Origin of the sequence: Catellatospora sp. TT07R-123, assembly GCF_018327705.1 — a bacterium.
Lineage (GTDB): Bacteria > Actinomycetota > Actinomycetes > Mycobacteriales > Micromonosporaceae > Catellatospora.
Genome location: NZ_BNEM01000001.1, coordinates 400,554 through 457,567, shown reverse-complemented (window position 1 = coordinate 457,567; position 57,014 = coordinate 400,554). Strand labels below are relative to the sequence as shown.

At 71.9% G+C, this 57,014-nt stretch carries 47 protein-coding genes and 2 pseudogenes (1 of these 49 only partly in view); 25 read left to right on the top strand and 24 right to left on the bottom strand.

Going from position 1 to position 57,014, the window contains the following annotated elements; all coding sequences use genetic code 11:
- Both Cs7R123_RS01940 and Cs7R123_RS01935 read right to left on the bottom strand, forming a co-directional pair.
- Positions 1–211: the 5' portion of an NAD(P)/FAD-dependent oxidoreductase gene (locus Cs7R123_RS01940; RefSeq protein ID WP_212822981.1), read on the bottom strand. It extends 1,157 nt beyond the left edge of the window; the window shows 211 of its 1,368 coding nt (coding positions 1–211); the start codon lies at positions 209–211; its stop codon lies off the left edge, out of view.
- Positions 208–663: an SgcJ/EcaC family oxidoreductase gene (locus tag Cs7R123_RS01935; RefSeq protein ID WP_212822980.1), complete on the bottom strand. Its 456-nt coding sequence runs from the start codon at positions 661–663 to the stop codon at positions 208–210. The genes Cs7R123_RS01940 and Cs7R123_RS01935 overlap by 4 nt, the downstream gene beginning before the upstream one ends.
- Positions 664–903: 240 nt before the next feature.
- On the opposite strand from Cs7R123_RS01935, the gene Cs7R123_RS01930 reads away from it, so the two are divergent.
- Both Cs7R123_RS01930 and Cs7R123_RS01925 read left to right on the top strand, forming a co-directional pair.
- The gene (locus Cs7R123_RS01930) at positions 904–1,728 is read left to right on the top strand and encodes an SDR family NAD(P)-dependent oxidoreductase (protein ID WP_212822979.1); all 825 of its coding nucleotides are present in this window, start codon (positions 904–906) and stop codon (positions 1,726–1,728) included.
- 135 nt (positions 1,729–1,863) lie between these two features.
- Complete coding sequence (locus Cs7R123_RS01925) at positions 1,864–2,382, top strand: EF-hand domain-containing protein (RefSeq protein WP_212822978.1); 519 nt, start codon at positions 1,864–1,866, stop codon at positions 2,380–2,382.
- A 64-nt stretch (positions 2,383–2,446) separates the two neighbouring features.
- Here the strand turns inward: Cs7R123_RS01925 and Cs7R123_RS01920 are convergent, their stop codons facing one another.
- Together Cs7R123_RS01920 and Cs7R123_RS01915 are read right to left on the bottom strand one after the other, a co-directional pair.
- Entirely contained in the window at positions 2,447–3,871 is a 1,425-nt protein-coding gene (locus Cs7R123_RS01920) for a hypothetical protein (protein WP_212822976.1), read from the bottom strand.
- 118 nt (positions 3,872–3,989) lie between these two features.
- Positions 3,990–4,997: a LacI family DNA-binding transcriptional regulator gene (locus Cs7R123_RS01915; protein WP_212822974.1), complete on the bottom strand. Its 1,008-nt coding sequence runs from the start codon at positions 4,995–4,997 to the stop codon at positions 3,990–3,992.
- 203 nt (positions 4,998–5,200) lie between these two features.
- Here Cs7R123_RS01915 and Cs7R123_RS01910 point away from each other — a divergent pair, with 203 nt between their 5' ends.
- Positions 5,201–5,545, top strand: a complete 345-nt coding sequence (locus tag Cs7R123_RS01910) for a cupin domain-containing protein (protein WP_212822972.1) — start codon at positions 5,201–5,203, stop codon at positions 5,543–5,545.
- A gap of 122 nt (positions 5,546–5,667) precedes the next feature.
- Here Cs7R123_RS01910 and Cs7R123_RS01905 read toward each other — a convergent pair whose 3' ends face one another.
- The 6 genes from Cs7R123_RS01905 to Cs7R123_RS01880 form a co-directional block, all read right to left on the bottom strand.
- Complete coding sequence (locus Cs7R123_RS01905) at positions 5,668–6,603, bottom strand: ROK family protein (protein WP_212822970.1); 936 nt, start codon at positions 6,601–6,603, stop codon at positions 5,668–5,670.
- Complete coding sequence (locus tag Cs7R123_RS01900; RefSeq protein WP_212822968.1) at positions 6,600–9,167, bottom strand: glycoside hydrolase family 2 protein; 2,568 nt, start codon at positions 9,165–9,167, stop codon at positions 6,600–6,602. The genes Cs7R123_RS01905 and Cs7R123_RS01900 overlap by 4 nt, the downstream gene beginning before the upstream one ends.
- Entirely contained in the window at positions 9,164–10,003 is an 840-nt protein-coding gene (locus Cs7R123_RS01895; protein ID WP_212822966.1) for a carbohydrate ABC transporter permease, read from the bottom strand. Before Cs7R123_RS01895 ends, Cs7R123_RS01900 begins: the two co-directional genes overlap by 4 nt.
- Positions 10,000–10,965, bottom strand: coding sequence for a carbohydrate ABC transporter permease (locus Cs7R123_RS01890; RefSeq protein WP_212822964.1), 966 nt, complete (start codon positions 10,963–10,965; stop codon positions 10,000–10,002). Before Cs7R123_RS01890 ends, Cs7R123_RS01895 begins: the two co-directional genes overlap by 4 nt.
- A gap of 66 nt (positions 10,966–11,031) precedes the next feature.
- Complete coding sequence (locus Cs7R123_RS01885) at positions 11,032–12,339, bottom strand: ABC transporter substrate-binding protein (protein ID WP_212822963.1); 1,308 nt, start codon at positions 12,337–12,339, stop codon at positions 11,032–11,034.
- 196 nt (positions 12,340–12,535) lie between these two features.
- Positions 12,536–13,393 carry a LacI family DNA-binding transcriptional regulator gene (locus tag Cs7R123_RS01880; RefSeq protein WP_212822961.1) on the bottom strand — a complete coding sequence of 286 codons (858 nt, stop codon included), beginning with the start codon at positions 13,391–13,393 and terminating at the stop codon, positions 12,536–12,538.
- Positions 13,394–13,472: 79 nt separating this feature from the next.
- On the opposite strand from Cs7R123_RS01880, the gene Cs7R123_RS01875 reads away from it, so the two are divergent.
- From Cs7R123_RS01875 to Cs7R123_RS01865, 3 genes are all read left to right on the top strand, one after another.
- A complete protein-coding gene (locus Cs7R123_RS01875; RefSeq protein WP_212822959.1) occupies positions 13,473–14,699 on the top strand; it encodes an ROK family transcriptional regulator in 1,227 nt (408 codons plus the stop codon).
- A gap of 343 nt (positions 14,700–15,042) precedes the next feature.
- Positions 15,043–17,937, top strand: coding sequence for a discoidin domain-containing protein (locus Cs7R123_RS01870; protein ID WP_212822958.1), 2,895 nt, complete (start codon positions 15,043–15,045; stop codon positions 17,935–17,937).
- A gap of 79 nt (positions 17,938–18,016) precedes the next feature.
- Positions 18,017–21,325, top strand: coding sequence for a discoidin domain-containing protein (locus Cs7R123_RS01865; RefSeq protein ID WP_212822957.1), 3,309 nt, complete (start codon positions 18,017–18,019; stop codon positions 21,323–21,325).
- A gap of 84 nt (positions 21,326–21,409) precedes the next feature.
- On the opposite strand, the gene Cs7R123_RS01860 is transcribed toward Cs7R123_RS01865, so the two are convergent.
- Positions 21,410–22,432 carry a LacI family DNA-binding transcriptional regulator gene (locus tag Cs7R123_RS01860; protein ID WP_212822956.1) on the bottom strand — a complete coding sequence of 341 codons (1,023 nt, stop codon included), beginning with the start codon at positions 22,430–22,432 and terminating at the stop codon, positions 21,410–21,412.
- Between the two features lie 139 nt (positions 22,433–22,571).
- Between Cs7R123_RS01860 and Cs7R123_RS01855 the strand changes: the two genes are divergently transcribed.
- From Cs7R123_RS01855 to Cs7R123_RS01835, 5 genes are all read left to right on the top strand, one after another.
- Positions 22,572–24,593, top strand: coding sequence for a beta-galactosidase (locus Cs7R123_RS01855; protein ID WP_244871548.1), 2,022 nt, complete (start codon positions 22,572–22,574; stop codon positions 24,591–24,593).
- Positions 24,590–25,516 carry a carbohydrate ABC transporter permease gene (locus Cs7R123_RS01850; protein ID WP_212822955.1) on the top strand — a complete coding sequence of 309 codons (927 nt, stop codon included), beginning with the start codon at positions 24,590–24,592 and terminating at the stop codon, positions 25,514–25,516. The genes Cs7R123_RS01855 and Cs7R123_RS01850 overlap by 4 nt, the downstream gene beginning before the upstream one ends.
- On the top strand, positions 25,513–26,403 hold the full coding sequence (locus tag Cs7R123_RS01845) for a carbohydrate ABC transporter permease (protein ID WP_308442867.1): 891 nt from the start codon (positions 25,513–25,515) through the stop codon (positions 26,401–26,403). The genes Cs7R123_RS01850 and Cs7R123_RS01845 overlap by 4 nt, the downstream gene beginning before the upstream one ends.
- A gap of 93 nt (positions 26,404–26,496) precedes the next feature.
- Positions 26,497–27,771 carry an ABC transporter substrate-binding protein gene (locus tag Cs7R123_RS01840; RefSeq protein ID WP_212828738.1) on the top strand — a complete coding sequence of 425 codons (1,275 nt, stop codon included), beginning with the start codon at positions 26,497–26,499 and terminating at the stop codon, positions 27,769–27,771.
- Between the two features lie 73 nt (positions 27,772–27,844).
- Positions 27,845–29,551 (top strand): glycerol-3-phosphate dehydrogenase/oxidase, encoded by a 1,707-nt coding sequence (locus tag Cs7R123_RS01835; protein WP_212822954.1) that lies wholly within the window; start codon positions 27,845–27,847, stop codon positions 29,549–29,551.
- A gap of 55 nt (positions 29,552–29,606) precedes the next feature.
- Here Cs7R123_RS01835 and Cs7R123_RS01830 read toward each other — a convergent pair whose 3' ends face one another.
- Positions 29,607–30,296, bottom strand: a complete 690-nt coding sequence (locus Cs7R123_RS01830) for a rhomboid family intramembrane serine protease (protein WP_212822952.1) — start codon at positions 30,294–30,296, stop codon at positions 29,607–29,609.
- Positions 30,297–30,384: 88 nt separating this feature from the next.
- Here Cs7R123_RS01830 and Cs7R123_RS01825 point away from each other — a divergent pair, with 88 nt between their 5' ends.
- Both Cs7R123_RS01825 and Cs7R123_RS01820 read left to right on the top strand, forming a co-directional pair.
- Positions 30,385–30,951, top strand: a complete 567-nt coding sequence (locus Cs7R123_RS01825; protein WP_212822950.1) for a sugar O-acetyltransferase — start codon at positions 30,385–30,387, stop codon at positions 30,949–30,951.
- A gap of 199 nt (positions 30,952–31,150) precedes the next feature.
- A complete protein-coding gene (locus Cs7R123_RS01820) occupies positions 31,151–32,587 on the top strand; it encodes a glycoside hydrolase family 6 protein (RefSeq protein ID WP_212822948.1) in 1,437 nt (478 codons plus the stop codon).
- A gap of 117 nt (positions 32,588–32,704) precedes the next feature.
- Here Cs7R123_RS01820 and Cs7R123_RS01815 read toward each other — a convergent pair whose 3' ends face one another.
- The 6 genes from Cs7R123_RS01815 to Cs7R123_RS01790 form a co-directional block, all read right to left on the bottom strand.
- On the bottom strand, positions 32,705–33,649 hold the full coding sequence (locus tag Cs7R123_RS01815) for a hypothetical protein (RefSeq protein ID WP_212822946.1): 945 nt from the start codon (positions 33,647–33,649) through the stop codon (positions 32,705–32,707).
- Positions 33,646–34,842: an MFS transporter gene (locus tag Cs7R123_RS01810; protein ID WP_244871547.1), complete on the bottom strand. Its 1,197-nt coding sequence runs from the start codon at positions 34,840–34,842 to the stop codon at positions 33,646–33,648. The genes Cs7R123_RS01815 and Cs7R123_RS01810 overlap by 4 nt, the downstream gene beginning before the upstream one ends.
- Positions 34,842–36,587 (bottom strand): discoidin domain-containing protein, encoded by a 1,746-nt coding sequence (locus tag Cs7R123_RS01805; RefSeq protein WP_212822944.1) that lies wholly within the window; start codon positions 36,585–36,587, stop codon positions 34,842–34,844. The genes Cs7R123_RS01810 and Cs7R123_RS01805 overlap by 1 nt, the downstream gene beginning before the upstream one ends.
- 160 nt (positions 36,588–36,747) lie before the next feature.
- A complete protein-coding gene (locus Cs7R123_RS01800; protein ID WP_212822942.1) occupies positions 36,748–37,200 on the bottom strand; it encodes a hypothetical protein in 453 nt (150 codons plus the stop codon).
- A gap of 107 nt (positions 37,201–37,307) precedes the next feature.
- A complete protein-coding gene (locus tag Cs7R123_RS01795; RefSeq protein ID WP_212822940.1) occupies positions 37,308–38,777 on the bottom strand; it encodes a M81 family metallopeptidase in 1,470 nt (489 codons plus the stop codon).
- Between the two features lie 13 nt (positions 38,778–38,790).
- The gene (locus Cs7R123_RS01790) at positions 38,791–39,930 is read right to left on the bottom strand and encodes an ROK family transcriptional regulator (RefSeq protein WP_212822938.1); all 1,140 of its coding nucleotides are present in this window, start codon (positions 39,928–39,930) and stop codon (positions 38,791–38,793) included.
- Positions 39,931–40,036: 106 nt separating this feature from the next.
- Between Cs7R123_RS01790 and Cs7R123_RS01785 the strand changes: the two genes are divergently transcribed.
- The 3 genes from Cs7R123_RS01785 to Cs7R123_RS39885 all read left to right on the top strand — a co-directional run bounded on the left by Cs7R123_RS01785 (position 40,037) and on the right by Cs7R123_RS39885 (position 42,853).
- Positions 40,037–40,735 (top strand): copper homeostasis protein CutC, encoded by a 699-nt coding sequence (locus tag Cs7R123_RS01785; RefSeq protein WP_212822936.1) that lies wholly within the window; start codon positions 40,037–40,039, stop codon positions 40,733–40,735.
- Positions 40,736–40,870: 135 nt separating this feature from the next.
- Positions 40,871–42,178, top strand: coding sequence for a Dyp-type peroxidase (locus Cs7R123_RS01780; protein WP_212822934.1), 1,308 nt, complete (start codon positions 40,871–40,873; stop codon positions 42,176–42,178).
- A 78-nt stretch (positions 42,179–42,256) separates the two neighbouring features.
- Positions 42,257–42,853 (top strand): signal peptidase II, encoded by a 597-nt coding sequence (locus tag Cs7R123_RS39885; RefSeq protein WP_244871546.1) that lies wholly within the window; start codon positions 42,257–42,259, stop codon positions 42,851–42,853.
- A 287-nt stretch (positions 42,854–43,140) separates the two neighbouring features.
- On the opposite strand, the pseudogene Cs7R123_RS41045 reads toward Cs7R123_RS39885, so the two are convergent.
- Positions 43,141–43,625, bottom strand: a pseudogene (locus Cs7R123_RS41045) (FAD-dependent monooxygenase); the annotation flags it as partial.
- Positions 43,626–43,714: 89 nt separating this feature from the next.
- Positions 43,715–43,879, bottom strand: a pseudogene (locus Cs7R123_RS41040) (FAD-dependent monooxygenase); the annotation flags it as partial.
- 137 nt (positions 43,880–44,016) lie between these two features.
- Between Cs7R123_RS41040 and Cs7R123_RS01765 the strand changes: the two are divergent.
- The gene (locus Cs7R123_RS01765) at positions 44,017–44,652 is read left to right on the top strand and encodes a TetR/AcrR family transcriptional regulator (protein WP_212822932.1); all 636 of its coding nucleotides are present in this window, start codon (positions 44,017–44,019) and stop codon (positions 44,650–44,652) included.
- Between the two features lie 188 nt (positions 44,653–44,840).
- Positions 44,841–45,140 (top strand): cupin domain-containing protein, encoded by a 300-nt coding sequence (locus Cs7R123_RS01760; protein ID WP_212822931.1) that lies wholly within the window; start codon positions 44,841–44,843, stop codon positions 45,138–45,140.
- Positions 45,141–45,230: 90 nt separating this feature from the next.
- Here the strand turns inward: Cs7R123_RS01760 and Cs7R123_RS01755 are convergent, their stop codons facing one another.
- Positions 45,231–45,623, bottom strand: coding sequence for a hypothetical protein (locus Cs7R123_RS01755; RefSeq protein ID WP_212822930.1), 393 nt, complete (start codon positions 45,621–45,623; stop codon positions 45,231–45,233).
- A gap of 329 nt (positions 45,624–45,952) precedes the next feature.
- On the opposite strand from Cs7R123_RS01755, the gene Cs7R123_RS01750 reads away from it, so the two are divergent.
- Positions 45,953–47,725, top strand: a complete 1,773-nt coding sequence (locus tag Cs7R123_RS01750; RefSeq protein ID WP_212822929.1) for a cellulose binding domain-containing protein — start codon at positions 45,953–45,955, stop codon at positions 47,723–47,725.
- 211 nt (positions 47,726–47,936) lie between these two features.
- A complete protein-coding gene (locus Cs7R123_RS01745; RefSeq protein WP_212822928.1) occupies positions 47,937–50,066 on the top strand; it encodes a sigma-70 family RNA polymerase sigma factor in 2,130 nt (709 codons plus the stop codon).
- Between the two features lie 29 nt (positions 50,067–50,095).
- On the opposite strand, the gene Cs7R123_RS01740 is transcribed toward Cs7R123_RS01745, so the two are convergent.
- Complete coding sequence (locus Cs7R123_RS01740; protein WP_212822927.1) at positions 50,096–50,728, bottom strand: M23 family metallopeptidase; 633 nt, start codon at positions 50,726–50,728, stop codon at positions 50,096–50,098.
- 183 nt (positions 50,729–50,911) lie between these two features.
- Here Cs7R123_RS01740 and Cs7R123_RS01735 point away from each other — a divergent pair, with 183 nt between their 5' ends.
- Positions 50,912–52,366 (top strand): Ig-like domain-containing protein, encoded by a 1,455-nt coding sequence (locus Cs7R123_RS01735; protein ID WP_212822926.1) that lies wholly within the window; start codon positions 50,912–50,914, stop codon positions 52,364–52,366.
- 62 nt (positions 52,367–52,428) lie between these two features.
- Here the strand turns inward: Cs7R123_RS01735 and Cs7R123_RS01730 are convergent, their stop codons facing one another.
- On the bottom strand, positions 52,429–53,493 hold the full coding sequence (locus tag Cs7R123_RS01730; RefSeq protein ID WP_212822924.1) for a 12-oxophytodienoate reductase: 1,065 nt from the start codon (positions 53,491–53,493) through the stop codon (positions 52,429–52,431).
- Between the two features lie 61 nt (positions 53,494–53,554).
- Here Cs7R123_RS01730 and Cs7R123_RS01725 point away from each other — a divergent pair, with 61 nt between their 5' ends.
- The 4 genes from Cs7R123_RS01725 (at position 53,555) to Cs7R123_RS01710 (ending at position 55,718) form a co-directional block, all read left to right on the top strand.
- The gene (locus Cs7R123_RS01725; protein ID WP_212822922.1) at positions 53,555–53,896 is read left to right on the top strand and encodes a MerR family transcriptional regulator; all 342 of its coding nucleotides are present in this window, start codon (positions 53,555–53,557) and stop codon (positions 53,894–53,896) included.
- A 111-nt stretch (positions 53,897–54,007) separates the two neighbouring features.
- On the top strand, positions 54,008–54,436 hold the full coding sequence (locus Cs7R123_RS01720) for a nitroreductase family deazaflavin-dependent oxidoreductase (RefSeq protein WP_212822921.1): 429 nt from the start codon (positions 54,008–54,010) through the stop codon (positions 54,434–54,436).
- A gap of 167 nt (positions 54,437–54,603) precedes the next feature.
- On the top strand, positions 54,604–55,491 hold the full coding sequence (locus tag Cs7R123_RS01715; protein ID WP_212828732.1) for a carbon-nitrogen hydrolase family protein: 888 nt from the start codon (positions 54,604–54,606) through the stop codon (positions 55,489–55,491).
- Complete coding sequence (locus Cs7R123_RS01710) at positions 55,488–55,718, top strand: hypothetical protein (RefSeq protein ID WP_212822920.1); 231 nt, start codon at positions 55,488–55,490, stop codon at positions 55,716–55,718. The genes Cs7R123_RS01715 and Cs7R123_RS01710 overlap by 4 nt, the downstream gene beginning before the upstream one ends.
- 97 nt (positions 55,719–55,815) lie before the next feature.
- On the opposite strand, the gene Cs7R123_RS01705 is transcribed toward Cs7R123_RS01710, so the two are convergent.
- Positions 55,816–56,808: a hypothetical protein gene (locus Cs7R123_RS01705; RefSeq protein WP_212822919.1), complete on the bottom strand. Its 993-nt coding sequence runs from the start codon at positions 56,806–56,808 to the stop codon at positions 55,816–55,818.
- Positions 56,809–57,014 lie beyond the last annotated feature (206 nt).

Sequence of the window (57,014 nt, the reverse complement as noted above, 5' to 3'; positions counted from 1 at the left end):
CGGGAAACAGCTCCTCGATCGCCTGCTGACCGCGGGCGAGCAGGCCGTGTGCGTGAAACGACTGCGGGGTGGCCCGCCGCAGCCCGGTCGTCCCGATGAGAGCGTCCCGGTCCACGACGAGCACTTCACGGTATGCGCCGGCCAGGGCCTGGGCCGCGAACAGCCCCGCGATGCTCCCGCCGAGTATCAGCGCGCGGTCGCGGGCGCTCACTGCAGGTGCGTTTCGGGAAGCTCGATGGTGCCGAACACCGGCGTGTTGGCGTACGCGGTGATGGTCCAGCCGACCTCCGAGTCGTCCCGGATGAACAGCCACATGCCGCGGATGGCGTGCTCGACCGGCACCTCGGTGGCGCCGGGCCGGTACGCGCCGCCGTGTGTGACGACCAGCAGCACGTCGTCGGTGATGTAGCGGTACTCGAGCGGGTGGCCGAGCACGTGGGTGCCCTTCCACTTGCCCGCGAACGCCGCGGCCATCCATTCCGTGATGGTGGGCCGTCCCTTGAGGATCGCCCCTGGCAGCAGGATCGAGGCGTCGTCGGCGTAGACCTCGCACAGCGGCTCGGCCTCGTTGGCGTTCCACGAGTCGGTGATCTTCTGAATGAACCTGAGGACGGACGCCTGGTCATCGGCTGACACGGGTCTGGAGGCGGCGCTGATCGTCATGGCGGAGTCCCTTCGACTCTCCTTGCGCTTGCCGCCCATCGTGTGCCGGGTGTGGGCACCTGGCATCTCCCGCCGTGCGGAGTCGAGTGATCTCCGTAACCAAGATCTCGACTTTTGCGAGCGAGGTCACGCCGGTTTCCGTCTGACAGCGCACTCGCGAAGATGCACAGCCGGCCCGGCCCGGCGTCACATTGCCGTGGGTGGCAGCCACGCCCGGCGGACTTTTCGAGAGGGTCAGCGATGCGGAACAATTCAGGGCGTTTCGGCCTCGAAGGCAAGACGGCACTGGTGACCGGCGCTTCCCGGGGCATCGGGCGGGCGATCGCGCTCGGGCTGGCCGAGGCCGGGGCGGATGTCGCCGTCCTGGCCCGCAGCACCGGGGCGCTCGCCGAGGGCGCCAAGGAGATCGAGGCGATGGGCCGGCGCGCATTCGCCTACACCTGCGACGTCGACGACGCCGAGCAGATCCGCCGGACGGTGGCGGCGGCGATCGCCGACCTGGGCCACCTCGACGTCGTCGTCAACAACGCCGGTGGATTCGAGCATGTCGGACCGTTCCTCGCGATGACCGCCGACGACTGGACGAAGATCCTGCGCACCAACCTCGACTCGGTGGTGCACGTGTGCCGCGCGGCGGGCGAGCACATGACCGCCAGGGGCACCGGATCCCTGATCAACGTCGCCTCGGTGGGGGGCTACAACGGGGTACCCATGCTGTCGCCGTACGCGGTGGCCAAGGCGGGGGTCATCTCGCTGACCCGGACGCTGGCCGTCGAGTGGGGCGCCGCCGGGGTGCGGGTCAACGCGATCGCGCCCGGCTGGACCAGGACCCAGCTCACCAGCGCTTTCGCGGGCAATCCCGAGCTGGCCGACGGGCTGATCCAGGCGGTCCCGCTGGGGGTGTGGGGCGAGCCGGACGATCTCGCCGGCGCGGCGGTCTACCTGGCCGGCGACGCCGCCCGGATGGTCACCGGGCTCTCGCTGACCGTCGACGGCGGGGTGACCGCCTACAACACCGGCCCGGCGATGCTCGACCTGCTCCAGGCGGGTCGCATCCCGGTCTGACCGGTAGGCCGCCGACGGCAGGACGCCGCAGACCGTGGTGACACTGGTGCGACACGCTCGCCATCTCCAGCGGCGGCTCCGTCCGCACGACTACCCTGCTCAGTGATCACTGATTTCACCTCAAATGGGGGCATCATGGACATTGAGATCTCCGACCGTATCCGGTTGCGCTTCGACCTCTTCGACGCCGACGGCAACGGCGTGCTCGAGCCGGAGGACTTCGTCGCGGTAGCCGACCGGATCATCCAGGCGGTGGGGGCGGCGCCGACCGACCCCAAGGCCCGCGCCCTGCGTGCCGCGCACGACCAGTACTGGCAGAGCCTGCGGTCCGCGAGCGCCGCGGAGCGGGTCGACCTGCCGGCCTACGCCGCCATCGTGTCGGCCGACGGCTGGTTCGACCAGTACGGACTGGCCTACGCGGAGGCGCTGGCCGACATCTGCGACCGTGACGACGACGGGCTGATCAGCCTCACCGAGTTCCAGCCCGTCATGGAGGCTGCGGGATTCGCCCCCGGCAAGGTGCGGGCCCTGTTCGCGTCGTTCGACCGGGACGGCAGCGGCAGCATCGACCGCGGCGAGTGGATCGCGGGAATCGGGGAGTTCTACGACCCGACCGTCTCCGACGCGGTCACCGGGGTGCTCGCCGGCGCGTGACGCGCCCGGCAGTACGAGGACGACGTGGCCCCGCCGGTGTCTCCGGCGGGGCCACGTCGCGATGTCACCGGCAGAAGGTGCAGCCGCCGTCGCCGCCGGGCGCCGCGTCCTTGGGGTTGGGCAGGCCCTCGCGGGTCTCCGGCTGGGCCTTGGTGGTCAGGTTGGGTGAGGCGAGCAGGTAGGTGTCGACCAGGTTGGAGTCGACCAGGGCGATCAGGCCCGGGTTGTCGGGATCGGTCGGCGCGTTCTCGAAGCCCGGGGCCGTCCAGCCCGGCACGACATTGACCGCGGAGCCCCGCAGCTTGAGCTTCTGCTCCACCACGTCGTAGGTGACGATCGTGGTGTCGGCGTCGGGGTTGACGTACTCCTCGTCGTCGGGGTGGTCGGAGTCCTCGTAGTCCGCATCGACCGTCTCGCAGCCGCCGGAGGTGTCGCAGGCCTGGACGGTCGTGCTGGTGGAGCCGAAGCTCCCGTCGGCCGAGATGTAGGTGGCCACGGTCGTGACGATGGTGCCGATGACCTTGCCGTCGCCGTCCCGGACGAACTGCGTGCTCGTCGAGAGGGTGCTGGTGGAGCCGCCGCGGGTGTCCACCGACTTGTCGTAGGTGACGTTGGTGACGTCGCCGGTGGCCGGGTCGGTCGTCGTGCTCTTCGACTCGCGGGTGGTGGTGTTGCCGTCCGAGGACTCGCGGCGCTGCGTGATGGTCGCCGGGCCCGCCGAACCGTCGGAGTTGGTGCTGTCGATGTGGACGTCGCCGTTGTCGTGGTCCAGGGTCACGGTCCTGGTGGCGCCGTCGTTGAAGACGGTGTGGGTGCCCGTGCCCCCGTCGATGGGAACGGTGGACTTGACCCCGCCGTGCTCGGCGCCGAAGGTGTAGGTGCTGCTGCTGCCGCCCGCGCTGATCAGGGAGGCGTCCATGCCGTGGGTCCGGCGGCCCGCCGGTTCGCCACCGATGCTGGTGGTGCCGAGGCCGACGGTGAATCCGTCCCGGTCGAGGTCGAGGCCGGCCGCCTTGACGTCGCCCATGGTGAGGCCGAGCCGGGTCATCGCGTCCTTGCGGCCACCCAGCGGGAAGGCGCCCAGCGGGTCCTGGCCCGCCTCCTCCCGCGCCTTGACGATCTCGACCGGCATGGCGACGAAGATGCCGAGCCCGTTCTCGAAGGAGGGCAGCTTGTGCTCGACCGCGAGATCGAGCACCGGCATGAGCTTCGGCCGGCTCTCGGGGTCGTACGGGTCGGTGCCCGCCATCAGTTCGTCGGCGTCGCAGACGCCGTCATGGTCGGAGTCGACCACGCCCCAGGCCAGGTAACAGCCGGTCGGGTCACAGAGGCGCACCTCGGAGCGATGGGGGCGCTTGGGCGGCTCCTTCTGAGCGGCCGCGGGTGCGGACAGTCCGGCGGCGAGCAGCATCCCGGCACCGATGACCAGGGAGAACCGGCGCAGGGCGGAGGCTCCCGGCCGGTGGGGGAGGGGGTTAGTGTCGACCATGGCCACGACGGTGGCAGCAGGAGCCGCCGGTAATCGACGGCGAGTCGATTACCCGATACGCCCGGGCCCGATTACTAGGGGTACCCCAGGACGGCCGGACCGGTTGTGCGGGTGATGATCACACGGCGGTGAGGTGGCCGGTGCTCTGGCGCAGGACGAGTTCGGCCGGGAACGGCTGGCGCTGGCCGGACATGATGGTGCCGGACAGCAGCAGCCGCACCGCGGCGGCGGCCATCTCCTCCACCGGCAGGCGCATCGTGGTCAGCGGCGGGTTCGTGCAGATCGCGGCCACACTGTCGTCGAACCCGATGACGCAGACGTCCTCGGGCACGCGCTGACCGCCGGCCGTGAGCGCCTGGACCACGCCTGCCGCCATCAGATCGCAGGCCACGAATACCGCGTCGAGATCCGGGTGCTGCTCCAGCAGCCGCTGGGCGGCGTGGTAGCCGGCTTCCCTGGTGAAGGGGGCGTCGGTGCTGATGTCGGCCAGCCCCAGCTGCTGGATGGCGCGCAGGTGCCCGATGCGCCGATCGGCGGCGCAGGTGTTGATCGCCGGGCCGTGGACGGCCGCGATCCGGCGGCGGCCCAGGCGGTGCAGTTCCGTCACCGCCGCGTACGCCCCGCCGACGTTGTCGGCGACCATCGCCGGGACCGTGGCCGCGGTCGGGACCAGGGAGACCACGCGGCGGCACCGGCGGTGGAAGCGCGCGGCCAGCGCCGGGGGGACGTCGGTCAGCACGGCGCCGAGGGTGACCCCGGCGGCGATCTCGTCCAGTGCCTCGGCCGCCGTCTCGGGGCTCAGGGCGTGCACCCGCAGCTGTGCGCCCACGCCCTTCATCAGCGGCATCATTCCGGCCAGGACCCGGCTGTAGTACGGGTTCGAGCCCAGCCAGCCGCCGGGCGGATCGCAGGTCACGGCGATGACGTCGACGGCCCGGGGGCGGCCGGAAGCCAGGGCGCGAGCCGCCTCGTTGGGCTGGTAGCTGAGTTTGGCCACCGCCTCGTGCACCCGCACCCGCAACGGGTTGGACGCTCCGGGCGCATTGTTGATCACCCGGGACGCCGTGGCCCGGGACACGCCCGCCATGCGCGCGACGTCGTCGATCGTCGGCTTGGACCTGCTCATGTCGCACCCGTACCTTCCGCCGCGTCCGGGGATGGCGGCACTCCGACCATACGGGAGAGAGCGCTCTCACGGGAAGAAGGGCGAAGGCCTGGGCCGCTGAGCGCCGTGGTGCGCTGATAATCGGAGCCATGCCCGCGGGGTGGGGGTCACCCGAACCCGGGAGGCCGGAAGCCGCAGGTCAGACTCACGGACAGGACAGCATGATGAGCGATGGACAGCCGATGCCGCAGACCCGGGGCGTCGCGGTGGAACTGCTGGCCACCGTCGATCTCGGTCCCGAGATCGAGGGTATGGAAGGGTTCCAGCTCCGCATGCGCATGGTGACCATCGAGCCCGGCGGGGTCTTCGGCCCGGTCCACGACCACAAGGGCAGGCCGGGGACCGTCTACGTGCTGCAGGGGACGATCACCGACCACCGCGACGGGACCACCACGGAATACGGGCCGGGCCTGGGCTGGCCAGAGGACCGGAACACGCTCCACTGGCTGGAGAACAGGGGGACGGTCCCCGCGGTCGAGGTCTCGGTCGACGTCGTACGGGCCGGGTAGCCCGCGGATGCGCGGGCCGACCCCGGGCGTATACCGGCGGCGGACCTGGATCGCATCCGGGGCGGATCCGGCTGCCAGGCCAGACCGCCCCGGATGCGATCCAGGTCCGCCGCGACCCGACGTCAGGCTGACAGGGTCTCGGCGGGATACCGCACGTCGGCGGACGCCTGCGCCAAGGCGAGCGACGCCGCACCGAGCAGGCCCGCGTCCCGCCCGAGGCCACCGGCCCGGACGTCGAACCGCCTCGCGAAGGCCAGTCCGCCGCGGCGGGCCAGCGCCCGCCTGATCGGATCGAACAGGACCCGTCCGGCGGCGGCCACCCCGCCGCCGATGACGACGCAGTCCAGATCGCACATTGCCGCAGCGGTCTGGAACGCCACCGCCAGGGCGTCCCCGGCCCGCTCGAACGCCGCGACCGCGGCAGCGTCGCCACGCCCGGCGGCGGCCGCGAGCGCCGGTCCGTCCGCGGCCGCCTCCGGCTTCCAGCCCAGCCGCAGCGCGTGCCGGACCAGGGCGGGCCCGCTGGCGAGGACCTCCACACAGCCCAGGTTGCCGCACGGGCACGGCGGCCCGGCCGGGTCGGCCGTGATGTGGCCGAGCTGACCCGCGTTGCCGGTCGGCCCCAGGTACGGCCTGCCGTCCAGGATCAGGCCGCCGCCGACGCCGGTGGACACCACGACCCCGAGCACGGCCCGGCCCGTGGGCGCGGCGCCGCGCCAGCATTCGCCGATGGCCATACATTGCGCGTCACCCGCGATCGCCACGGCGGGATGGTCCGGGGTCAGCTGCCGTACGACGGCGGCCAGGGGAAAGTCCCGCCACGCCGGGATGTTCACCGGCGACACGGTGCCGCGGACGGGGTCCAGCGGCCCCGCGGTGCCGACGCCGATCGCGTCCACGGGACCGGCGAGCACGTCGGCGACCACGTCGGCCAGGACGCCGTCCGGCTCGGCGCCCAGATGGACCCGCTCGGACCGGGTGAGGATCGTCCCGTCCTCGGCGACGACCGCCGCGGCGAACTTGGTCCCGCCGACGTCCACGGCCAGTACCCGCCTCATCGCGGGCCTGCCTGCGAGACCTCGCCGAACGACCGTACGGCCTGGTCGAGCAGCCTTGCGCCGATCAGCGCCGCCGACGCGGCCGGGACCGGGCGGCTGTCGCGGCGGCTGACGTGGAACACGTGCCTCTCCCCGGGTAGCAGCGTGACGAGGGCGTCGTCGACGCGGAGCTCGTGCGGCGCGAGGCCGAGCGGCGCGGCGAGCAGGTCGGCGAGGACGCACACGTCGCGCAGGATCGTCCGGGCGTCGACCGCGATGCGCAGGCTTCCGTCCACGACCGAGACGCCGACCTCCCGTTCCGGCGGCGGGGGAGTCAGGTCCCGCTCCGGGCGGTAGGCCCAGGTCGCTCTGGTGCCGTCGGTGTCGACGACCAGGATCTCGGCACACGGGTCGGTGGGCAGGGCGATCTCAGGCCCGAGCGGCAGCCGGACGAGGCGCCCGGCCGGGCAGGCGGGCTGGAGGTGGCCGCGGGCCAGCTCGCGCCCGTCGAGGGCGACCCGGCGGACCACGAGGTCAGGCGACCACGGGGTGGGTGAGTCGTTGACGAGCACGAGTTCGAGCCCCCGCGTCCCGGCCGGGTCGTGGGTGGGTCCGGGCTGGACCGGCTGGACGGTGGCCAGGCGCGGGGCGAACGAGCGGCGCAGGGCGTGCCAGAGCGGTTTCTCGATGCCGGCGTGGTCGACGGCCGACCAGCTGATCGCCGGCCAGCAGTCGTTGAGCTGCCAGATGACCACGCCGCCGCAGCGTTCGCGGGTGCGCAGCCACTCGACGCCGGTCGAGACCGCGCGGGCCTGGACCACCTGGGTCGCGAGGTGCCAGTCGGGGCCGGTGGCAGGGGCGGGCACGTGCGGCTGGAGCCCGCGGGTCAGTTTGTGCATGCCGTCGATGGCGCGCAGGTGGTGCCGGGTCAGCGGCGAGTCGGGTCCCGGGGTCTCGCCGTCGGTGGCGCGGGCGAGGGTGGTCCAGGCGGGCGGCCCGCACCAGCCCATCTCGGCGACGAACGACGGATCGTGGTCGCGGTAGTGGGTGTAGTCGGCCTCGTTCCAGGCGTCCCACAGGTGGCTCGGTCCGTGGGTGCCGGCGGTCGGGTCGCGGTCGATGCTGCCCGACCACGGCGAGTTCGGCAGGTACGGCCGGGTCGGGTCGAGCCGGGCCAGCACGCCCGGCAGGACGTCGAGGTAGTAGGCGGCACCCCAGCCCCGGGTGCCGACCTGGTCGGCCCACTTCCAGTGGTGCCAGCCCTGTACGGTCTCATTGCCGCCGCACCACAGCACGAGGCTGGGGTGGGCCGACATGCGGGCCACGGCCTGTTCGGCCTCGGCGGTGACCAGCTCGATCATGTCGTCGTCTTCGCAGTAGGCGGCGCAGGCGAACAGGAAGTCGTGCCAGACGAGCAGGCCGCGTTCGTCGCACGCGTCGAGGAACTGCTCGGTGGCGAAGTGCCCGCCGCCCCAGACGCGCAGCAGGTTGGCATTGCCGGCCAGGGCCTGGTCGAGGCGTGCGGTGACGCGCTCGGGGGTGGCACGGGCGGGCAGGGTGTCGTCGGGGATCCAGTTGTAGCCGCGGACGCGCACGGTGCGGCCGTTGACGGCCAGGGCCCACCGGGTGCCGAGGTGGTCGGGGGTCTCCTCGACGGAGACGCTGCGTACGCCGAGCCGGGTGGCGGCAGTGTCCAGCACGACGCCGACGTGCTGGAGTGCGACGTGCGCGCGGTACAGCGGCTGGGCGCCGAGGCCGGTGGGCCACCAGAGTTCAGGGTCGGTGACGGCGATGGTGACGGCGGCCTCGCCCTCGTCGACGGTCCCGGCTGCCGATCCGCACGGCAGACCGGCCGGGTCGGTGAGGTCGACGCGGACCAGTGCGCCTGCCGGGGCGTCGACCCGTACGTGGCAGGTCAGCCGGGCGTGGCGGTGGTCGTCGGCCAGGTCCACCAGGGGCCGGACGTGCTCGATGCGGCCGGTGTAGGTCTCCAGCCGGATGTCGCGCCAGATCCCGGCGGTGACGAAGTGCGGTCCCCAGTCCCAGCCGAAGTTGGCGGCTGTCTTGCGGACGTGGGCGTAGGGTTCGTCGTATGGACTGGGCAGGGCCCCGTGCGCGCGTTCGTGCCGCAGGGCGGCGTCCCAGGCCGAGGAGAACCGGACCTCGATCACGTTGTCGCCGGGCACCAGGACCTCGTCGACCTGCCAGCGGTAGGCCAGATGCTGGTCGCGGGCCGTGCCGACGGGCCGGCCGTTGACGTGGACGGTGGCGAACGTGTCCAGGCCGTCGGCGACGAGGTCGGTCCGCGTGCCCGGGACCGGCGTCCAGTGGACGTTCCTGCGGTAGGTCCACTCGCAGTGGCCGACCCAGGTCTGCGCCAGCTCGCCCCACCCGAGGTCGGGATCGGGGAGCAGGCCCGCGTCGAGCAGCGCGGTGTGGACCTGGCCGGGCACGGTCGCCGCGATGGTCGCGGTGCGGACGGGGCCGGGGGTGTCGTCCGGTCCGGCCGACCAGGTCAGCTCCCAGGTGCCGCCGAGGTCGAGCCGGGTCGCGGCCGCGGTGACGGCCTGCGTGGTCTGCGTCATCCCTTCACCGCCCCGGCGGTGAGCGCCTCCTGCATGCGGCGGCTGGACAGCGAGTACGCGACGTAGACCGGCAGCAGGGTCAGCACGGTGCCTGCCGCCAGCACGCCGTAGTCGGTGGCGTCGGACAGCAGGGTCGGCAGGGCGACCTGCGCGGTGCGCACGTCGGCGGCGGTGCCGGTGATGGTCAGGGAGAACAGGTACTCGTTCCAGAAGGTCAGCAGCTGCAGGATCGTCACGCTGACGATGCCGGGCATCGCGATCGGGACGTAGACGTTGCGCAGCAGCCGCCAGTGCCCGGCGCCGTCGAGTGCCGCCGACTCCACCAAGGCCGGCGGCACGGTGCGCATGAACTGGGTGAGCAGCAGCACCGACAGGGGCAGGGCGCTGGCCGGCAGGAACAGGATCTGGAACTCGCGGGTGTAGAACAGCCCCATCTTGATCGCGAGGATGACGGTGGGGATGAGCGCGGCGAACGGCGGGATGAGGAACCCGGCGGAGAACACGCCGGTGATCATGCGGGCGAGCCGGTTGTCCCGGTAGGCCAGCGCGTACGCGGCGGGCACGGCCAGGCCGAGGGTCAGCACGATGGCCACGACGGAGATCAGTGCGGAGTTGAGCAGCGCGGGCCCGAGGTCGGCGGTCTGCCAGGCGGTGCCGAAGTTCTCCCACAGCCACCGGGTGGGCAGCGCGAACGGGTGGGTGAAGATCTCGATGTTGGTCTTCAGCGCACTGGCCGCCAGGTAGTACAGCGGCGCGGCGAGCACCAGCGCGTATGCCCAGGCCAGGGTGGTTGCGAATCTGCCGGTGGGGCGGCGGGACGGGGCAGGCGGTTTCATCGGGTGGTCTCCTTGGAGCTGCGCAGCAGCGCGCGGATGAGGATCATGCCGCCGATGCCGAGGATGAGCAGCGTGACGCCGACGACCTGGCTGTAGCCGAGGTCGCGTTGGGAGAAGGCTTTGGCGTAGACCAGGTAGGACAGCGTCGTCGAGGACGTGCCGGGTCCGCCCTTGGTGAGCAGCAGGATCAATGCGGCCGAGGTGAACAGGGTCCACAGGAACTGCAGCATGGTGATGGTGCGGACGTAGTCGATGGTCATCGGGAAGGCGATCTGCCACATGGTGCGCATCCGGCCGGCGCCGTCGATCTGGGCGGCTTCGATCACCTCGGCGGGCAGGCTGGCCAGGCGGGCGGCGAACAGGACGGCGGTCCAGCCGACGCCGCGCCACAGGTCGATGGCGATGAGGCTGGCCAGCGCGGTGCCCGGGTCGGCCAGCCACGGCGTGGCCCACGACTCGGCACCCAGGGTCCGCAGCAGGCCGTTGACGCCGCCGTTGGGCGACAGCACGCCGTAGAAGATCATGCCGGTGATGGAGATGGAGATGAGGCCGGGGGAGAAGTAGAGGATCGACAGCAGCCGGTAGCCGCGGGGTCTGGTGTTGAGGTGGTAGCCGAGCATGAAGGCCAGCGGGATCATCACCGGGACGGCGACGGCGACCTGGATGAGGCTGTTGCGGACGGCGGCGTGGAAGGTCGGGTCGGTCAGGACGCGGCCGATGTTGTCGGTGCCGACGTAGGTCGGCTCGTACAGCAGGCCTTTCCAGCGCATGGTGGCGATGACGAACATCGCGGCGAGCGGTCCGATGGAGAAGGTGACGAACCAGACCAGGGACGGGACGGTCAGCCACAGGACGCGGGCTGACTGGAAGCGGTGGCCGCGCCGCCGCCGGGCGCGGCCGGTCCGGGGCGGGAGGGTCGCGAGCGGCCCGGCGGGTCTGGTGAGCGTGCTGGTCGATGACATGTCGCGGTTCCTCGGGGACAGGAGTGGGGGCCGCCGGGAGGGCGGCCCCCACTCGGTCGGCGGGTGTCAGCCCTTGGTGGCCTTGTCGAGGTCCGCGCAGATCTGCTGCGGGGTCGACTTGCCGTAGGCGCCGGTCAGGACCGTGATGATCGGGTCGGAGGCGGCGCCGATCCAGACGTCGGGCAGGACCGCGTAGTCGGCCTTGGCGTCCAGGCCGACCGACTGCGCCAGCAGCGGGTCGGTGGCGTACGAGGCGAAGTCGCCGGTGGTCGACGGCAGGATGCCGGCGTCCTTGACGAAGCCGCCGACGGCCGCGTCCTCGTAGAACTTCGTGATCAGCTTGCGGACGTTGTCGATGCGGTCGGGCGCCGCGCCGCGCTTGGTGATCATGAAGCCGACGCCGGTGAAGCCCTGGAACGCGGTGGGCTTGGTGAACGTGGAACCGCTCGGGATGGGAAAGCCGCCGAGGGTGGTGTGCTTCTCGATCCCGGTGCCGGAGGCGGCCGACTCGGTGTACGCCCACGAGCCGCCCGGCATGACCGCGGCCTTGCCGGAGTAGAACGAGGCGTACATGTCGTCGGCCTTGAGCCCGGCGGCGTTGTCGACGAAGACCCCGGCGTCGCGCAGCTGGGTGAACAGCGTGATGCCGTTCAGGACGGTGGCGGTCGAGCAGTAGCCGCCCTTCTGCATGACGTTCTTCATGGTCGCGGCGTCGGTGAACGACTGTGCGATCTGGTAGAAGAGCTTCTGCCCGGTCCAGTCGTTGCCGCCGACGATGACCGGGCCGATGCCCTTGGCGCGCAGCTTGCCGGCGGCGGCGATGAGCTCGTCGGTGGTGGCGGGGATCTTGTCCACACCGGCCTTCGTCAGCAGGTCGGTGTTGTACCACAGCGGCCAGCTGAACCCGGAGAACGGCAGGCCCTGGAGCTTGCCGTCGGGGGTGCCGCCGACCCGCCACTCGTTGAGCGCGGTGGGCTTGAGCTTGTCCGCCAGGCCCCACTCCTTGAGGTAGCCGTCGACGGGGACGGTGACGCCCGCGTCGAGCCAGCCCAGCGTCTTGTCGAACAGGTTGACGATGACCAGGTCGGGCGACTTTCCTGCCGCGACGGCGTTCTCGACCTGGTCGTCGATGGTCTCCAGGCCCTCGGTGAGGTTCACGGTGACGCCGGTGTCGGCGGTGTAGGCGTCCAGTACGTGCTTCTGCGCCGCGGCCGCCGAGTTGCCGGCCGTCCACCGGGTGACGACGTCGATGGAGCTGCTGGTGGCGGCGGGCTCGTCGGAGCCGCAGGCGGCCAGGGCCGGGGCCAGCAGGAGCGCGCCGAGGACGGCCGCGGTCGCGGCCCGGCTCGCCCTGGCGGTGGTGCGATGGTCCATGGAGCTTCCTTTACATGTTGACGGAGGAACCCGGGTCGGCCGCAGGGAGGCATCGGCGCCCGGTTCGCTGCCCCGGACGGCGTGTCCGGGGTTTCTGAGGCGTTGCATGGACGTTGCGCTGGCGGTGCTGGCCCACAGCGTGCAGTACCGAAACCCTCAAAGTCAACCAGTAAGATTTTTAATCTATGAAAGGTTCCTACAGGCCTGAGCCCCGGGTGACCAGGGCGGCGGGACGGGCCAGGACCGGCTCGGGCGTTCGGCCGATCAGGACTTCCGCCATCACGCCACCCACCAGCTCCCCGAGCGCCTGCACGTCGTGGCTGACCGCGCTCAGCGGCGGATCGGCCAGCTGGCACAGCGCCGAGTCGTCCCACGCCACCAGGCACAGGTCCCCGGGAACGGCCAGCTCCAGGCGCCTCGCCTCGTACAGCGCGCCCAGCGCCATCACGTCGTTGTCGAACACCAGCGCCGTCGGCCGGTCCTCGAACCCGGCCAGCTCCGACACGGCACGACGCCCCGCGGTCTCGGAGTAGTCGCCGTCGAACGTCGTGGCCCGCGCACCGTGCTCGGCGGCGACCGCGTCGAAGGTGCGGCTTCGGATGATCGTGTGCGCCATCTGCGCCGGGCCGGTGACATGGCCCAGATGCGTGTGACCCCCCTCGACCAGCGCGGCCACCACGTCGCGCATGGCCACCTCGTCCTGGGTCCACACCGTCGGCAGCCCTGCCGCGGTGACCGGGTCGCCCACCACGACCGTCGGCATGCCCAGCTTCTTGACCAGTGCGACCCGCTCGTCGCCCGGCAGCAGGTCGATCAGGATCGTGCCCTGGACCTGCCGCCCGGCCGCCCAGGCCCGGATGCGGTCACCGGCCTGCTCCACCGTGGCCACCACCTGCAACAGCACCGGCACACCCTGCGGCACCAGCACCCGCTCCATGCCGGCGATGAACTCGTGGAAGAACGGCTCGGCCCCCAGCACCTCGGCGTCCCGCACCAGGGCCAGGCCCACGGGCGTGCCGGGCAGCGGGCGGTGGTTCGTCCCGGTCGGTGCCATCGCGGTCTCCTCACGTCGACTACTCTCGCTCCGTAACGTAGTGGTGCCAGACGGAGACGAAGGCGGAAGGTGGTCGCGAGTGGCGCGAAGGGAGTCTGCGGCGGCCGGGCCCGGCAGCCGGGCGCTCATCGTCGACCTCATCCGCTCCGCCGGGCCGATCAGCCGCGCCGAGCTCGTCCAGGCGACCGGGCTGACCCAGCCGACGATCTCCATCATCGTCCGCCGGCTCATCGACGACGGCGTGGTCCGCGAGACCGGCGCGACCGTGTCCACCGGCGGCAAGCCGCGCATCCTGCTGGTCATCAACTCCCACGCCGCCTACGGCGTGGGCATCCACGTCGCCGCCGACGCGTTCACCTGCGTGGTGACCGACACCCGCGGCGGCACGGTCGGCCGCCAGCTCGTCGCCCGGCCCGTCGGCGAGAAACCCGATGCCGCCGTCGACCGCCTGGCCGCGCTGCACCGCGATGTGACCGAGGGCCTCGGCCTGCTGCCGCAGAGCGTGGCCGGGCTCGCCGTGGTCGGCCCCGGCCCCGTCGACGTCGCCCAGGGCAGGTTCCTGGCCCTGCCGGGCCTGGAGGACTGGGCCGAACTCGACCTGCGCGACGCCCTCGCCGAACGGCTGGGTGTGCCCGTGCTCATCGACAGCGACGCGGCCGCGGCCGCCGTCGGCGAGTTCTGGGGGCGGCAGGTCTCGCGCGAGCGGACCTTCGGCTGCCTGTACATGAACTCCGCGATCGGCTCCGGGGTCGTGCTCGACGGTGCGCTGCACCGCGGGGCGGGCTCCAACGCGGGCAAGATCGGCCACGTGGCCGTGGTCCGCGACGGCAGGTCGTGCCACTGCGGCAACCACGGCTGCCTGGAGCAGTACGCCGCCCCCGGCGTGCTCGCCGAGCAGGCCCGATCCATGCCGGCGCTGGCCGCCCGGCTCGACATCCGGCCCGAGGACCCCGACGCGCGGGCGTTCGACATCCTGGCCCGCGCCGCGATCTACGGCGACGGCGAGGCGTACGCGCTGCTGGACGCCTCGGCCCGGCTGCTCGCCGAGGGCGCCGTGACCCTGGCCAACATCTGGGACCTGGACACGCTGGTGCTGGCCGGGCCGGGGTTCGCCGTCGCCGGGTCGATCTACGTCACCCAGATCCGCCACTACCTGTCGCGGCGGGCGTACTCCCGGCAGATCCACGGCGTGCAGGTGGACCTGTCGAGCAACCCGCGCGACTCCGCGGCGGTCGGCGGCGCGGCCCTCGTCCTGCAAGGGGCGGTCGCGCCCGGCCACGGGCCCAAGGTCACCGCCCCCGAGTAGGGAACCCCGCTCGTCCGCCGGGCCGGCGGGACGGGCTTCGCCGTGCCCGGATGCCGTCAGTCCGATGTGGCTCTTGACGGCCGGTTGAATCATAGATTAATAATGTAACCCCGCAGAAACCCTGTACGCGGTGCCGGTGCCGGACCCGCCGCCCCCCACCGACGCATGCCTGACGTCCACATCGCTCTCCAGGGCACGCGCCGTGCACACCCGCCCCCCATCGCCCGAGCACCGGCGGCCCCACCGCCCGGTGCGACGCACATCCGGGACCTCCGGCCCAGCGGCGCGGCCCGACCACGGTCGGCCGGGCCGCCCGCACCGCGTCCACCTATGAGGAGTGCCCATGTACCGCAGACCGCCCCGCTCGGCCGTACCCGCGGCCGGGACACGATTGCTCGCCGTGGCCCTGACGGCGCTGGCCCTAGCAGCCGTTCCCCAGCTCGCCACACCGGCCGCCGCGGCCGGACGCGCCATCCACGTCGCCAAGAACGGCAGCGACTCGGCCGCGGGCACCTCGGCCGCGCCGTACCTGACCATCAACCGCGCGGCCCAGGACGCCCAGCCCGGAGACACGGTCATCGTGCACGCGGGCCTCTACCGCGAGACCGTCAAGCCGGCTCGCGGCGGCACCGACGAGGCCAGCCGCATCACCTACACCAACGCCGGTGACGGCGAGGTGGTCATCAAGGGCTCCGAAGAGGTCAACAGCTGGACCCGCAGCAGCGGCAACGTCTGGCGGGCCACCCTGGCGAGCGGCTACTTCGGCGCCTACAACCCCTACGCCACCAGGCAGCCCAACGGCGGCGGCGGGGACTTCTTCCCCGTCTACACCGCCGGTGACGTCTACCTCGACGAGCAGGCGTACCGGCAGAAGAGCACGCTGGCCGAGGTCCAGAACGGCGCCGACACCTGGTACGCCGAGGTCGTGAGCGGCAACACCACGATCTACGCCAACTTCGGCACCGCCGACCCCAACGCCCGGCTCGCCGAGATCAACGTGCGCCGCCAGGTGTTCGCCCCCGACGCGTGGGGCCTGGGCTACCTCACCGTCCGCGGCTTCACCGTCAAGCACGCGGCCAACACCTACTCCGACTTCCCCAGCAGCCCGACCCGCAGCCAGGCCGGCGCCATCAGCGTCAACGGCGGCCTGCGGTGGATCATCGAGAACAACATCGTGATCAACGCCCGCACCATCGGCATCGACATCGGGCTCGGCAACGACGAGTGGGCGGGCAACCGGCCCGGCAACACCCGGACCCACTTCCACAACACCAGCCAGTACGGCTCGCACATCGTGCGCAACAACTACATCGCCAAGTCCGGCCAGTCCGGCATCGCGGGCGTGTTCTCGTGGAACTCCGACCTGCTCTACAACCGGATCGAGGACACGAACTACCGCAACGAGTTCAGCGGCGCCGAGACCGCCCCGATCAAGGTCCACTACATGAACGAGGGCCTGATCAAGGGCAACTACATCCGCAACTCGCAGGGCGGCAACTCCGCGGGCATCTGGACCGACTGGGGCAACCAGAACGTCCGCGTCACCGGCAACATCGTCATGAACGCCCCGTGGGGATACTACGCCGAGGCCGTCTTCGGGCCCGTCCTCGTCGACAACAACGTCTTCATCGGCAACCGCGACATCCGCACGCTCGACGCCACCGGGATCGTGTTCGCCAACAACCTGTTCGTCGACAACGGCAACATCAACATCGACGGCGGCGGCCGGGACGCGTACTACTTCCAGCCCGGCACCATGAACGAGTCGACTGCCAACACCGCCACGCAGCGGTTCCACTGGTACAACAACCTCGTTCAGGGCTCGGCGCTGCCGAACAACGCGACGAACAAGACCCACGTCAAGGAGGGCAACGTCAGCAACGCCGTGTCCAACCTGCGGTACACGGCCACGAACACGTCCCTGCAGCTCAACTTCGACCTCAACACCACCGGCATCAGCGGCCTCACCCCGGTCACCCGCGCCCGCGTCGGCACCATCCCGCTGGCGGGCGAGAGCATCGCCGCCGACGTGACCACCGACTTCTTCGGCAACGCGATCAACACCGGCAACACCATGGCCGGGCCGTTCGCCGAGGCCCGCAGCGGCGCCAACTCCTTCACCCTGTGGCCGCCCGCGGGCCAGACCGTGCCCACCCCGCCCGCGCCGCCGGCCGGGGAGACGAACCTGTCGCTGGGCGCGGGCGCGCGAGCGGTCGCGTCGTACCAGGACGGGACGCTGACCGCCGACAGGGCGATCGACGGCAACGCCACCTCCCGCTGGTCCAGCGACCACAGCGGCGACAACAGCGCCTGGATCTACATCGACCTGGGCGGATCATTCAACGTGAGCCGCACGGTGCTGAAGTGGGAGGCCGCCTACGCGCGGGGATACAAGCTCCAGGTGTCGGACAACGCGACCCAGTGGCAGGACGTCTACTCGACCACCACCGGCACCGGCGGCACCGAGACGGTGGCCGTGAACCGGACCGCCCGGTACGTGCGCATGCAGGGCGTCACCCCGAACACCCAGTGGGGCTACTCGCTGTACGAGTTCGAGGTCTACGGCGAAGCCGCCAGCGGTGCCACCGGGCCGACGTTCTACGGTGACGCCAACTACGCGGGCACCGGTTCGACCCTCGCGGTCGGCAACTACGACCTGGCACAGCTGCAGGCGGCGGGCATCGCCAACGACAGCGTCTCCTCGATCCGGGTCCCGTCCGGCTACACCGTCACCGGGTACGCCGACGCGGGCTTCGCGGGCACGGCCTGGACCTTCACCGCCGACAACCCCAACCTGGTCAGCACCGGCAACAACGACGCCATCTCCTCCCTGCGCGTCACCACCACCGGCGCCACCGGCACCAGCCTGCGCGCCCGCGTCAACAGCCGCTACGTCACGGCCGGCTCCTCACCGCTGATCGCCGACGCGGGCACCGCCGACACGGCACAGCGCTTCGACGTGATCGACCTGGGCGGCGGCAACATCGCCCTGCGCGCCAAGTCCAACGGCATGTACGTCTGCGCCGAGAACGGCGGCGCGGCCGCCCTCATCGCCAACCGCGCCTCGGCGGGCGCCTGGGAGACGTTCCAGCGGATCACCAACGCCAACGGGACCGTCAGCCTGCGCGCGACGGTCAACAACAGGTACGTGACCGCACCCGGCGGCGGCGCCCAGCCGCTGCTCGCCGGCAGCGACACCGTCGGCACCGCCGAGCAGTTCGACCTCGCCACCGCCTGATCCCCGGCCAGTGGCCGGGCCCGCCCGCAGGCCCGGCCACGCCAGGTTCGCCTCCGAAAGGGAACCCATGAACCGACCCATGCTCCGATCAGCGCCGGCCCCCGTCGCCCGGCGGCTGCTCGGCGCGACCCTCGGCGCGGTGCTCGTCCTCGCCTCGACCACGTTCACCACGGCCGCCCAGGCTGCCGAGTCGAACCTGGCCCTGAGCGCGAGCGCCCGCGCGACCGCCTCCTACCAGGACGGCACGCTGACCGCCGACAAGGCGATCGACGGCAACGCGACCTCGCGCTGGTCCAGCGACCACAGCAACGACAACAACGCCTGGATCCAGGTCGACCTCGGCGGCGCGTTCAGCGTGAGCCGGGCGGTGCTGAAGTGGGAGACCGCCTACGCCCGCGGCTACAGGCTCCAGGTGTCGGACAACGCGACCCAGTGGCAGGACGTCTACTCCACCACCACCGGCACCGGCGGCACCGAGACCGTGACGATCGGCCGGACCACCCGCTACGTGCGCATGCAGGGCGTCACCCCGAACACCCAGTGGGGCTACTCGCTGTACGAGTTCGAGGTCTACGGCGACGCCGGCGGCGGCGGGGGAGGCGGCGGCGGAGGCGGCAGCGCGACCGTCGCCCGGTCGACCACCTACCCGCAGACCTACGACGCGTGGGAGGACGGGCTGCTGGCCGGCAACGGCAAGCAGGGCATCATCGTCTTCGGCAACCCGCGCAACGACACCGTCGTCTTCGACGACAAGGACTTCTTCATGGCGCGGACCGAGGCCCGGCCGCACCGCACCTTCAACACGGTCAGCCCGGACAACCTCAACCGCGTCCGCGACCTGCTGCTGTCGGGCAACTACCAGGGCGCCAACCAGCTCGCCGCCGACGTGCAGGGATACCAGGGCGGCGGCGAGGGCAGCAAGCACCCCGGGTTCAAGATGACGATCCAGCTGCCCGACAGCGGCACCATCCGCGACTACTCCCGGTCCACCGACTACGCCTCCGGCGTGGTGTCGGTCAACTGGACCGACGACAAGGGCACCTGGAAGCGGGATTCGTTCGTGTCCCGGGTGGACGGCGCCACGGTGCAGTACCTGCCCGCCCCGGCCGGGCAGCGCCTCAACGTCACCCTCGGCCTGTCCATCGACCCGGGCATGAACCTGATCAACAAGGGCGTCACCTATACCAACAACTCCAGCACCGGCTTCCTCGACCTGCGGGCCAAGTACGCCGCCGGCACCTACAACGCGGGCTACGAGGGCGTCACCCGGATCGTGACCGACGGGACCAAGGCGATGAGCGGCACGAACGTGTCGGTCACCAACGCCACCTACGTGCTGCTGCTGTCGCAGACCCAGCGTTACGACGGCACCTACCAGGGCGGGGTGACCGCCGAGACGGAGTGGAACCGCCAGACGCTGCAGACCCGGCTGTCGGGCCTGTCCGGCAGCTACGACACCCTGCTCAGCCGGCACGTGGGCAACCATCAGGCGATCTTCAACCGGGTCTCGCTCGACCTCGGGGCCGGCGCCACCGACCGGGCCAAGTCCACCGAGCAGCTGCTCGCCGAGCAGAAGACCGCGGCGGTGCCGAACGCGGCCCTGTTCGAGCGGATGTTCTACTCCGGCCGGTACCACCTGCTCGGCTCCAGCAACGCCACGGCCGCACCGGACCTGCTCGGCAACTGGACCGGCGACAGCAACGTCGGCTGGGACGGCTACTACCACCTCGACGCCAACCTCAACCTGCAGATCTCCGGCGGCAACATCGGCAACATGCCCGAGGCCATGGCCGGCTACTTCTGGCTCAACAAGCAGTGGCAGGCCGACTTCCGCACCAACGCCCAGAAGCTGCTCGGCACCCGCGGCATGCTGACCGGCGGCAACACCCCCAACGGCGAGGGCCTCATCTCCAACATCAACTTCGACTACCCGTACCAGTACGTCACCGGCGGCGAGTCCTGGCTGCTCTACCCGTTCTGGGAGTACTACCAGATCACGGGGGACCGGACCTTCCTGGAGCAGCAGTACTACCCGCTGATCCGCGACATGGGCGACTTCTACGAGGACTTCCTCGTCCGCAAGGACGGCAACGGCAAGTACGTCTTCGCCGGGTCGATCTCCCCGGAGAACCGCCCCGCGGGCGGCGTTCCGCTGACCGTCAACTCCGTGTACGACATCTCCGGCGCCCGGTTCGCCCTGTCCACCCTGATCGAGACGAGCCGGACCCTCGGGCGGGACCAGGCCAAGATCCCGGTCTGGCAGGAGCGGCTGGACAACCTGCCGCCCTACCTGATCAACAACGACGGTGCGCTGGCCGAGTGGGCCTGGCCCGATCTGGCCAACAAGAACCAGTACCAGCACCGGCACTCCAGCGGCCTGATGCCCGTCTGGCCGTACAAGGAGATCACCCCGGAGAAGAACCTGGCGCAGTACAACGCGGCCCGCGCCTTCCTGCAGCGCAAGGACGGCGGCAGCTACGAGAACGCGGGCCACGGCCTGCTGCACGGGGCACTGATCGCCGCGAACCTGAACAACGCGGCGTCGGTCGGCGCCAAGCTGCTGCGCTTCGCCAAGGACGACTACTACTACACCAGCATGGCGACCTCGCACTACAACGCGCACGGGGTGTTCGCCACCGACGTCGTCAACTCCGTACCGACGATCATGATGGAGATGCTGGCCACCAGCGGTCCGGGCACGCTCGAACTGCTGCCGGCCGTGCCGAACGGGCTCAACCGCGGCACCGTCACCGGGATGCTCGGCAAGAGCCGGTTCACCATCGACCGGCTGGACTGGAACACCGACAACCGGACCGCGAAGGTGACGCTGACCTCGGCCATCGACCAGAACCTCACCCTCATCGAGCGGGCCGGGATCCAGTCGATCTCCAGCGGCAACATCGCGATCCAGAGCTCGCCGCTGGGCGGCATCGCCCGGGTGCTGCCGCTGCGCGCCAACCAGCAGGTCACCATCGACCTGACCTTCGGGGGCACGAGCGGCAACCTGGCCCTGAACCGGCCCGCGCTGGCCTCGTCGGAGTCCAGCGCCGCGCAGAGCGCCGCGATGGCGTTCGACGGCAATCCCGGCAGCCGCTGGAGCGCCAACCAGAACGCGGCCAACTGGGTGCAGGTCGACCTCGGCGCCACCTGCCACGTCACCGGCGTCGGCATCCAGTGGGAGGACTCGTACGCGCGCGGCTACCGGATCCAGACCTCGCCCGACGGCCAGACCTGGACCGACGTGTACACCCAGACCGCCGGTGACGGCGGCCGCGACGACATCGGCCTGAACGTCGACACCCGCTACGTGCGGATGCAGGGCACCCAGCTGTCCGGGCAGTGGGGCTACTCGATCTGGGAGATGGAGGTCACCGGCACCCGGCCATGACCCGTCCGGGCTGCTGCTCGCCCGCCGGCTTCGGCCGAGCGGGCGGGCGGCAGCCCCGCATGCCGGGCCGAGGGCGTGCCCGGGTCAGGCGGAAGCGCGCCACACCACGGGGGTGGGCAGGAAGACGCCGGTGGCTTCGACCTGCTGGCCCTTCAGCTGCCGCAGCACCAGCTCCGCCGCGCGGGCGCCGATGTCCTTGGCCGGCTGGTGCACGGTCGACAGGGGCGGCGTCGTGCGCAGGGCCCACGGGCTGTCGTCGAAGCCGACGACGCCGACGTCGGCCGGCACCGCTCGGCCCGCCTCGCGCAGCACCTGCAGCGCACCTGCGGCGACCACGTCCGAGGCGGCGAAGACGCCGTCGATGCGGGGGTCGCGTTCGAGCAGAGTCCGCATGCCCTCCATGCCGGAGGTGTAGTCGTAGAACGGGACCTGCGCCACCAGCCGCGGATCGAAGCGGTCGGCCAGTGCCTGCTGGAAGCCGGTCAGTCGATCGGTGCCGGAGTCGCGGTCCACGGCGGCGGCGATCATGCCGATCCGCTGCCGGCCGGTGGCGACGAGGCGTTCGGTGATCGCCCGCGCGGAGCCGACGTTGTCGATCCCGACGAACGGGACGCCCTGCTGGAGGTTCGGCGGGTGGCCGACGAAGGTGGCCGGCAGCGCCAGCTCCGCCACGACGCGGGTGATGGGGTCGTCGGCTCGGGCCGACACGATGATGGCACCGTCGACGAACCGTCCGCCGAGGTACTTGGTGATCCGCTCGGTGTCCTTGGCCGAGTCGACGACGAGGTTGACCATCTGGTAGTCGGCGGCGGACAGCACCGCGTTGGCGCCGAGCATGATCGCGCCGATGTTCGGGTCCTCCAGCAGCAGGGTGTGTGGTTCGAGCACGAGGAAGCCCACGGCCTGCGAGCGCTGCATGACGAGGCTGCGCGCGGCGGTGTTGGGTGCGTATCCGAGGTCGGCGATGGCGGCCGCGATGGCGGCGCGGGCGGCCGCGGAGACGTAGCCGCCGTTGAGGGCGCGGCTGACCGTCCCCCGGGAGACGCCCGCGGCGGTCGCGATGTCATGCGCCGTGGCCCGCTTCGAAGGGCTGCCCTGGTCCTGCACGTCGCTACTCTAACTTTTCCGCTCTTGACCGCCGTAGGCGCCGACCCTAATGTGTGCACGTGCACACACGCCTGGCCGAGATACCTCCAGGCGCCGTGTGTACACGTGCACACATGCTACTCGAAGGAGGGGACGGGAGATGACCGCACAGCGTGGTCAGGGCGTCTTCTCGCCGATGCCGGTCTCCGGCATCGCCCTGGGGTGCGACTACAACCCCGAACAATGGGCACCCGAGGTCTGGCGCGAGGACATGCGCCTCATGCGCCAGGCGGGCGTCGACCTGGTGGCGGTCAACATCTTCGGCTGGGCCCACCTGGAGCCCCGGCCGGACGAGTACGACTTCGCCGGTCTCGACCAGATCGTGGACCTGCTCCACGAAAACAAGATCAAAATCAATCTGGGAACGGGCACGTCGTCCCCGCCGCCGTGGCTGTCGACCCGGCACCCGGAGATCCTGCCGATGGCGCAGGACGGCACCACCCGGTACCCGGGCGGCCGCCAGGCCTGGTGCCCCAGTTCGCCGGTGTTCCGCAGCAGAGCGCTGGCCCTGGTGGAGCGCGTCGCGCAGCGGTACGGCCGCCACCCCGCGGTCGCGCTCTGGCACGTCTCCAACGAGCTGGGCTGCCACAACGCGCACTGCTACGACGAGCAGTCCGCCGAGGCGTTCCGGCGCTGGCTGCACAAGCGCTACGGCACCGTCGAAGGGCTGAACGACAGCTGGGGGACGTCGTTCTGGAGCCAGCGCTACGACGACTGGTCCGAGGTGCAGCCGCCCCGCCAGGCGCTGTCGGCCCGCAACCCCGCTCAGCTGCTGGACTTCCACCGGTTCAGCTCCGACGAGCTGCTCGGCTACTACCTCGACGAGGTGGCGGTCGTGCGCCGGCACACCGACGCGCCGATCACGACGAACTTCATGGTCACGGCCCATATTCGCAACCTGGACTACTGGACCTGGGCGCCCGAGGTCGACCTCGTCGCCAACGACCACTACCTCGATCACCGCCTCGGCGACGCCACCGCGGAGCTGGCCTTCGCGGCCGACCTGACCCGGGGCCTGGCCGGCGGGCAGCCGTGGATGCTCATGGAGCAGTCGGTCGGGGCGGTCAGCTGGCAGCCGTACAACCTGGCCAAGGGGCCGGGGGAGATGATCCGCAACTCGCTGACCCATGTCGCCAGGGGAGCCGACGCCGTCTGCTTCTTCCAGTGGCGGGCCTCGGCGCAGGGCGCGGAGAAGTTCCACTCGGCGCTGGTGCCGCACGCCGGCACCGACACCGAGAGCTGGCGCGAGGTCCTGCGCCTGTCGCAGACCCTGGACCGCCTCGACGAGGTCGCCGGGACGACGGTGCAGACGGACGTGGCCATGCTGTTCAGCTGGCAGTCGTGGTGGGCGAGCGAGGGGGAGGCCCGGCCGTCGCAGGCCGTCGGCTATCTGGACCAGGTGCACCGGGCCTACCGCGCGCTGCGGGAGCTCGGCGTGACCGCCGACGTCGTGTCCCCGCAGACCGACCTCGGCCGCTACCGCCTGGTCATCGTGCCGTGCCTGCACCTGGTGTCCGAACACGAGGCGGCGGCGATCTCGGCGTACGTGGCGGCCGGCGGTCACGTGCTCGTCACGTTCTACAGCGGGATCGTCGACGAGAACGACCGGATCCATCTCGGGGGATACCCCGGCGCCTTCCGCGAGCTGCTCGGCATCGTCGGCGAGGAGTTCGTCCCGCTGCCACCCGGCGTGCGCGTCGGGCTCGACAGCGGCGGCAGCGGCGGGCTGTGGACCGAGCGGCTGCGCCTGACGACGGCCGAAGCGCGGGCCTGCTACACCGACGGGCCGCTGCCCGGCGTGCCGGCCGTCACCCGCAACGCGTACGGCGCCGGAACCGCCTGGTATGTGGCCACCGAACTGGAGCCCGCAGGTCTGCGCGAGGTCGTCCGGGAGGTCGTCGGCGCGGCCGGCGTCCAGCCGCTCGGCCCCGAGGGCGACGGCTCGGTGGAGGTGGTGCGGCGCGGCGACGGCCGGCGCAGCTACCTGTTCATCGTCAACCACGGCTCGGCCGAGGTGCGCCACCCCGCGACCGGCGTGGAACTGGTCCGCGGCGAGACCGTGGCAGGTGTGGTGCCGGTGCCCCCCGGCGAGGTCCGAGTGGTTCGGGAGGAGTCGCCATGACCGTGACAGATGTGGCCGCGCCCGCGGTGGCGGGCCGGGCCGGCCGACGCCGAGGGACGCGCACCCCGCACGCCCGTGCCATCGCGGTCTTCGTGCTGCCCTTCGCGGTGCTGTTCCTCGCCTTCTTCATCGTCCCGATCTGCTACGCCGTGGTCCAGTCGCTCTACGTGGTGCAGCGCGAAGGGACGTTCGGGCCGGCCCGGGAGGTGTTCGGGGGACTGGCGCAGTACGGCCGGGTCTTCGCGGACGTGCCGTTCTGGCGGTCGATCGGGCGCGTCCTGGGGTTCGGCCTGATCCAGGTGCCGATCATGCTCGGCCTGGCCCTGCTGGTGGCACTGGTGCTCGACTCGGGTCTGGTGCGGGGCGGGCGCTTCTTCCGGCTGGCGTTCTTCACGCCGTACGCGGTGCCGGGGGTGGTCGCGGCGATCATGTGGGGCTTCCTCTACTCGCCGAACCTGTCGCCGTTCACCGCGGTGACGGCGCACGTCGACCTGCTCTCGGCCGACCTGGTGCTGTGGTCGATGGCCAACGTCGTGACCTGGGTCTACGCGGGCTACAACATGATCATCATCTACTCGTACCTCCAGTCCATTCCGCCGGAGATCTTCGAAGCGGCCCGGCTGGACGGTGCCGGAGCCCTGCGGATCGCCCTGTCGATCAAGATTCCGCTGGTGACGCCGGCACTGGTCATGACCACGGTGTTCTCCATCATCGGCACCCTGCAACTGCTGGCCGAGCCGCAGGTGTTCCGCAGTTTCAGCGCCGCGGTCTCCAGCACCTACACCCCGAACCTCACCGTCTTCTCGACCTCCTCGATCCCGAACTTCAACCTGGCCGCGGCGTTCTCCGTCGTGCTCGCGGTCGCGACGTTCGCGCTGTCGTTCGGATTCCTCAAGATCGCCCAGCGGAAGGGACTGCGTTGAGCCTGCTGCCCGCCCCGTCCCGGCGCCGGTCCGCCACCGGCGGCGCCGACCGCGCGAGCGTCCTGACCCGCTCCGCCGCGATGCTGGTCATGGCCGTCTGCGCGCTGTACACCCTCGTCCCCATCTGGTGGCTGGTGGTCGCGGCGACGAAGACCCGCGCCCAGTTCACCGGCACCGACCCGCTGTGGTTCGGCGACTTCGCGCTGTGGGACAACCTCCGTGAGCTGGTGACCTACCGCGACGGCGTGTTCCTGCGCTGGACCGCCAACAGCATCGCCTACACCGGCGGCGCCGCCCTGATCGGCACGCTGCTGGCCGCGATGTGCGGGTACGCGCTGGCCAGGTACCGGTTCCCGGGCCGGGACACGCTGTTCAACGTGGTCCTGGGCGGCGTGCTCGTGCCGGCCACCGCGCTGGCGCTGCCCCTGTTCCTCATCTTCAGCTACGTCGGTGCGACCAACACCTTCTGGTCGGTGTTCCTGCCGAGCCTGGTCAACCCGTTCGGGGTCTATCTGGCGCAGATCTACGCCCGCGCCAGCGTGCCGGAGGACCTGCTCGAAGCCGCGCGCATCGACGGCTCCGGCGAGGTGCGCACGTTCTTCGAGGTCTCGGCCCGGCTGATGTTCCCCGGCCTGGTGACGATCTTCCTGTTCCACTTCGTCGCCGTCTGGAACAGCTTCCTGCTGCCGTTGATCATGCTCGGCGACGAGCGCCTGTTCCCGGTCACGCTCGGTCTCTACACCTGGAACACGCAGGTGAGCGCCGTGCCCCAGTTGCGCGGCCTGGTGCTCGTCGGCGCCCTCATGTCCATCACACCGCTGGTGGTCGCGTTCCTGCTGCTCCAGCGGTTCTGGCGCAACGGCCTCGCCGCCGGTGCGGTCAAGTAACACCCACACCTGCACCTTCCGTCCCGTCATTAAGAGAGGTACCCCGTGAAGCATCAACGTCGATCGATCGGTTTGATCACGCTGGCATCAGTGATGCTGGTTGCCGCCTGCTCCTCCGGCGCAGCCGACGAACCGTCCGCGACCGCATGCGCACCCTCGACCGGCAAGGTCGAGCTCACCTACACGTCCTGGATCCCCAACATCGAGGATGTGGTGAAGGTCTGGAACGCGAAGAACCCGAACATCCAGGTGAAGGTGCAGACCGGCCCCAGCGGCAACGGCGGCACCTACCAGAACCTGTTCAACCAGCTCAAGGCCGGCAACGCCCCCGACCTCGGCCAGATCGAATACGACACCCTGCCGAGCTTCCGCGTGCAGGACGGCCTGACGAACCTCGCCTCCTGCGGCATCGTCACCGACGCGCGCGACAAGTTCGTCGACTGGACCTGGGGCCAGGTGACCTTCGGCGAGAAGGACACCGTGTTCGCCGTCCCCCAGGACGCCGGACCGATGGCCATGTTCTACCGGGCCGACCTGTTCGAGAAGAACGGCATCGCCATCCCCACCACGTGGGCCGAGTACGCGCAGGCCGCCGAGAAGGTCAAGGCCGCCGGCGGTTACATCACCAACTTCTCACAGAGCGACGTCAACCAGTTCGCGGGCCTGGCCTGGCAGGCGGGCGGCCGCTGGTTCAGCAACGACGGGTCGCGGTGGACGGTCAACCTGGCCGACCCCGCCACCACCAAGGTCGCCGACTACTGGCAGGACCTGATCGGCCGCAAGCTCGTCTCCACCGTTCCGCCGTGGACGACCGAGTGGGACAACGCCTACAACACCGGCAAGTCGTGGACCTGGGTCTCGGCGGTGTGGGGCGCCAACTCGATCGCCAGCGGCGCGCCCGCCACGGCGGGCAAGTGGGCCGTCGCCCCGATGCCGCAGTGGAACGCCGGTGACAAGGCCGCCGGAAACTGGGGCGGGTCGTCGACGGCGGTCTTCAAGAGCTCGAAGCACCCGTACGAGGCGGCGCAGTTCGCGCTGTGGCTCAACACCTCGGAGGAGGCGCTGACCCTGCTCAACCAGAAGGCGAACCTCTACCCCGCGACCAAGACCGGCGCGACGCTGCCGGCCCTGACCGCAGGCGTCGACTTCTACGGCGGTCAGCGCATCTACGAGGTGTTCGCCGCCGCCTCCGCGCAGGTCTCGCCCGACTTCGTGTGGGGCCCGATCATGACCAAGACCTACGCCGACGCCGCGGACGGATTCAAGGCCTCGGCTTCGGGCAAGGGCACCCTCGGCGACGCGCTGAAGGCCGCCCAGGCGTCCACCATCGATGCCATGAAGTCCCAGTCCATCCCCGTCAACGGCTGACCCCGCCGTCCCGACCGCGCGCCGCGGGCACTCCAGCCCGCGGCGCGCCCGGCCCACCTCAGGGAGAAGACTGATGCGCACCGGGAGACTGTCACCGCACGACCGCGACGCGGCGGTGGCGGCGCTGGCGGAACGCGACGACCTCGACATCCTCGTCATCGGCGGGGGAGTCGTCGGCGCCGGCGCGGCGCTGGACGCCGCGACCCGGGGTCTGCGGGTCGGCCTCGTCGAGGCACGTGACTGGGCCGGCGGCACGTCCGGCAACTCCAGCAAGCTCATCCACGGCGGACTGCGCTACCTGGAGATGCTCGACTTCGGGCTCGTCCGGGAGGCGCTGCGCGAACGGAGCCTGCTGATGCGGCGCCTCGCCCCGCATCTGGTGCAACCCGTGCCGTTCCTGTACCCCCTCGCGCACCGCGGCTGGGAACGCGTCTACGCCGGTGCCGGGCTGATGCTCTACGACTCGATGGGCTCCTCCGGCGAACCCGGCCGGAGCATGCCGCGCCACCGGCACCTGAGCCGCCGCGAGGCGCTGCGCGCCTGTCCGTCGCTGCGCCCCGACGCCCTGACCGGGGCCATCCAGTACCACGACGCCCAGGTCGACGACGCCCGGTACACCATGTTCCTCGTCCGCACCGCGGTCGCCCACGGCGCGCTGGCGGCGAACCGCGTCCGAGCCGTCGACCTGCTCCGCGACGGCGACCGGGTCGTCGGCGCCCGCCTGCACGACACCGAGCACGACCGCTTCCTCGACGTCCGGGCCCGGCAGGTCGTCAACGCGACCGGGGTATGGACCGACGACGTCAACCGCATGACGGACGCCCCCGAGGAGTTCACGGTGCGCGCGTCCAAAGGCGTCCACCTGGTGGTGCCCGAAGACCGGCTCCGGCTGTCGACCGGCCTGATCCTGCGGACCGCCAGCAGCGTGCTCTTCGTCATCCCGTGGGAGCACCACTGGATCATCGGAACCACCGACACCGACTGGCACCTCGACCCGAGCCGGACCGTCGCCACCGGCGGCGACATCGACTACCTGCTCCGCGAGGTGAACAAGGTGCTGCTGGACCCGCTGACGCGCGACGACGTCCAGGCGGTGTACGCGGGACTCCGTCCCCTGATCAGCCGGGGATCGAAGGCGACCGCCAAGCTGTCGCGCGAACACGCCGTGGCCAGCCCGGCACCCGGGCTCGTCACCGTGGCCGGGGGCAAGTTCACCACGTACCGGGTCATGGCCGCCGACGCCGTCGACGCCGCCGCGCGGGCCATGGCGGTGGGGGCGCGCTCGTGCACCGACCAGGTGCCGCTCGTCGGCGCGGACGGTTTCACCGCGCTGCGCAACCGGCGCCGCGAACTCGCCGCCGCCTACGGCCTCCACCCGCGCCTGCTCTCCCACCTGCTGAGCCGCCACGGCGGGCTCGTGGACGAGGTGCTGTCGCTGCTCCGCGCGGACCCCGGCCTCGCCCGGCCGCTGGAAGGCGCCGAGCGGCACCTCCGCGCGGAGATCCACTACGCGGCCTCCCACGAGGGAGCGCGGCGGCTCGACGACGTGCTGACCCGCCGCACCCGGATCAGCCTGCACACCCGCGACCGGGGGACGGCGGCGGCGCGGCCGGCAGCCGAGATCATGGCCGAGGTCCTGGGCTGGGACGGCGACCGGATCGACCGCGAGGTCGAGGAGTACCTGCGGCACATCGAGGCGGAGCACGCCGCATCCGAGCAGCTCGACGACGAGTCGGCCGTGTCCGCGCGCGAGGGCCTGCGGCCGGCCGCCAGAGTGTGACCGGACGGGCTCGGCCCGCGCCGGGTGCGCGGTCACCGGACCGCGCCACCGCCTTTCAACCGGCAGCGCTCGGCCGGGCCGCTTCGGGTGCGGTGTCACCTGCCCGCGGTCGCGTGCGGTAGGCGAGGCCGCCCGCGGCGAGCCCGCCCAGCAGCGCTGTGCCGTGCAGGTCCGCGGCCAGCGCCAAACCGGTGCCCAGCAGCAGGGCCACCAGGCCGTACGTCCACCTGGGCACCCGGTCGCGCAGACTGATGAGCAGCCCGGCCAGCACCGCGGCCGCCGCGTAGGGCCACGGGCCGGCAACGGCCGACGCGGCGACCAGCAGCGCGTACAGCGAGCCGACCGCGGCGGGCAGCGGGTCGCGGCCGTGCCACGCGGCCACCGCCGTGCCGCCGGCCAGACCGCACAGCCCGATGGAGCTGCCCGCGCCGACGATGCCGAACAGCAGCCCGCCGACCTGGCCGAGGGCGACCCCGCCGGCGAAGAACAGCAGCCAACGGCCGCTGCCCACGGCGCGTTCGGCCAGCCAGCCGAGCACGAGCAGGAACCCGAGGTTGCTGACGGTGCCGGGCACCCCGCTGTCCTGGACGAGCGAGGAGGTGACCAACCGCCAGAGCTGGCCGTCGGCGATCAGGGCGGGGTCGCGCCGCAAGCCGGTCTCCAGGGCCGGGTAGGCGAACTGCAGCAGGCTCGGCACGGCGGTCAGCGCGAACACGACCGCGGTGGCACGGGGGATGGGCCGCATGCGGGCATCCTATGGGCGCGCGGCGGCGGGCGCCTGCCCCGATCGTGGGCGGGCAACGGGGCCGCGGCGGCCGTGCCAGAATCGCCCGATGCGCAACGAGCAACGCCTGCGGACCAGGACACCTGAGTCGCGCGCCTTCGCGCAGCGCGTGCAGCTCGTCATGGGCCTGACCGCGCGCCTGAACGCGCTGCCGTTCGAGGACCTGGACGCGCGCCGGGCGGTGCTGACCGAGATCTTCGGCCGGCCCGTGCCGGACTCGCTGTCCATCCTGCCCCCGTTCTACTGCGACTACGGGCTCGGGGCGTCGTTCGGGGAGCGGGTGTTCATCAATCAGGGATGCTTCTTCCTCGACTACGGCGGCATCACCATCGGCGACCGCGTCCTGATCGGCCCCCGGGTGACGCTGAGCACGGCCGGGCACCCGGTCGAGGTCGACGAGCGCTTCGACTTCATCACGCACGCACCCATCGTCATCGAGGACGACGTATGGATCGGCGCGGCGGTCACGGTCACCCCCGGCGTGACGATCGGCCGGGGCTCGGTCGTCGGTGCGGGTGCCGTGGTGGCGAAGGACGTGCCGCCGCTGAGCGTGGTGACGGCGACGAGCATCGTCGAGCGCAAGCGCCTGAAGCCGACGTCCGCCGCAGACTCCTGAGGCGCCGGGTCCGGTCCGGCATGTGGGTGGCTGTTGACGCTGTACAAATCCGGCGGGAATGATGTCCGTGGAGCCGGGTAGGCGGCGTCGCGGGTGAGGGCAGATCCACCATCGACGGCCGCCTCATGACGGCATGCGTCTGTAGCGGACAGATCCGGGCAGCACTCGATTCTCCACGCCCAGATTCCCAGGAGATGCGTTGAAACCCGATCTCTCATCGCCCCGCCGCAAGCTGCTCGCCGCCGCGGTCAGCGCGGTGTCCGTCGTGGCCGCCGCCACGGCCGGGCTGCTGCTCGGCGCGGGTGAGGCCTCGGCCGGCACCCTGTCCGGCAGCTTCTACCGCGATCCCACCTCGGCCGTGAACCAGTGGCTGGCCGCGAACCCCAACGACTCGCGGGCCTCGCTGATCAGCCAGCGCATCGGCAGCCAGCCGCAGGCGCGGTGGTTCGCGTCGTACAACCCGAGCACGATCCAGTCGCAGGTGAGCTCCTACGTCGGTGCGGCCAACACCGTGAACCAGATCCCGGTGCTGGTGGCGTACATGATCCCCAACCGCGACTGCGGCGGCGCCAGCGCCGGCGGCGCACCCGACTACACCGCGTACCGGACCTGGGCCGACGCCTTCGCCGCCGGTCTGGGCACCCGCACCGCGGTGGTCCTGCTCGAACCCGACTCCCTGGCGTTGCAGACGTGCCTGTCGGCCACGGAGAAGGCGGACCGCAACTCGGCGCTCAGCTACGCGGTCGGCAAGCTCAAGCAGGTCAACCCGAGCGTCAAGGTGTACCTCGACGCCGGGCACTCCGCCTGGAACAGCGCCGGCGACACCGCGTCGCGGCTACAGGCGGCAGGCGTCGCCAACGCCGCCGGGTTCTTCTCGAACGTGTCCAACTTCCGCTGGACGGCCGACGAGGTGACCTTCGGCCGCAACGTGCTCAACGCGCTGGGCAACGGGAACCTGCACCAGGTCGTCGACGTCAGCCGCAACGGCAAGGGACCCCTGGGCAGCGAATGGTGCGACCCGGCCGGGCGCGGCACCGGCGCCGCCCCGACCACCGCCACCAACGAGGCGACCGTCGACGCGTTCCTGTGGATCAAGCCGCCGGGTGAGGCCGACGGCTGCGCCGCCGCGGCGGGCACGTTCGTGCCGGACCTGGCCTACTCGCTGGCCCAGAACGGCGTGGTGACCAGCCCGCCGCCGAGCCCGCCGGTGTCGCCGTCAGCCTCGCGGTCGGCCTCGCCGTCCCCGTCACCCTCGCGGTCGGCGTCGCCGTCGCCGTCGGCGTCACCGTCGGCCTCCCCGTCCCCGTCGGCGAGCACCCCGCCTGGGGCCTGCACGGTGGCGTACCGGGTGGACAGCCAGTGGAACAACGGCTTCACCGCCACGGTCACCCTGACCAACCGCGGCCCGGCCGTCACCGCCTGGACCGTGACCTGGACCTATGCCGGAAACCAGCAGATCACCAGCGCCTGGAACACCGTGCTGACCCAGAGCGGCACCGCGGTCACGGCCAAGAACGCAGGCCACAACGGCTCGCTGGCGACCAACGCCAGCACGTCGTTCGGGTTCCAGGCCACCTTCAGCGGCACCAACACCAACCCGACCGCCTTCAAGCTCAACGGCGCCACCTGCAGCTGACCCGCTCCGCAGCCCGGACGTCACCCGACGTCCGGGCTGCGGCCATCAGCGCTCGGGCACCTCGTCGGCGATCGCCGCCGGCGCTGTGCTCGCGCGTATCGTATCGACATAGGCACATCAGTGCGGTGCCAGTGGCGGGGTGGGGGAGGACGCGTCCCGGACGAGCGCGCGGGGTGTGCCGGTGCCGTCGGCGGCCAGCGCGTAGACGTCGCCGTCGCGGGCGTACGCGACCGTCCGGTCGTCGAGCCAGACCGCCTGGTCGTCGACCCCTGCCGGTTCGGCGAGGTCCACCGGGCGCAGCGTACGCAGGTCCAGCACGGCCAGCCGCCACGGAACCCGCCCGGCGGCCCGTTTCTTGTAGGCGACGCGGGTCCCGTCCGGTGACAGCGACGGGCATTCCACCCCGGCGAGCACCGTCCGCGCCTCCCAGCGCGCGTAGTCCCCGCGTACGAGATAGGTCGTGCCCCGCGTCGAGACCGTGGCGTAGAAGGTGGTGTCGTCGTCGGCGAACGTGACGCCCCAGTAGTTCACGTCGGCCGCGTAGTGGCGCCTGCCGTCGAGGTACAGGTGAATGTTCTCGATGTTCGTCACGGCGTAGCCGGTCCGGGTGTCGAGGATGCCGGTCCAGGTCGAGAATCCGCCCTGGCTGTAGGAGTCCCCGGTGACGAAGACGGTCCAGGACACCATCCGGCCGCTGCGCGAGACCCTGGCGCGGCTGGGGATCCCGGCCAGCCGCAGCCGCCTGGTCTCGTGCAGGTCCCGGTCGAGGATCACCGCGGTGGTCGTCGGCAGGCCGTTCGTGACGTCGGCGGCCAGGCAGACCGCGGTCGGCCCGGCGGCCGCGAAGCGGTCGCACCGCAGCCCCAGCAGCCGCCGCGGCCCGGCCGGATCGGTCGCGGGCACCGAGGCGACCTGGCCGCCGCCGTCGCGGAAGTAGAGCTGCCCGTCACGCAGGGATGCCGACGGTGTGACCACTGGCGGCGTGGCGGTGTGCGACACGTAGACCGTCGCCGCCGTGCCCAGCACCAGCGCGGCCGCCAGGGCGATCCACGCCCGCCTCACCGCAGCCCCCGGGCGGCGGCCGCGACGGCCGCCAGCAGGCCCGCCGCCAGGACCAGCAGCGCGGTCGGCGCACCCCAGGCGGCCCACAGCGCCCCGGCCGCGAGCGAGGAGGCGAAGCGGGCCGCGGCCTGTGCCGTCTGGACCACCGCCAGCCCGGTGGCCCGCGAGGCGTCGGGCAGCAGCGGCCCGGCCAGCGCCATCAGCACCCCGTCGGTGGCCGCGTAGAAGAGCCCGTGCAGCAGCAGCACGGCCGCCAGCAGGGGCGCCCCGGTCGGCGTACCGGCGAGCAGCAGCATGGCCGCGACCAGGGCGAGATGCCCGCCCAGCAGGACCCGCACCCGCCCGACGCGGTCGGCCAGGCGGCCGAGCGGCACCGCGAGCAGCAGGTAGACCCCGGCGGTGCCGAGCGGCAGGAGCGGGAACCACCGCAGCGGCACCGCACCGGAGTGCTGGAGCAGCAGGTAGACGAAGAAGTCGCTGAGCGTGAACAGGCCGAGCCCGGCCGCGACCGCGCTCAGCCGCCGCAGCGAGGGGTCCCGCAGGACCGCCGCCACGGGCGGCGCCGCCGGGGCGGGACCCGGGCGGTCCCTGACGTAGAGCACGAGCAGCACCAGGCCGAAGGCCGCGACGCAGAAGCTGACCGCGAACACCGACCGGTACACCCCGCCGGTCGCGGCGAGGACGGCGAACGCGGCCAGCGGGCCGAGGAAGGCGCCGACGGTGTCCATGGCCCGGTGCACGCCGAACGCCAGCCCCTCGCGCCCCGCCGGAGCCGACAGCGAGATGAGCGCGTCGCGGGGTGCGGTGCGCAGGCCCTTGCCGGTGCGGTCGGCCACGATGGCGGCGGCCAGCGGCCCGAGCGCCGCCCCGGCGGCGAGCACGCCGACCTTCGCCAGGGCCGACAGCGCGTACCCGGCGGCGGCCACGGGCTTGTGCCGCCAGCGGTCGGCCAGCCGGCCCCCGGCCGGGCGCAGCAGCGCGGTGACCCCGAAGGACAGCCCGTCGACGAAGCCCAGCTGCAACGGGGTGAGGCCGAGCGTGAGGGCTAGGTAGAGCGGCAGCACGGCCGTGACCATCTCCGACGAGACATCGGTGACGAGACTGACCGCGCCGAGCGCGATGACGTTGGCCGGGACGGCGGCCAGCGCCCGCCGTCCCGGAGCCGGGGTGTCCCGGCGCATGGTGATGTACATCAGTGGCAGGTGTAGGTCGGGCTGGTGTCCTTGACCGCGTTGTCGGTCCCGATCAGCTGCCAGGAGAACGTGCTGTCGGTGAACGAGAGCTTGAGCACCCCGAACACGCCCGACAGGCGCTTCTGGCTGTTGGGCTGCACGTTGACGATCGAGTACGGCGACGCGCCGCCCATCCCGCCGAGGACCTCGACGATGCCGTTCGGGTCGGCGGCGGCCGACGGGTTCTGCGGGCCGAACCGCTCGTAGTGGTGGTCGTGGCCGTTGAGCACCAGGTCGGCGTGCGCGTCGTAGAGCAGCTGCCAGGCCTGGCGGCTGACCGGGTCGTTGCCGTGCTCGCCGGAGCTGAACAGCGGATGGTGCCAGTACGCCGCGATGCAGCCCTTGGTCGTGGCCGCCAGATCGCTGCTCAGCCAGGTCAGCTGGGCCGATGCGGTGAGCGTGTTGGAGTCCAGCGCGATGAAGTGCCAGTTGCCGCGGTCGTAGCTGTAGTAGGGCTTGCCCTGCGGGTACGCGATCGAACCGAAGTAGGACCGGTAGCCGGCCATGGAACCGGCCGGATCGTAGGTCTCGTGGTTGCCGGGCGCGGGGCGCAGCTTCGGCTTGAACGGGCCCCAGGTCTTGTCGAAGTAGTTCTGGAAGTCCGACAGGCGCGCGTCGTCGTACTGGTTGTCGCCCATGGTCAGCACGAGGTCCGGGTTCATCGCGGTCACCAGGGCGGCGGTCTTCGGGTGCTGGCAGGTGCTGGACGAGGCGGTGCACTGCTCGGCGATGTCCCCGGCCGCGGCCGCGGTGAACGCGCCACCCGGTGTGGGGCTGGGACCGGCCGACGGGCCCGCGGTGGGGCTGGCCGTGGCGGCCGGGGCCACGGTCAGCCTGTCCACGTTGGGTCCGCCCGCGGCGTCGACGGCGGTGGCGCGGACGGTGTGCGTGCCGGCGGCCAGCGTCGCGGTGACCGTCCGGGTCGTCCAGGTGTCCCAGTTCGCCGTCGGGGCGAAGTCGACCGACTCGGCGGCGACGGCGCCGTCGACCGCGACGTCCATCGGCCGGTTCGCGGTCGTGCCGTTCGCGTACCGCACGGTCAGCGCCACCGGACCGGCCGTGGCCGCGGTGACCGTCCACTCGATCCAGCCGCCGGTGACGTTGGTGTAGTCGACGAACCCGGTGCCGGTGTAGCCGGTGTGGTTGGTGGCGACGGCCGCCTGCGACAGCGCGGCGTCCTCCGCCTGGTAGTCGGTGCCGGGGGCGGGTGGTGCGCCGGGACCGTACACCTCCAGCTCCCACAGCGAGTAGCCGTAGGCCGTGCCGCGCTGGGTGCCGTACACCCGGAGGTAGCGCGCGGTCGCGGTGAGGCCGGTGTGGTCGTCGGTGCCGCCGTTCTCGCCGGTCACCGACTTGAGCGTGGTCCAGGTGGCCGCGTCGGCCGAGGTCTCCAGTCGGTACGCCGACGCGTACGCCGCCTCCCAGACCAGCCGGACGCGGGTGATCGGCGTGACCGTGCCGAGGTCGACCCGGATCCACTGCGGATCGGACCCCTCGGTGCTGGCCCAGCGGGTGGCGGTGTCCCCGTCGACGGCCTTCTCCGGCGCGTACGCCGAGGCTTCGCTGGAGGACGCCGCCACCGGCCTGTTGCGGGAGAGCAGGACGTCGGCGGCTTCGGCCCGCTGCGCGAGGACGACCGCGGCTGCTGTCAGCAGTGCGGTCGTGACGGCCGCAGCCGTGGTGAGGAACTGTTTCTTGGACAGCACGGTGTGCTCCTCTGAGGGGAGTGTCACCGGCCGGGGCAGTTCACACTGAGCACGTCACGTCCAGGTCGGACGCCGCGCCAAGCCGCTTGGACGATGAGTCTCGATGTATTCGACGACGCTGTCAAGTGGCCTGGCGCGGTCTGCCCGTCCGCGGTCGCGGTCAGTAGAAGAGGTGGTACTGCTGGGCGCCGAACAGGTCGAGCGCGGCGCTCGAACTCGGGTTCTGGTAGTCCTCGTAGCGGACGGTCGGGATCGGACCGGGCCGGAAGTGCGCCACCACCATGTGCCGCGAGCCGTTGGTGCGGACGAAGCCGACGGCGTACAGCAGCTCCGACACGCCGCCGATCTCCCTGATCCGTGCCTCCAGCGCCGCCTGCGTGGTGAACTCCGCCCGCCGCCACGGCAGGTTCAGCCGGGCGAAGAAGTCCTGCGTCTGCGCCAGCGTCATCTCCTTGCCCGGCAGCTGCATCTCCTCGGAGTGCGTGACGAGCGCGTCGGTGGTGGTGTTGAGCAGTTTCGCCGCGGTCACGTAGTAGCAGTTCTCGGTCAGCCCGTGGGTGTTGACGGGCTTCTCGTCGCCCTTCATCACGATGTCCTTATCCGGATATGTCATCGGCTGTCTCCCTGTCCGTCGTCCGCCGGTGTCACTGGAAGAGAGCCCCTGGCACACCGGGAGATACGACAGCATCCCGACAGCGCGGATCCCGGTCGGCCGGGCGGTCAGCCGGTGACGACGGTCAGGTCCGCGGTGAAGTCGCGGTCCAGGGGGAACATCGGCCGGTTGACCCTGTGGTACGGCAGCCGCGCGAGATCCTGGTCGACCCCGCCCGGGGTCAGCGCGAGCAGCCAGTCGCCCGCCGCATCGAACAGCTCGGGTTCGAGATAGCCGATCTTCACCACGACGACGTCCACGTGCTCGACCGCGACGCCCAGCCGGGCGTACGACTCCAGCAGCCGGTACTGCATCCGCCGCGACGTGACGAACACGCTGGCCCCGCCCACACGTACGCTGACGCACCGGCCGCCGTCGGGATCGTCGGCGACCGCCTCCAGCACCCCGTCGAGCAGCAGCGGGCCCGGCTCGCGCGCGTCGATGCGCCCCCCGACCGCGACCCGCACCGGCGCACCGGGCGGCAGGTCGGCGACCTGCGCGACAGTCTGCGGGTCCACCAGCGAGGCGAACACCGCCCGGCACGACCCGGCGCGGATCTCGGGCCGCGCCAGCAGCCGCGCCAGCGCGTAGGTGACGTCGTCCGCGCCGCCCGCCCCGGGGTTGTCGCCGGAGTCGCTGATGAAGAACGGCCGCCGGGCCGGGTCGCCGACCGCGGCCAGGGCGGCGTCGAGGCACTCGTCCATGGTGCCGGTCGGGGCGACGAACGCGAACTCGTCGCGGGCCGCCCAGAAGCACTCGCCGAGTTCCCGGGCCGCGTCGGCGGCCGCCGCGGCATCGGTGCCGGTGACGACCACCGCGCCCTGGCACCGTGCCTGGTCGGCCCAGGCGTATCCGATCCAGACCGCCGCGTCGACGACGCCGTCGCGGGCCTCGACCTCCGGGACCCTCGCGTAGAGGCCCCGGGCCGGCTCCTCGCGGGTGCTGGTCATCTCACCCGGCAGCAGGATCGGCACGTGGACCAGCGCCTTGTGCGGCCGCTGCCCCCGGCGCAGCGCCTCGACCAGGTTGCGCGCGGCGCGCTCGCGGGTCTCCCACACGTCGACGTGCGGCGCGGTCCGGTAGCAGGTGAGCAGGTCGCACGCGTCGAACAGCACCCGTGAGACGTTGCCGTGCAGGTCCATCGCCGCCGACACGTACGGCTGCGGCCCGAGCACCGAGCGGATGGCGGTGATCAGGTCGCCCTCCGCGTCGTCGCGCCCGACGACGCTCATCGCCCCGTGGAAGTCGAGCAGCATGCCGTCCAGCGGGCCCGCCGCGGCGAGCCGCTCGACGATCTCGGCGGCCCATCCCTCGTACGCCCCCGGCTCCACCGCCCCGCCGGGCAGGGCCCGCGCGTGCACGAGCGGGATCCACTCGACGTCGGCGGTCCACGACCGCGCGGTGGCGAGCCAGTCGTAGCGCGCCAGCAGCGCGTCGCCCCGGGTCACCTCGAAGTCGGCGGCGGTGCTCAGGTGCGGCGAGAACGTGCTGGACTCGATGTGGACGCCGCCGATGGCGACGCGCAGCGGGCGGGACATGGCCGGTCGGCTCCTAGCGGGTTCGTACGTCGGTGGTGGTGCGCAGCAGGTGCCCCAGGCCGATCAGGGCGGCGTCCGGGCCCGCGACACCGGCCTCGATGGTCAGGGACTGGGTCATGGACGGCAGGCACAGCTCGTAGAGCGCGCCCCGGGTCGCCGCCACGTAGCCGTCGAGGCCGGACAGCGAGCCCCCGATGACGACCGCGTCCGGGTTGAGGAAGTTGACCAGGCTGGACAGGGCCACTCCGAGGAGCCTGCCCGCGTGGCGCACCATGGTGACCGCGGTGGGGTCGCCGTCGCGTACCGCCGCCGCGACGTCGCGGACCGCGGCCGCCGGCGAGCCCTGCTCGGCCAGCTGGCGCACCAGCGCGGCGCCGCTGGCGACCGTCTCCAGGCAGCCGCGGCCGCCGCAGGAGCAGACCCGCTCGCCGCTGTCCACCACCCGCACGTGGGTGACGTCGCCGCTGAGGCCGCGGCCGCCGCGATGGACCTGGCCGCCGCTGACCAGGCAGCCGCCGATACCGGTGCCGGCCTTCACATAGATCATGTCGCCGGGCTCCCGGCCCCTGGCGAGGTGCTCGCCGATCGCCGCGGCCTTGGCGTCGTTGTCGACCGCCACCGGCACCCGGAACCGTGCGGCCAGCAGCGCCCTCGCGTCGACCCCGCTCCAACCCGGCATCCGGGCCGGACCGACCACGCGCCCGTGGGCGAACTCGACCGGGCCCGGCAGGGCGACGCCGACCCCGAGCAGCGGCTGGCCGGGCGCGATCGCCGCCCGCAGCCGCGCGAACTCCGCCGCCACCGCGTCGAACACCTGGTCAGGTCCTGCGGCGACGTCGATCGCGACCTCGTCCGCGGTATGCAGCGCACCGCCCGGCGCGCACAGCCCGACCCGGGCGTGCCTGCCGTCCAGTTCGGTCACGGCGAAGACGCCGCCGGTCTCGCGCAGGCGCAGGACCCGGGGCGGCCGCCCGCCGGTGGACCGGCCCGAGCCCACCTCGACGATGACGCCGTCGGCGAGCAGCCGGCGCACCGCAGCCGTCACGGTCGAGGGGGCGACCCGCAGCGCCTCCACGAGCTCGGCACGTGATGACACCGCCCCGCTGGCCAGCAGCCGGAGAGCCTGGTCGCGCACTGAGGCGATCGGTTCCACGGGCTCACCTCGATCATCTAGAACTTGGATCGTAACCTGCTCAAAGTGACCGAATAAAGGGGGGTATGTTTCGCTGACTCCGGACTTCGGCGATACATTGCTCCCCGTGACGACGGTGGAGATCTGCGTGAGCGACGTGCCGACCGCACTCGTGGCGGAGGCGGCCGGAGCCGACCGGCTGGAACTCTGCGCCGACCTCGGCCAGGGCGGCACCACGCCGAGCCTGGGCGCGGTCGGGATCGCCCTCCAGGCGCTGCGCGGCGCGGGAGTGCGGGTCATGATCCGGCCCCGCGGCGGCGACTTCCGGGTGAGCGCCGTCGAGGAACGGGTGATGCTCGCCGACATCGCCGCCGTCCGCGCCCTGCCCAACCCGCACGGTCTGCCGCTCGGCGTCGTGGTCGGCGCCCTCACCGGCGACGGCGGCCTCGACCTGGCCGTCCTGCGCCGCCTGATCGAGGCGGCCGGGCCGCTGCCGGTGACCGTGCACAAGGCCTTCGACGAGGTCCACGACCAGTTCGGGGCACTTGAGGAGATCATCGAGCTCGGCGCGGACGCGGTGCTCACCTCCGGTGCGGCCCCCACCGCCCTGGACGGCGCCGCACGCATCGCCGCCCTGCGGCAGCGGGCCGGGGACCGGCTGCGGGTCATCGCCGCGGGCGGCATCCGGTCGCACAACATCCGGCTGGTGCTCGACCAGACGGGGGCGCGGGAGGTGCACCTGCGCGCACCGGTGCCGCGTGACGGCCGGGAGGCCACCGACGCCGACGAGGTGCGCCGGGTCGTGGACGCCACCCGGGCGGGCTGACAGCCATCGGGAGGCCAGAGCGCCTGTTTTAGGGCGAATTCCCGGTAACAGGCCATTTATGGCCACGGTATGGGGATACTCACGCTGACGAAAGGCGGCGGAGGGTCTGCCGCCGGTGGTGACCGGGAGACTGGCGTGGAGCTGCACGACATCCAGCGCGGGGTGCTCAGCCCGCGCCCGTCACCGTATGCGGCGACCTACATCCTGTTCCGCATCGACGATCCGGCGCACGGCCGTGAGCTGATGCGCCGCTGCGCCGACGTGGTCACCTCGGCCGCGGACCCGGCCGGTCCGCTCGGCGAGACGTGGGTCAGCGTCGCCCTCACCTGCCAGGGCCTGCGCGCCCTCGGCGTCGCGCAGCAGGCGCTGGACAGCATGGCGTGGGAGTTCCGGCAGGGCATGGCCGCCCGCGCCACCGCGCTGGGCGACATCGGGCCCAGCGCACCCGAGCACTGGGAACAGCCCCTGGGCTCGGCCGACGTACACGTGGTCCTGGTCGCCCTCGCCCCGGACCAGCCGCGGCTCGATGCCGCGATCGATCGCGCCCGGCCCGCCTACGAGCAGCTCACCGGGATCACCGCGATCTGGCGGCAGGACTGCTACGCCCCGCCGACCGAGACCGAGCACTTCGGCTACCGCGACGGCATCAGCCATCCCGCCGTCGCCGGCAGCGGCATCCCCGGCTCCAACGAGCTGGAGCGGCCCCTGGCCGCCGGGGAGTTCGTGCTGGGCTACCCGGACGAGCTCGGCGGCACGCAGACCACGCAGCCGGAGGTGCTGGGCCGCAACGGCAGCTACGTCGTGTTCCGCAAGCTGCACCAGGACGTCGCGGCGTTCCGCCGCTTCCTGGCGGGCAGCGCCGCCGACGCCGCCGACCAGGAGCTCCTGGCGGCCAAGATGATGGGCCGGTGGCGCAGCGGCGCCCCGCTGGCGCTGGCACCCGAGCGCGACGACCCGGCACTGGGCGCCGACCGGCTGCGCAACAACACCTTCGGCTACGCCGACGACGCCGGCGGGTTCACCACCCCGGGCGGGTGCCACGCCCGCCGGGCCAACCCGCGCGACGGCGCCGTCGCCGGCGAGGTGCGGCTGCACCGCATGATCCGCCGCGGGACCGCGTACGGCCCGCCGCTGGCCGAGGGCGCGGTCGAGGACGACGGCGTCGACCGCGGCCTGATGTTCGCCTTCGTCGGCGCCCACCCGGGGCGGCAGTTCGAGTTCGCCCAGACGCAGTGGCTCAACGACGGCGTCTTCTTCGGCTCGGCGTCCGCCCGCGACCCGATCGCCGCCACCGGCGACGGACCCGATGAGTACGTGATCCCGCGCCGCCCGGTCCGCCGCAAGCTGGTGGACCTGCCGCGGTTCGTGACCACCCGCGGCGGCGAGTACGCGTTCCTGCCCGGCATCAGCGCGCTGCGCTGGCTCGGCGGCCTCACCGGCTGACCGGCCACCGGCAGGCGACCGCACCCGTGAACTTCTCTCCGCAGACCGCCTTCCGGCATGCGTTATGGTTGCCAGCCGGTGAGCTGGTCGACGGCGTACGGAGAGATCGTGATGGCAACAGGGCAGTCCGCACCGCCGGCCCCCGCGTCGCGGCGCCGCATCTCGCGGCCGTTCGCGACGGTGCTCACGCTGGCGGCCGCGCTGGTCGCGGTGGATCAGCTGACCAAGTGGTGGGCGGTGTCGGCGCTGACGGGCCGGGCGCCGGTCCCGGTCATCGGCGACCTGATCCAGCTCCGGCTGACCTACAACCCGGGCGCGGCGTTCTCCATCGGCACCGGGTACACCTGGGTGCTGGCGGTGTTCGCGGCGGCGGCGGTCGTGACGATCACCTACGTCGCCCGCCGGGTGCGGTCGCGGGGCTGGGCCGTCGGGTTCGGCATGGTCCTCGGTGGGGCGGCCACCCATCTGGCGGACCGGCTGCTGCGCGAGCCGGGTTTCGCCCGCGGCCACGTGGTGGACTTCATCGACTACGGCCCGTTCGTGGGCAACGTCGCGGACATCGCGCTGGTGCTGGGTGTGGTCCTGATGGTGGTGCTCAGCCTGCGCGACATCCCGATGGCCGGGCCCGCGGCCGAGCCGGGGACCGCATCGGAGCAGCCTGCCGGGACGCCGTAACCGGCTCTGCCGGGACGCCGTAGCCGGCTGCCGTCGGCGAACTCCAGGTCGGGCGCGCTGCGGCCGGTGAGCGGATGATCCCCGCGCAGGTCGTAGCCCTGCCAGACGCCCGCGATCCGCTTGGCCAGGTAGGTCGCGCCGTCCGTGGTGGACGCCAGGTCCGCGAGCACCGCGCGGATCGCCCGCGCGTGCGGGTCCGGGCGCATGACGGCGATCTGCGCGCGGGTCCAGTCGAGCACCCAGGCACCGATGGGGTGCCGCTCGGCCGTGTACGTGTCCAGCAGGTCCGCGGGAGCCCAGCCGCGCACCGTCGCCGCGAGCTTCCAGCCGAGGTTCATCGCGTCGCCCAGGCCCAGGTTCAGGCCCTGCCCGCCGAACGGCGAGTGCACGTGGGCGGCGTCGCCGGCCAGCAGGACCTTCCTTTCCGGTACGCCGAAGCCTGCCGGGCGTTGTCGGTGAACCGGGTCGCCGTCTGGACCGCCTCGACGGTGACCTCGGCGCCGGTCACCCGCCGGATGGCGGCCTGAAGCTCGGCGGCGGTGACCGGGGCGTCGCGGTCGGCCGGTGCCCCGTCGAACTCGGCGACCAGGACGCGGCCGGGGAACGGGCCGAAGGCGTACACGCCGGTGGGGGTGGTGTGCCAGCCGCCGCGCAGCTGCTCGGTGCCCGACAGCTGTGCCATCGCCTGGTACGCGGTGATCTCCGGGTCGGTGCCCGGGAAGTCGAAGCCGGCCAGCTTGCGGACGCGGCTGCGTCCGCCGTCGCAGCCCACGAGCCAGGCCGCCGCGATCCGGCCCGGCCCGCACCCGCCCCGTCCGGCTTCGGGCCGGCCGCTGCCAGGAAGGCCGCCATCCGTTCCTGGGCCGCCGCGCGGGCGGCCTCCAGCTGCGGGCGGAAGCCGCGCCGGTCCAGTGCCTGGACCGTGGGCGCCGTGACGGCACCGGCCTTGATCGTCTGATCGATCTCCGTCCGCCGCTCGACGACCACCACGTCGACTCCCGCCAGCCGCAGCTCGCAGGCGAGCATGAGGCCGACCGGCCCGGCCCCGGCGATGACGACGTCCGCGTACTCCTGCATGGTTCCTCCCCAGTGATCTTGCCTTTGCTAAAAACATACTGTCACTAAAAAGTTTTAGCAAGTGCAACTTCTGCTAGGATGGCCACGTGGAAACGGACCTGGGACTGCGCGAACGCAAGAAGCGGCAGACACGGCAGCTCATCACCGATGTCGCGACCGAGCAGTTCGCGCGGCGCGGCTTCGACGCGGTGACCGTCGCCGACATCGCGCAGGCGGTCGGCGTCTCGACCAAGACCGTCTTCAACTACTTCCCCCGCAAGGAGGACCTGTTCTTCGACCGGTTCGCCAACCTGGTCGAGCTGGTCACCACGACGCTGCGCGACCGGGGCGGCACGCCGCCGCTGCCGGCGCTGCGCGCGATGTTCCTCGACCTGCTCGCTCGGCGGAACCCCCTCAGCGGCTACGCCGAACCGGACTACGCGGGCTTCTGGCGGGTCGTGGTGGAATCGCCGAACCTTCAGGCGCGCGCCCGCGAGTTCGTCCAGGAGCTCGAAGACCTCATCGCGGACCTCCTCGGCGAGGCCGCCGGCACGGACCCGGGCGGCTTCCGGGTCAGGTTCACCGCCGCCGCGGTCGTGTCGGTCTACCGGACGGTGTTCCTGACCGGCGCCCGCCGGATCACCGCGGGGGAGGACCACACGGCGGTGAACGCCTCGCTCGCCGACCTGTACACGGCGGGCTTCGCCGCGATCGACCGCGCGCTCGCCGGCCTGCCCGCCTGACGCCCGCGGCCGCCGACGTGGCGTGTCAGACGGCGTTCCGGCAGCTCCGGCCCGGTAGAACAAATGCCATGGAATGCACGGTGTTGCGCAGGTCGTCAGCTGGTTACCGAGGAAAGCAGGGCGGGTTCTTCTTTCACGGCATCTCCGCCGAATCGTGCGGCTCCCGTCGGCTCTGCCTGCACGTGCTGATGATCCCGCCGCACACCGAGGGGGTGGCGCACGTCCACGCCGGGCACGAGTCGGGCATCTACGTGGTCAGCGGCACGCACACCATCCGCTACGGGCAGGCGCTGGAGTCCAGCCAGGTCCTGGAGCCCGGCGACCTGGTCTACATCCCGGCGGACGTGCCGCACATGCCGGTCACCGGTGCCGAGCCGGTCGTCGTCGTGGTCGCCCGCACCGACCCGCACGAGCAGGAGTCGGTGCACCTGCTGGAAGGCGCGTGCGGCGGGCAGCGCTCGACGGTGCGGGAACTCTCCCTCAACTGACCGTCCCATCCGGTCCCCGCCAGGCGGCGGCAGGAGCGCGGAGGGCCGACCCGGTGATCCGGGTCGGCCCTCCGCGCTCGTCGGGCCGGGTCAGAGCTTCGTCGGGTACCGGTAGGCGCCGTCGTAGAGCTTCGTCCGGTAGTTCGCGTCGGTCGAGGAGTTGTTGGGGTACGTCGTCTTGTCGTACGCGGGCGACAGGTCGACCACCCACCTCGGCGTGGCGATGTCGTTGCCCTTCAGGCCCGGGATGAAGACCTTCCCGCTGGAGTTCGGCTTGTTCTTCTCGACGTGCACGTGCGCCTGCACGATGTAGCGCCAGCCGTCCAGTTCGACCTCGTAGCTGTAGCAGAAGGTCCCGTCGAAGCTGTAGTTCCTGTCCAGCGAGTCGTAGTAGTGCATCAGGTCGTACGTGGGCTCGTCGGCGTTCCACTTGGCGACGACCTGCTGGAACGTGTGCGGGGGCTGGGCGTAGGGACTGGTCACGGTGCTCTCCTGATCGGATGCCGGTCGGCCGGTGGCCGACGGTCGCGGCGTACGGGAAGACAGATGGCGCACCGGTGCCCCTGGATACCTCTCGTCGGTTTCCGGACGTCCCGCCCGATCGGGTGACCTGGATGTATCAGCGCCTCCTCCGCCACGGCGACCCCGCGGCGACCCCGCGATCCGCGTAGGCGATCCGTTTTCCGTTATCCGGCGGCGCTGGCGCGCGTCTACGGCAGGAGGGGCGCAGTCCGTCCCCGACAGCCGGGCGCGCAGCGGCTTGTGCCGCCTGCGTTCCATCCGTCCCGCCCGGCACGATCAAGGAGAGGAACATGTCAAGGTTCAGGTTCGCAGGGACCTCGGTGCGGCGGCCCGGTCTGCCGAGGTCCGTCCGCGCCGCCGCGGCGTCGGCCGTGGCCGGCCTTCTCGTTCTGGCCGGGGTGGTGGCAGGCAGCCCGCCGGCCAGCGCCGCCACGGTGGCGGCGTTCCCGGGGGCGGCAGGCCCGGCGATGTATGCGACCGGTGGCCGCGGCGGCGACGTCTACCACGTCACCAACCTCACCGACAACGCCGGCAGCCCGCAGGCCGGGTCGCTGCGCTACGGCATCAACACCGCGCCCAGCGGCGGTCGGACGATCGTCTTCGACGTGGCGGGCACCATCAAGCTCGCTCCGGCGGGCCGGCAGGGCTGGCTGACGATCAACGCGAGCAACCTGACCATCGCCGGCCAGACCGCGCCCAAGCCCGGGATCACCATCATGGGCCAGGCCACCAAGGTCACCGGCAGGAACGTCGTCATCCGGCACCTGAAGTTCCGCCCCGGCAAGGACCAGGCCAACCCCGGCACGGCCACCAACGACGGGATCTGGATCACCGGCGACGGCGTCATCGTCGACCACGTCTCGGTGAGCTGGGCCGACGACGAGGGCATCAGCGTCAGCGACGCCGCCGGGCAGGTCACGGTGCAGTACGCCATCGTCTCCGACGGCCTGAACTACAACGGCCACAGCTTCGGCGCCCTGGTCGGCAGCGACGTCACCGGCTCGAACATCGCCTACCACCACAACCTGTTCGCCCACCAGGTCAGCCGCCTGCCCCGGCTCGGCAACGAGACCGGTGCGGTGAACAACGTCGAGTGGAGCAACAACGTCGTCTTCGAGGGCAAGGGCTACAGCGGCACCGACCAGCTCGCCAACGCCAACTTCGTCGGCAACACCTACCTGCGGCAGAACAGCGGGAACCCCGCCGTCTACACCGGAGCCACCGGCACGGCCGCGTACGTCTCGGGCAACCGGGCCGACTACGACGGCGACGCGAACCTGGCCAACGGCGTGGACATCGCCTGGGACCGCTTCACCGACGTGCCGACGCACAAGACGAGCCGCTTCAACGTCCCGAACATCACCTCCGAGTCGGCGGGCACGGCGCTGACCAAGGTGCTGGACGGGGCGGGCGCGTTCTGGTGGGCGCGCGACGCCGTCGACACCCGGGTGGTCGGCGAGACCCGCTCGACCAGCGGCTCGGTCATCAACGAGCCCAACTCCGCCGAGTGGAACAACCTGTGGAACGCGGCGCAGGTCAGCAGTCCGAGCGGCTGGGACACCGACCGGGACGGCATGCCGAACGCATGGGAGACCGCCAGCGGGCTGAACCCCGGCAGCGACGACCACAACGGCGACGCCGACGGCGACGGCTACCGCAACATCGAGGAGTACCTCGACTACGCGGCCCAGGGCAGCAGATCGCTGCCGACGCCGTCCGCCACGCCGACGGCCGTGCCCAGCCCGACGCCGACGCCGCCACCGCCCGGCGGCGCCTGCACCGCCACCTACCAGACCACCAACTCCTGGCCCGGCGGATTCCAGGGCGAGGCGACGGTGAAGGCCGGCAGCTCGGCCATCAGCGGCTGGACGGTCCGCTGGACGCTGGGCGCAGACCAGGCCGTCACCCAGCTGTGGAGCGGCCGCCTCACCATCAGCGGCACGGCCGTGGCGGTCGCCAACGAGTCCTACAACGGCGCGCTGGCGGCCTCGGCGACCACCACGTTCGGCTTCACCGCGACCGGCACCGCGACGACACCAGCCCTGACCTGCACCAGCCCGTAACGGCCGATGCCGCCAGCCGTGCCGCTCGCCAGGGCGCGGCTTTCGCCCGTTCCAGCCGCCTCAGCCCGGTGATACCTTCACCCGGCCTGAGGCGGCCTTTGCCCGTTCGCCGACCCCGTGCCGCGGCCCGACAACCGCTGCGGCGCATCGCGCAGGCCCTTCCGGCGGCGACGCCGACCGGGGACCAGGGGTCCGCACTGGAGGAGACACGATGGAGACGCGCAGGCACAGCCACCAGCCCACCCCGGAAGTCGACGCCCTCGTCCGGGCCGCGCAGGAGGGGAGCGAGGCGGCGTTCGCCCAGCTCATCTCCGTGCACCTGCCGGTGCTGCGCGGATTCGTCGGCCGCGCGCTCAACGGGCACGCCGACGTCGACGACGTCGTCCAGGAGACCCTCGTCCGGGCGCTGCACGGGCTGGCCGGCCTGCGCGAACCGGACAAGTTCCGCTCCTGGCTGCTCGCCATCGCGTACCGGGAGGTGCAGGCGCTCCTGCGCCGGCGGACCTCGGACCTGTCGCGCGGCCAGGAGCCGGTCGCCGAGCCGGCCGACCCGGACGGCGACTTCGCCGAGCGGACGGTGTCCGAGCTGATGCTCGCCGACCAGCGGCGGGAGCTGGTGGAGGCGGCCCGCTGGCTGGACGGGGACGACCAGCGGCTGCTGTCACTGTGGTGGCAGGAGACCGTCGGCCAGCTCAGCCGCGCCGACCTCGCCGCGATGCTGTCCGTCAACGCCAAGCACGTCGCGGTGCGGGTGCAGCGGATGAGGGCGCAGCTGGAGGCGGTCCGGGCCGTGGTACGCGCGCTGCGGGCCGCACCGCGCTGCCCCGACCTCGACGAGGTCGTCCAGGGCTGGAACGGCGTCGCCGACCCGCTGTGGCGCAAGCGGCTGGTCCGGCACGTACGCGACTGCGCGAGCTGCCACCGGTATGCGCGAGGGCTGGTGACCCCCGAGGACCTGCTGCTCGGCATCGTGGCGCTGCCGCTGGCCGCCGCGTCGGCCGCGGGAGGTGCCAAGGCGGGGTCGTGGGCCGCGGTCCAGCAGTATCTCTCCCACAAGGCCGTCGCGGCCGCCGCGGCGGTGGCGGTCGCGGCCGGCGGGGTGATCGCGTACGCGGTGCTCGAAGCCCCGGCGAACGGGGACACCGCCCCCGCGTTCGTCGCCCCGGCCGGCTCCGGGCGGCCGTCGCCGGTCGGGGCCAGCCCGCGGGCCGCGGCGCCCAGCGCCTCCGCCACGCCGGGCGCTGTCGGCATCGGGGTGAACGCGGCCGACATCTTCGTGGCGCCGAACGGCTCGGACACGGGCGACGGCAGCGCCGCGAGGCCGTACGCGACCCTGGGCAAGGCCGTCGCCGTGGTCCGCGCCGGACAGACCATCGCGCTGCGCGGCGGCACCTACCGGCCGGTCGCACCCGTCGAGATCAGCACCAGCGGTACGGCGACGCAGCGCATCACGATCAGCAACTACCGCGACGAGAAGCCGGTGATCGACGCGAGCAGGGTGCCCGCCGACAAGTGGATGATCACCCAGCGGGCGGACCACGTGACGGTGCAGGGCCTGGAGATCATGAATTCGCGCAGCCACGCCTACGTCTGCCGCTCCTGCCGGTACGACGTCTTCCAGCGGTTGTCCATCCACGACAACGTCCGGTCGTCGCTGATGCTGCGCGACGACGGCACGGTCGGGAACAAGGTCCTCGACTGCGACTTCTTCGGCAACCGCGACCCGGCCGCGCCGGGCAGCGTCGGCTTCGGGCTCGCCGTGACAAACGGATCCGGCACGGGCAACCTGATCCGCGGCAACCGGGCGTTCCGCAACGCCGACGACGGCTTCCACTTCAACGACTTCGCCAGCCCGCTGACCGTCGAGTACAACCGGTCGTACGGCAACGGCGTGAACCGGTGGAACCTGCCGGGCTGGCACAGCGACGGCGTCGGCTTCAGCATCGGCGGCGGCGACCGGGCGGCGACCGCGGCGCACGTGCTGCGGCACAACGCCGCCTGGGACAACGCCGGCCACGGCTTCGACGACGGGGACGACCAGGGGGCGATGCAGCTGAGCCACAACACCGCGTTCCGCAACGGCGGCGTCGGCTTCTTCCTCCGCGCGGCCCCGGGCACCCTGCGCGACAACGCCGCCGTGGGCAACAGCGCGCCGGACGCGGTCAGCGCGGCCGCAACCTCGCAGGGCAACTCGTGGCAGACCGGAGACGCCACCGCGGACCTGTTCCGATCGACCGACCCGCGCACCGCCGAGGGCCCCCGCGCCCCGGACGGCACGCTTCCCGGGACCAGCTTCCTGGCCACCCGCACCGGGATCGGCGCCGACCTGTCCGGGGGCTAGCACCGCCGCCGGACTCCCCGGCCGCCCGGTCAGCGGCCGGTGCAGTTGGCGCTGACCCGCAGGACCGAGTACTCCCGGTCGTCGCGGGTGATGCCCGAGGCCTGGCCGTCGAAGAACGACTCCGTCTTCTGGAAGCCGCGGCGCTGCTCGTAGTGCAGGTGCGCGGCGCCGGAGTCGCCGGTGCTGCCCACCCTGCCGATCTGCTGGCCCGTCCGCACCCGCTGGCCGACCTGCACCATCGGCGGCTCCAGCAGGTGCATGTACGCCGTCACCCAGCGCCCGCCGTGGTCGATCTTCACCCAGTACCCGCCGCCGCTGCCGCGCGGGCCGTTCGGGTTCTCCGGCGTGCGCCCGCCGAGCCGGCCGTTGATCCCGGCCGCGACGACCTCGCCGTCGTAGGACGCCAGCACCGGCCGGCCCCACGCCGCCCCGCCCTGCATCGGGAACATGTCGACGTCGTAGTCGCCGTGCCCCGGATACGTGCCGAGCTGCCACTTCTCGCCGCACGCGACGGGCAGCTGGAACGCCGGGCGCGGACCCGCCGGCCAGAACCACATCACCGCGCCGGTCGCGGCGAGCACGGTCAGCACGACGCCGGCGGCGAGCAGCACGCGCCGCCGCCGGTTGCGGCGGCGGCCCCTCGTGGCGTGGTAGACGGTCATCGCCCCAGATGGTGGCAGACCCCGGCAAGCCGCCACGACGTGCGCGGCCGGGCCGGAGGCCGCGACCGAATGCGAGAAAAAACCTGATATGACGCTTTTGCCATATTGGCTGCCTTTGTCGGTCATATGCTCCGTTTCGGCGTTTCCGCAGCTAGCGGACCATTCGACCGGAGGCAGATAGGCATGCGACCCGTACGATCCAAACCGACGACCCGCCTGGTGGCACACGGCGCACTACTGGGCCTGGCCCTCCTGGCCGCCACGGGCTCCGCCGCGGCCGCAGCCCCGGCCGGCCAGTTCCGAGCGGCCGTGCTGTTGCTGACGACCGAGGCCTCCGCCGACGTGACGATCGGCGCGTCGGTCTCGGACACGGCCACCCTGTCCGGCGTCGACCCGGTGACGGACACCGGTGTGATTACGTTCGAGCTCTTCGGGCCGGACGACACGGACTGCAGCAACGATCCCGTCCTCACCAGACCCGTGCCGACCGCCGGGAACGGCGTCTTCGGGTCCGGCCCGTTCACCCCCGCGACCGCCGGCACGTACCAGTGGGTCGCCGCCTACGCCGGCACCTCCGGCCAGACCGGGGCGACCACCTGCGGTGACGTCGCCGAGCAGGTGACGGTCAACCAGGCCCAGCCGACGCTGTCCACGGCCGCGTCCGGCAACGTCCCCCTCGGCGGGACCGTCTTCGACACCGCGACGCTCACCGGCGGCTTCGCACCCACCGGCACCGTCACCTTCAACCTGTACGGCCCCGGCGACGACATCTGCGAGGAGGCGCCCGTCACCACCTCCACCACGACCGTGACCGGCAACGGCTCCTACCAGTCCGCCGGATTCGTGCCGACCGTCGTCGGCGACTACCGCTGGCGGGCCGACTACAGCGGCGACGTGAACAACGGCCCCGCGGGGACCGCGTGCAGCGACGCCGACGAGGACTTCGACGTCCTGACCGCGCCCGACCTGACCACCCAGGCCTCCGCCGACGTGGACCTCGGCGGCGCCGTCAGCGACACCGCGACCCTGTCCGGCAGCGACGCGGCGACCGGCACCATCACCTTCTCGCTGTTCGGCCCGAACGACGACGAGTGCACCAGCGACCCGGTCTTCACCTCCGACCCGGTGACCGTCGACGGCGACGGCACGTACGCCTCCGGCGACTTCACGCCGACCCAGGCCGGCACGTACCACTGGAACGCCGCCTACAGCGGCGACGCGAACAACGCCGGGGTCTCCACCGCCTGCGACGACCCGGCCGAGACCGTCGTCGTCCGCGGCGCGCCCGTCACGCCCAGGCTGGTCACTGACGCCTCGCGGGACACGTTCGTCGGCAAGCGGGTCTTCGACACCGCGACCCTGTCCGGCGGCGCCGCCCCGACCGGCACCATCACGTTCCGCCTGTACGGCCCCGGCGACGCGACCTGCGCCCGTACCCCCGTCGCGACCTCGGTCGTGCAGGTCCACGGCAACGGCAGGTACGTGTCCGGCAGCTTCCGGCCCCACGCGCCCGGCACCTACCAGTGGGTGGCCGAGTACAGCGGCGACGACGGCAACCTGTCCGTCGCCACCAGCTGCGGCGACCCGGCCGAGCAGGTCGTCGTGCGGAAGCCGTACGGCCACGGCCAGCGACCGTAACCCCTGATCACGCCGGTGGGCCCGCTGCTCGCGGGCCCACCGGCGTGCTTTCCGTCCGCGGCCTAGAAGTACGTGTCCTCGTCCGACTTGCGGTAGTCGCGGATGAGGTCGAGACGGCCCGCTGCCGCGTGCGTCACCCACTCCGGGTTGCCCAGCAGCACCCGGCCGAGCGCGACGAGGTCGTACTCCCCGGCATCGAGGCGGTCGACGAGCGCACGCCGGGCGGCGGAGCCGAGGAAGTCGCGGGTCAGGCCGACCGACCCGACGGTGATGGACGGCAGGCCCGTGAGCTGCTTCGCCCAACCGGCCAGGTTCAGCGGTGAACCGGCGAACGCCGCGGCCGCGAAGTCGCGCTGGGAGGCGTGCAGCACGTCCGCCCCGGCCGCCGCGAAGGCGCCGAGGATCACCGCCAGCTCGGCGGGGGAGTCCGCGATCCGGGCGGCGTAGTCGCGCTCCTTGAACTGGGAGAACCGCACGATGAGCGGCATATCGCGGGGGATCGCCGCCCGGACCGCCCGGATCACCTCCGCAGGGAACACCGCCCGCGCGGCCGGCGACCCGCCGAACCGGTCGACACGGCGGTTCGTGTGCGGCCAGAGGAACTCGTCGAGCAGGTAGCCGTGCGCGGCATGGATCTCCAGCGCGTCGAACCCGGCCCGGACCGCGACGGCGGCGGCACGGGCGTACGCGGCGAGGAGGTCGTCGATGTCGGCGGGGGTCATCGGTCGGCTGCCGCCCGGCACGCCGGACGGCGTCCAGGCCGGGAACCCGTCCACGGGCTCCCGCGCGCTGCCCAGGTGCCACAGCTGTGCGGCGATCCGGCCGCCGACCTCGTGCACCTGCTCGACGACCCGGCGCCAGCCGTCCTCGGCCGCCCCGGCGGTCAGCCGCGGCACGGTCGCCTGGTGCCCGGCGCTCGGGTGGTCGACCAGCACCCCTTCGGTAATGATCAACCCGACGCCGTGCTCGGCCCGCCGCCGGTAGTACGCGGCTACCTCGGGCGTCGGAACACCACCGGGGGAGCGGAAGCGGGTCATCGGCGCCATCGCGAACCGGCTGCTCAACGGCAGCCCGGCCAGTGTCGTGGGGGTGAGCAGAGAGCCCAGCAGATCGGTGGTCGCGGTCATGGCGCTACGCTAAAACCTGACATTGACGTCAGGGGCAAGTCCTGTGACGGGAGGCACAACCGTGCGTATCGGCGACCTGGCCGCGGCCACCGGCGCGAGCGCCAGATCACTGCGTTACTACGAAGAGCAGGGGCTGCTGGCCAGTGAGCGCAGCAGCGGCGGGCAGCGGCACTACCACGAGTCGGCCGTCGAGCGCGTAACCCTGATCCAGTCCCTGCTCGCCGCCGGCCTGTCCAGCAGCACGATCCACGACGTGCTGCCGTGCATCAGCGACAGGTCCCTCCGCACGCCCTGGCTGGCCGAGCGCCTGCGCGCCGAACTGCACCGGGTCGAAGAGCAGCTCGACTCCCTGCACCGCACCCGCTCCGTCCTGGCCGACCTGGTCGAGCACTACCACGTCTGATGCCCTGCGTCCGTGGCTGATGCATGTGCGCCACCTGCGGCACGTCGGCCGCCGTCGGGGGCGAAGATGGACCCGAGCATCCATTCGGTACGAGAAGGCGAGGCGCATTCCATGGACGACTGGAACGCGAAGGTGATCGACGAGTTCCGCGCGAACGAGGGCCAGGTCGGCGGCCCGTTCACGGGGGCCCCGATGGTGCTGGTCCACCACCTCGGGCGCAAGAGCGGCCGCGAGCTGGTCAACCCGATGATGTACCTGCCGCACGACAGCGACGGCGACGTCATCTACGTGTTCGCGTCCAAGGCCGGCGCGCCCACCAACCCCGACTGGTACTACAACCTCACCACGGCCGGGCGCGGCGCCGTCGAGGTCGGCACCGAGACCTACCCGGTCAGCGTGCGGGAGCTGGCCGGAGACGAGCGCGACCGCACCTACGCCGAGCAGGCCCGCCGCTACTCCGGCTTCGCCGAGTACGCGGAGAAGACCAAGGGCATCCGGACCATCCCCGTCCTGGAACTCACCCGCGTCACGGCTGGGTGACCGGGCCCGAAGCTCGCCAGTTCCCGACCGCTGGCGAGCTTCGCCGCACGCCGGTCGCCGGGTCTGCGCCACGGTCTTTCTTGACCGGCGCATCGGTGCGGCCCGGCGGAAGGCATCAAGCTCCCCTTTCGCGGAACACGTGGAGCGGCCAGGATGATCCGGTGCGGATGTCCATCATGATCGCCCAGGTTCCCGTCGTCTGGAGCATCGACGCCAATCTGGGCACGGTGCAGGATGTCCTCGGCGAGGCTGCCTCCGGCGACGTCGTCATCCTGCCGGAGGGGATGCTGTCCGGGTACGGCGAGGATCTGGCGCCGCTGGACCGGCTGGACCCCGCCGAGGTGAACGACGCCGTCGCCCAGGTGGCCCGGCTAGCCGTCCGCCGACAGGCGCACGTCTTCTGCGGTTCGCTGCTTCCTCAGGCGGGCGGATGGTGCAACGCGGGCCTGTTCTTCCCGGCTGACGGCAGCCGTCACCAGGTCTACCGGAAGATCAATCTCGCGATGAACGAACGCGGCCGGCTGCTCCCCGGCGACGCCCTGCCGACCGTTGACGTCCCGCATCGTGACGGAACCGTCACCGCCGGAATGCAGCTCTGCCGCGAAATCCGCTTCCCCGAGCAGTGGCAGCACCTGGCGACGGCCGGTGCCAAGCTTTTCGTGTACCTCACGAACGCCGCCAACACCCGCGAGCCCGAAGGTGTCTGGCGGAGCCATCTGATCAGCCGGGCGGCCGAGAATCAGCGTTTCCTCGCGTCCGCCAACATCGCCCATCCCGATCAGCACTGCCCGAGCATGGTGGTGTCCCCGCGCGGTGAGGTGCTCGGCGAACTCGCCCCAGGGCGCACCGGCCTGCTGCGGCACGTCCTCGACTCGGACGAGGCTGGGAACTGGTATCTCGGGCAGCGCCGCCAGGACGTGCTGTCGCTCCATTACCACCGAAGTGGCTCATCGCCCACGGCAACGTCGCCAGCCCGGCGGCCGCGGCCGAGCCCTGCCCGTACCCGTACGTCTGCTTCGAGGACTGGAACTCCCTCGGCACCGCGCTCTACGTGACGGCGAAGTACCAGGTCGTGACGTACCCCAACGACCAGAACGTGGCCCAGGCCGCGTGGTACTCGCCCTGGGTGGTCAACACCCGCCACGACGATGTCGCCTACGTCTACTTCCAGTCCGGCACCGTCATCTGCCTGATGCCCGGCGAGAGCCGCCGCATCAACGACAGCAGCACCGACTTCTACGGCTCGAAGTGGATCGCGATCAGTTCCGCCTCCACCTGCTGATGACACCCGCCCACCGAGCGGCCGCCGACGGCGCGGCGGCTGCTCGGCCCCGAGGCCGCCGGGTGGCGGCACGCGGGTGCTCGCAGGGTCGACCGGGTCAGACGGCTCGGGCGACGGCGATGGTGGCGTCGAGGCGGGGTCCGGCCTCGTAGAACATGTACTGCACGCCGCCGTCGGTGCCGAAGGACGGCGCGGCGCTGCGCCCGCGGTCGGGCGAGGCGTCCAGCGCGTAGTGGAACACCCCGAGGTGCACCTCGCGGTCGAAGGAGTTGCCGACCTCGGTGAGGTACATGTCGCCGCCGTTGCCGTGGTAGACGATGTACGCCGTGTCGTTGCGCTTGAGCAGGTGCGCCCCGGAGATGTCGGTCTGCCCGTCCGGGCCGGGCGTGACCAGCGGCGTCGGGTCGTAGGACCAGGCCTTGCCGTCGGCGGACCAGCCCCAGAAGATCTTGCGGGTGCCCGAGGTGACGGCCATGAACACCATGACGTACTTGTTGCCCAGGCCCGGCACGGCGTGCTCGAAGACGCGGGCGTACGACGTCTCGGTCGCACCCGGGATGACGCCGGTGTGCAGCACCCGCCCGAAGTAGGTGAAGTGCACGCCGTCGGTGGACCAGGCCATCCGGGTGGTGTCGTTCTCGCCGTGGAAGTACAGGTAGAACTTGCTGTTCGCGGCGTTCCAGATGACGTGCGGGCTGGACACGTGGCTGACCGAGTAGTGCGGCGACCACACGTTGGCCACGATCGGGTTGTTCGGGTACTCGGTGAACTTCCCGCCGAGGGAGTCGCCGTAGGCCAGGCAGATGCCGCCGGGCGCGTCGTGCGGGGCGTAGTACAGGTAGTACCTGCCCAGGGGTGAGCTGATCTTGTCGTACACCCCGCGGATGCACGGGAAGATGAGCTCGTTGGTGGGGTTGTAGCGCAGGCTCGCCTTGTCGAACGGGGTCCCGAGGTACTGGTAGGTCGGGAATCCGGCCGGTGCGGCGTGGGCGGGGCTGCCGAGGGCCACGGCGCCGAGCCCGCCGGCTGCTGCGGCGCCTGCGGCAGCGCCTGCCGCCAGGAGCTGCCGCCGGCTGAGGAGCGGTTGCATCGGTGGTGCCTCCCATCGATGGGGATGACCGAAAGTAACGGTGAGTGTGTTGCGGCGGCCGACTGGCCGTCAAGGGGCTAATACGAATTAGTTCAGGAACTTCTTGCCGAGCCGTTTTCGTTGCGGGGCTTGACGAAGCGCTGTGCGGTGCGCAAGATGTCATCTCACCGAAACAACTAATGCGCATTAGCTCGAAGATTGGACAC

What these genes read in the sequence shown, in the direction of transcription:
- Cs7R123_RS01935 (WP_212822980.1), bottom strand. Translation starts at nt 663, where the DNA reads ATGACGATCAGCGCCGCCTCCAGACCCGTGTCAGCCGATGACCAGGCG.
- Cs7R123_RS01930 (WP_212822979.1), top strand. Translation starts at nt 904, where the DNA reads ATGCGGAACAATTCAGGGCGTTTCGGCCTCGAAGGCAAGACGGCACTG.
- Cs7R123_RS01925 (WP_212822978.1), top strand. Translation starts at nt 1,864, where the DNA reads ATGGACATTGAGATCTCCGACCGTATCCGGTTGCGCTTCGACCTCTTC.
- Cs7R123_RS01920 (WP_212822976.1), bottom strand. Translation starts at nt 3,871, where the DNA reads ATGGTCGACACTAACCCCCTCCCCCACCGGCCGGGAGCCTCCGCCCTG.
- Cs7R123_RS01915 (WP_212822974.1), bottom strand. Translation starts at nt 4,997, where the DNA reads ATGAGCAGGTCCAAGCCGACGATCGACGACGTCGCGCGCATGGCGGGC.
- Cs7R123_RS01910 (WP_212822972.1), top strand. Translation starts at nt 5,201, where the DNA reads ATGAGCGATGGACAGCCGATGCCGCAGACCCGGGGCGTCGCGGTGGAA.
- Cs7R123_RS01905 (WP_212822970.1), bottom strand. Translation starts at nt 6,603, where the DNA reads ATGAGGCGGGTACTGGCCGTGGACGTCGGCGGGACCAAGTTCGCCGCG.
- Cs7R123_RS01900 (WP_212822968.1), bottom strand. Translation starts at nt 9,167, where the DNA reads ATGACGCAGACCACGCAGGCCGTCACCGCGGCCGCGACCCGGCTCGAC.
- Cs7R123_RS01895 (WP_212822966.1), bottom strand. Translation starts at nt 10,003, where the DNA reads ATGAAACCGCCTGCCCCGTCCCGCCGCCCCACCGGCAGATTCGCAACC.
- Cs7R123_RS01890 (WP_212822964.1), bottom strand. Translation starts at nt 10,965, where the DNA reads ATGTCATCGACCAGCACGCTCACCAGACCCGCCGGGCCGCTCGCGACC.
- Cs7R123_RS01885 (WP_212822963.1), bottom strand. Translation starts at nt 12,339, where the DNA reads ATGGACCATCGCACCACCGCCAGGGCGAGCCGGGCCGCGACCGCGGCC.
- Cs7R123_RS01880 (WP_212822961.1), bottom strand. Translation starts at nt 13,393, where the DNA reads ATGGCACCGACCGGGACGAACCACCGCCCGCTGCCCGGCACGCCCGTG.
- Cs7R123_RS01870 (WP_212822958.1), top strand. Translation starts at nt 15,043, where the DNA reads ATGTACCGCAGACCGCCCCGCTCGGCCGTACCCGCGGCCGGGACACGA.
- Cs7R123_RS01865 (WP_212822957.1), top strand. Translation starts at nt 18,017, where the DNA reads ATGCTCCGATCAGCGCCGGCCCCCGTCGCCCGGCGGCTGCTCGGCGCG.
- Cs7R123_RS01855 (WP_244871548.1), top strand. Translation starts at nt 22,572, where the DNA reads ATGACCGCACAGCGTGGTCAGGGCGTCTTCTCGCCGATGCCGGTCTCC.
- Cs7R123_RS01850 (WP_212822955.1), top strand. Translation starts at nt 24,590, where the DNA reads ATGACCGTGACAGATGTGGCCGCGCCCGCGGTGGCGGGCCGGGCCGGC.
- Cs7R123_RS01840 (WP_212828738.1), top strand. Translation starts at nt 26,497, where the DNA reads ATGCTGGTTGCCGCCTGCTCCTCCGGCGCAGCCGACGAACCGTCCGCG.
- Cs7R123_RS01835 (WP_212822954.1), top strand. Translation starts at nt 27,845, where the DNA reads ATGCGCACCGGGAGACTGTCACCGCACGACCGCGACGCGGCGGTGGCG.
- Cs7R123_RS01830 (WP_212822952.1), bottom strand. Translation starts at nt 30,296, where the DNA reads ATGCGGCCCATCCCCCGTGCCACCGCGGTCGTGTTCGCGCTGACCGCC.
- Cs7R123_RS01825 (WP_212822950.1), top strand. Translation starts at nt 30,385, where the DNA reads ATGCGCAACGAGCAACGCCTGCGGACCAGGACACCTGAGTCGCGCGCC.
- Cs7R123_RS01810 (WP_244871547.1), bottom strand. Translation starts at nt 34,842, where the DNA reads ATGTACATCACCATGCGCCGGGACACCCCGGCTCCGGGACGGCGGGCG.
- Cs7R123_RS01800 (WP_212822942.1), bottom strand. Translation starts at nt 37,200, where the DNA reads ATGACATATCCGGATAAGGACATCGTGATGAAGGGCGACGAGAAGCCC.
- Cs7R123_RS01795 (WP_212822940.1), bottom strand. Translation starts at nt 38,777, where the DNA reads ATGTCCCGCCCGCTGCGCGTCGCCATCGGCGGCGTCCACATCGAGTCC.
- Cs7R123_RS01760 (WP_212822931.1), top strand. Translation starts at nt 44,841, where the DNA reads ATGATCCCGCCGCACACCGAGGGGGTGGCGCACGTCCACGCCGGGCAC.
- Cs7R123_RS01750 (WP_212822929.1), top strand. Translation starts at nt 45,953, where the DNA reads ATGTCAAGGTTCAGGTTCGCAGGGACCTCGGTGCGGCGGCCCGGTCTG.
- Cs7R123_RS01745 (WP_212822928.1), top strand. Translation starts at nt 47,937, where the DNA reads ATGGAGACGCGCAGGCACAGCCACCAGCCCACCCCGGAAGTCGACGCC.
- Cs7R123_RS01740 (WP_212822927.1), bottom strand. Translation starts at nt 50,728, where the DNA reads ATGACCGTCTACCACGCCACGAGGGGCCGCCGCCGCAACCGGCGGCGG.
- Cs7R123_RS01735 (WP_212822926.1), top strand. Translation starts at nt 50,912, where the DNA reads ATGCGACCCGTACGATCCAAACCGACGACCCGCCTGGTGGCACACGGC.
- Cs7R123_RS01730 (WP_212822924.1), bottom strand. Translation starts at nt 53,493, where the DNA reads ATGACCGCGACCACCGATCTGCTGGGCTCTCTGCTCACCCCCACGACA.
- Cs7R123_RS01720 (WP_212822921.1), top strand. Translation starts at nt 54,008, where the DNA reads ATGGACGACTGGAACGCGAAGGTGATCGACGAGTTCCGCGCGAACGAG.
- Cs7R123_RS01715 (WP_212828732.1), top strand. Translation starts at nt 54,604, where the DNA reads ATGTCCATCATGATCGCCCAGGTTCCCGTCGTCTGGAGCATCGACGCC.
- Cs7R123_RS01705 (WP_212822919.1), bottom strand. Translation starts at nt 56,808, where the DNA reads ATGCAACCGCTCCTCAGCCGGCGGCAGCTCCTGGCGGCAGGCGCTGCC.